Source organism: Aureivirga sp. CE67, from assembly GCF_015767245.1.
GTDB lineage: Bacteria > Bacteroidota > Bacteroidia > Flavobacteriales > Flavobacteriaceae > Aureivirga.
In genome coordinates, this window is the sequence record NZ_JADOTV010000025.1 from 1 (window position 1) to 56,094 (window position 56,094).

A 56,094-nucleotide genomic window follows, 5' to 3' on the forward strand; every position below is an offset into this window, starting at 1 on the left:
CAAAGAGAAAATTCGAATAAAATACTTTGAAAAAAGAGAGAAAATTATGAAAATTGCTGTCGGAATACATAATTTCAGAGTTACACTCAGAAGTCCCTTACAAAATCAATCGTGATAATGTTTGTTATTTAAAATTTTTATTGCTGAATTCTTTTTCATTTTAATTCGGTCTTAATATAATTCTTGATAGTCCTTTTCTTTACTCGAATATTTCTGACTGACAAATAGCAGCAGGATAAGGATTATCTGTTTCATATGTTAGGTGAAAATTCAGAAATTAACCTACAATCATCGCACTTAAATGCATAAAGATTTTTATAAGTTCCTCCCTCCAACAGCCAATCATTTCCACAACTAGGACATTTTCTATTTTTATCTTTTTTTTGCCCCCAAGCTCTATTATTAAAGAGAAAATAATAAGTAGGTATTTGAGTTACTTCTTCTATTCTTTTACAACATTTAATTCCTTGCTTGCTAAGCTCACTATCATGTTTTTGTAATTGGTTTTGCGCCCATCTTTCACCAACAGCTCCATTAAACCACAATCCAATTATCCTTTCATAATTGTTTTCCCAGAAATTAATATCATTATAGCATTCTCCATCATGATAAGTAAAAGGAATCTTATATAATGGTATTTGATCAAGTGATTTTCCTTCTATTAATGGTGAAAAACGTGCCGTCTTAAGTATTAGGAAGTTTTGCTTTTTGGGAATGTTAGTTTTTCCAAACTCGGGTTCTAAACCAATATACTTAAACTTAAATATACAATGTAATTCCTCTTCAATTTTCTTTTTCCATCTATTAGCATAAATCGTTGAATTTTTCTCCGTATATGAATCTTTCTCTGGACAAATAAGATTAATACTTACTCCATCATCTATTGGTTCATATTGACATTCTTCATTTATTATTTGTTTACTTCTATATAGGGATCTAAAATAGTTATCTACAAATTCAAAGAATTCTTCCGAACCTACTTGTTCCCCAATTATGTTTAACTTTACTACATGCATTTTAAAATTTTTAGGTTTTCTTATTCAAACATCTTTTTAAAACATTCTATTTCAGATTTCTTTGCTAATTCACCTCCAATTGTCCAAATCTCTTTTTCCCATATCTTCCAACTTTCCGAATTAGGATTATTAAGAGAAAATCTTAATTCTGTATTTCGTGCAAAAACAAAATATTCATATGCTACACCATCTAAAGTTATTCCTGGGTTAGCATCAAACAAATCATAATATTTTAGATTTCTAACTTTATCTTCAAAGTTGTCAGTTTTTGTTATTTTATAAAATTCATCAATTTCACCTTGTTTGTCTATAGTGAAAAGTCCTTGAATTAATTTTTCTGGATTTTGAAATTCTCTAAATTCTGTTTTGTTGAATTTGACAGAAAAAATCCAGCACTCGTTTAATGATAGTGTAATTTTAACTAACCAACTATAATCAATATACATTTCATTAGTTCTCCAGTTTTTTTCATTTCGAATTGTAAGATGTCCAGCTCTTAAATCAGGAATATCTAATTTAGAACATAAACTAGTAATAACTTTATTCATACTGTTATTAGTTTTAATTTTATCCTGCATCTGATTTGATGTTCGAGAAATCTTTTTGTTTTAGTTTTTCTTTTTCAATAAATAACATAAGAAAATCTCCATCATGCCAACACCAGTTTAGTGCGCTATCCGAAGAGAGAGTAAGTAAGGATGTCCAATCTTTACTTGGTCTAGGATCATATGCCAGAGTTGAATAATATGGATATCCTAGTAAATAATTTAGATTTTTATCTACATTTTCCATTACATCATAAATCAAATCTTCTGTTTGTTCTTCATCTAAAGGATTATTTTCAAGCAATTCTTCTCTTGACGGAATATCCACAGTAGTTTCTAATTTAATAGCAGTACTTAGAGGATTTGGAAAATTTGAATTTGAGAAAGGTTTTAATTCGTTTTCAGACTCAAAGAAAAAAACTTTCGCATAACCATCATCTCCCCAAAAATAATTAGTATCCTCATCATCTGCAATGAAAATGCTTAAAAGACCATGTTGCGGAAAATTTGGAATAGGTTCAGAAAGTTCTGTAAGGTTAAATTGTGCTACAAATCTATAATCTCCATACTCGTGTTTTGGCCATTTAAATTCAATTGGAACATCAGGAATTCCACCTAATTTACTCGAAGCAATTTTGATTTCAGATTTTATTTTAATTATTTCTATAGAAGGTTTGATTAAAGATTTAATATAATCCTCATGCATTGAAAAAGAAGATTCCTTGATACCTTCTTCTAATTTTTTGATGTTCATTTGGTTTATTTTTTTAAACAAAAACTCCTGCTATTTCTAATATATCTGTAACTATAATATTTTTGTAAAAGTTGATAATTCATAGCAGCAGATGCCCAAATATATACGAATCTAATATTTTGGACAAGTTTAGAAAAATATTCAATTAACTCAAAAATTGATCCTATTGGTTTTAACCCAAATCCATTTTATGCTTCATTTTTACAAAATACCAATTATTGTCATAAGATTTTAATAATTCATCCTGCCCTATATCATTTTCAACATCATAAGAATGAATCAGATAGTATTGAGTTGAAAAATAAACTTTAATGAATGATTTATCTTTTGACCCAAAATAGTTAAAGACGCCATAGTTTTTAAGACGCATATTTAGTTCATTAAAATAATCTACAGGATTTCTTTTAAAAGAATGAATTTGTAAAGCTGTTGAATCATTATTCAGATTTACAAATAATGAATCTTGTTTCAGAGTATATCTTCCCTTATAAATCTTTAAAGGTATTTTGTTAAATGACTCTTCTAATTCACAACTATCCGAAAAGCAAATCAGTTCAATTTCATTTCTTCTTTGGTAAATTCGATATCTATTAGAAGAATCTTGACTATTTGTAAATTGTGCTCTAGGATTATAACTATACCTTAAAAGCTCAGAATCTTTAATGAATTTATCAGCATGTTTCTCTACAAATTGGTTGGCTCTTTGTTGTGAATAATCTAAGAGTTGCTTTTCTTCATTACAAGAAATTAGTAGCACAATTAAGAAGAAATATTTTACAAATGCTTTCATGTTTTAATTTTCCTGAAGATTTATAGTAAGTTTTTTATTTTCGTTTCTAAGCTTTTCTAGTATATCTTTTTCAGGATATCTATACCATTTCCCTGAATAAGAGAAAACTTCATCAAAAGTTAAAAAAATTAGAGTCGAATCATTTGTAATTATTTTAATTTCACTATTGCAAGCTCCTTTCCATAATTCATCCAAAGAACTATTGTTAATGTTTTTAATAAATTTCTCGATAAGTTTTTTATCAGTTATTTCAAAAGGCTCAAAATAGCTGCATTGAGTTTCAATTCTTCCTGAAAAAATTACCTTTTCAATATCCTCAAAACGTAACTCTTCATTCTTATTCTTAAATGTTTGTTTACAGGAAGCAAATAGAAAAAGTATTGAAATGATAACTAATATTTTTTTCATATTTAAGTATTATAATTGAACCAAAAAATGTGATTGTTTCTAATATGCTTGAAGAAGTTTTTAAAACGTATTTTTCTTCTCAATTTCAGGGATATTTTCATCTATCCTTTTAGCCAATTCAGGTAATTTGATTGTAGGAACAGCAGGAAATAAATGATGTTCTAAATGATAAAACATACTGAAAGTTATTTTATTTTTTAACCATCCTCTTTGCGTTCTTGCCAACTCAGGATTTTCCGAAGTATCATGATGAACAGTCCAGACAGCAAAAAAAGCCATTAAAAACTCGCCAATAATCATAACTAAAATATGATATTGAAGCCATTCAATATTAAAATAGAAAATTATGGATGTAACCAATAAAATTGAAGCAACTTCTAAAGCCATATTTTGTTTATATTTTTTATTCCCCAACTTCCAAGTAATTTGATGAATCTTAAACATATGAATCGGCCCATATAAAATAGCTCCATACCAACTCATATGCGCTGCTTTTCCTTCTTGATCTTTTTCCGTTAAACAATACTTGTGATGTCTTAAATGATTAAATTTTACAGCATGAATAGAAGTCATCATCAAAATACTATTACTAAATAAGGTAAACCAAGTTAAAAACTTATTTGTTCCTAATGAATTATGAAATCCATTATGTACTTGCCTTAGACCAGCTAAAAAGAAAAAACCCGAAAATGGCAAAGCAATTAGATACAAACCTTTGTAAGCTAAAATCATGGAAATTATAAACCATGGAATTGTTAAGTTGTTTTCAATCAACAGTTCTTTAATTGATAAAGTTTTTAAATCTTTCCATTCAACTTTTTTTATAATTTCTTGATGTGTCATTTTAAATCAATTTTTTAAATTTTTCATTATATCTACAACTTAAAATATTTGTTTATAAAATGGTTTTCATAGCAGCAGACGTCCAAATATAGAAGAATCTAATATTTTTATCAAGTAAAGGATTAAATATTTAAATCAAAAAATAAAAGCTTATGAATTCTAGCTTTAAAAGAGTTTAAAATAAAAAACATATCAAAATATTATTTTGATATGCATGGAAAAATTACATAATATAAGATTGTTAATGTTTATTTTTTCAGTTTTACTATATTTTGTATTGAGACATAACTTCCACATCCTTTCTGATTTGGTTTTACGATTAAATATTCAAGTTGTTTGACTTTTTCATGATTGTTAATATCAATTGTATAAACTTTATTAGCGATAAAAAAGCGTTTAGCAAATATTTCATAATCGTCTTCAGATTTTTCCATTTCACTATATTCAGCAACCGAAAGAAGTTTATTAATACGAGTTATTTTCCCTAATATCATTATTGAACCATTATTTAACATCCGAGCTTCAAATGAACCCGACTCAATCTTCATCTTATTAGTTTTTATGCCTAATTCAAATCTTTTAGTTGAGTCAATTATCGGAAATTGATAAAAATCTCCAACCTTTTCTCCTTGAATTTTGATTCCATCTACAATAATCCAAATATCTAGTACACGAAGACTTTTTTGTTTATTGTTCTTAAAGAACTTAATAGAATGTTTAGAGTATTCAGTTTGACCAAAAGTCAGATTAGTTGAAATTAAAAATAATAGTATAAGTAAAATGTTTTTCATAATAAATAGATCTATAATAGAAACCTAATTGTGATTTCCGCAATTTTCGTTAAAACTACCATTTTAATACAAATAAATCAAGCTTAAAGAGGGATTCTATTCTTTGATTTTATAATTTATTTTTTAGATTTTCTCTTCCTTTAAACACATTACTTATTTCAAAATAATAAACCTTATCCTCACCATTTTCGTAATATTTTTTTTTTACGATTTTTAATTTCTTACTTAGACAATATTCAAGACACTGATTTTTTTTTCGATCTTATAAATTTTACTACATTTATTAAGGCCCAAATAATAGCTATGGTTTGCAAACCATTACCTAAAAGATACCCGATTATATAGATGTAATCTGTTTCATTTTCCCAAAAATAAAGAGATGGTCTACTAATCCAATAAATACCAGTTAGTATTCTAATTACATAACCTAACACAAATAATATTAGAATAATTATTGTATTTCTTATAAGTTTCTTCATAAATAGTTCAATGTTTGTAGTGGTTTTATTATAAGATTGTTTCTGATTTAGTCGAATCTGTCATATTCTCAATCATACTTTGTTGTGCAATGTTTATTTCTTTTTCAATTCGATTTGTTTCTGATTTAACCAATGGTTTTAATTTAAGTAATCTAATCTCTTTAATATATTCAGTCGCTTTTTCATAATCCTTTCTATAAAATTCAACAATTGCTAAATTCAATAACACAATTGATTTATCATTTTTAATTCTTAAACCTAGATTAAGAGCTTGAGTTAAGTCAGAATGACTTTTGTGAAAATCATTTTTATTTAAAGCAATGATTCCAGTCGTAAAATAATAATAGCTTTTATGTCCTTTAGTCAGTTTGTCTGGATTTTTAATTTTAGAAATCAGTTCTTCTGCTTTTTTAAAATTGTCATTTTTAACATACTGAAAAGCAGCATAAACTGTCCCGTATTTAAAATATCCATAAATGATTAATCCACATGATATAAACATCATTGACATATTATTATAATCCTCTATTGAGTAAAAATACATAGCAGCTAATAGGGAGAATATAATAAGTAAAACTCTTATGATTGGTGTAAACATATATTTTCAGAATTGTTGTGCGTCGTTTTATATTTGTTTTAAAGGTTTGTTTTTTATATCGAATCCGAATTCTTTATCTTTTATTTTTCTTGAAATAATTGAAGTCGCTCTTAATATTTTCTCATAATAGTAAGCATCAAATTTTTCCTCCAAAATTATACAATTCAGTTTCTTAGAAATTTCATTATAATTTCCTTCTTTATATTCATCGTACCAATTTGGATTTGTCTTCAACTCATTCGAATAAACATACCTAGCTTTTAAAACTTTATTTATATTGTTATAATTAATTTTTGTTTCTGAATCTACAATTGTACAATATTGATTTAAAAAAGTCTTATTTCCGGAAATTTTAAAAACTGTTGGTGAATCGTTTTTAGTTATATCAAACCAGTTTATTGTATCAGAATCATATCGTTTCCAATAATATTTTTTATTCTCTAATAGTAACATTATTTCTACAATTAGTTCATTTTTGGAATTGTATATTTTTTTATAATAATTTCCGTCTTTAAATAACATTACCATCTTCGATCCAGTTGATAATTTTAAACTTTCAATAGTAGTTCTATCTGTTTGAAGTTTATAATCTATATCATAATGTATTTCACCTTCAAAATAGTCTTCTTTTAAAGTTGAAGAAATTAAAGCAACTCCTATTAAAATTAACAATCCTAATTGTAATATTTTTCTCATCTTCTTATAACTAAATTAATTTTTAATTTTCTAGTATTATATTAATATGCAATTTCTTCATTCAGTCTTAATTTAAATTCGTTTAAAACCTTTAAATAGTTTTCTCTACGAAATTTCATTTTATTGACATTCTCAAACCAATTTACATTCTCAGCAATTTCTTCAGGATTTGTGGTATCCGAATCTTCTAATCCAAACCTATTCCAATAAATATAATTTTCATCTGTTTCTACTTCAACAATAATTAAAGTACACCAAAAATCTATATCTTCTGAACACATTAAAATTGGTAATTTTTCTTTTTCTCCAATTTTTGGTAAAACTCTTTTCCAAACAACTTTTCTTTCAGACTCATCACTCAACCAATTCAATAATGTTGGAACTAATCCTTTTTTAATTTCTGGATTTTGTTCATTTATAAAATCTTCAAGTAATTTTCCATCCACTTCTAATTCATAATAATATTCCTTGCTGAATTGATTAAATTCTTTTCTTTTTGAAATTTTATTTAATTCCATCATTCTCTTTAATTTTGATAAGTTTCGTAAGTCATAAACTCGTATTGTGACTTTTGTTTGTTTTGTGATTTACACTCTTTTGTTTGTTCCTTTATTTTATTTTAAAATAATAGTAATCTTTATCATATTCTCCAGATGGTAGTAAATAAAAATAACTCAAATCATCTTTGATAATGATTTCCTTTGAAACAAAATCATTGTCAATAAGCGGGGAATTTTCAAAAAATATGGTATCTGAATTCATTTTATAATTTCCGACAAATCTTTCATCTCCAAAAAACCTATCTGAAACAAGAATATACTTGCCATTTTCGAATAATTTTAATCGTATACTACTTCTATCATCTATAAATTCGGCTGATATCAATGTTTTACCCCAAAAACCTCCATTAAAACTTATTTGCACGAATATGTATGTGAATAATAAAAGTCCAACAGTTATAAGTTTTATTTTACTAGGAAACACCTTTTCTATATCAGAGATAATTATTGCAGTCAGTAATAATCCAATGATTAAAAAACTTCCAAGTAACCAAATAAGTGTAATAAAAATTTCAAATCCAAACACATCTTTTATATCAATTATATAAAATATACAGACAATTGGAATAAGAATAAGGAGGATATTCCATGTAATTTTAGGATTATTTTTCATTTAGTTTAAGTAATATTTATTCATAGTTTTTTTACAATATCTGTAACTATAAATTATTGTAAAATAAAGTTTTCATAGCAGCAGATTTTCAAATGTAAACGAACTATTATTAATAAACAAAAAAGCATATCAAAATGTTATTTTAATATGCTTGAATAAATATTGTATAAGTATATAATTTTCAATCATTATGACTGATTTTTAGCACAACTCTTTATTGAACCAAGTTTTTCTATGTTACTTTATGTCAATAATGATGCTTACCATTTATATGTTCGTTATTTTCAAATAATACTTTTTCCTTTTTCTGTTATAAAAATATTGTCTTGAATTCTAGTTAGACATTCAATTTCAATCAATTTTGTTATTGTTGATTCTATTTCTGAAAGAGATAATATTTCTCTATATCTTTTAAATATTTCCGAAATATTGGTATCTCCTTTATTTACAAAATGAATAAAACGAAGAATTGAATCATCTCTATGAGTAAAGCCATTCTTCATAAATATCCTATATTCAAAACCTTTCTCAAGTGCTTCTTGAGCTTGATTAAAGGAGTAAATTAGATTGCATGTTTCATTAAAAAAACCTTTGAATTGATACTCAATTGATTTATAATTAATACTTCTAATTGTATTAAGCTTAGAAAGTCTTTTCTCCTTTATGGGTTTTTCATAGTTTTTTAGTTTATCATCTATTTTATTTTCTAGTTCTTGTTTTAAATTTTTAATTTCATTTTTATCTAATGATAAAATACTAATTGAACTATTTAATTCTTCATTGGATATTTTATGTTTTATAAACGATGAAATTGTAAAACTTTCAAATTTAGAAACATAACCTACTCTTTTATATTCTCCATTTTTATAAAAACACATGGATACTCCATCATCATATGGTATAGCATTTTTAATTCGATTGTTTTGTTCTCTTGTTAAATGACAAGGATAACATACCTCTTTAGGAGTATGTTCGCTATCAGTTTGAATAATTGGCGTTCTACAATCTTCACATTTAAAAGCAGCTTTCGAATTCCACCAATCAGGACAATCTCTTGACCATTCATCTGGCGAAGGAAAATAAAATTCAGCGTTATACTTTTCAGCTAAGACTTTTCCTATTCTTTTAGCTTCTTCACTAAGTTCTTTCTGACTTTCAAAGTCCTTATAGTTTAGAGTAGCAACATTTTCCTTTTCATATCCTTGCCTAGTTTTAAATACTAATTCAACATCCAATGCTATATAATCAACATCCGAATACCATAAACATTGTACTGCTTTAGGCTCTTTTTTACCCTTCTCGATTGTTTTCTGAATTATTTTTTTTAACATTTTGGTTTTAATGTTACTCAACATTTAACTAAAGTACTTCTTAATGAGATTTAGGTTTTGTTGATGATAGTTATTTATATTTTTCAATTTGTTTAAATAATGTTATTTTATAGTCATCAGTGAATTTTAAACGACCTAAAAAACCTTTTTTAATCTTCATGTTTCTCAACCTTAAATCATACCAATCTGAGAAAAAGTCAGCATACCCTCCTATAGATATTTCATTGTCCCCCATAGCTACCATCGAAGGATATTCACTAACAAATTGTTCCTTTGATTTAATCCTTTTGTTAATACTTAATAGATAAAATTGAATATCATATGCCAAATATGACAATGGATCATCATGAAGTGCAAAATACCCTTTTTCTTTGGTTAACTCTTCAAATAAATTTCTTAGTACTTTGTCAAAGTTTATTGTCTTATCTGCTTTAAAATATTTTTGAAGAATATTCGAAAAACGTCCATTTTTAAATATTTCTAATGTCTCATATAATTCTTCTTCAGAATTATCAAATTCACTTTCATTGACTAGACCAACAATAAATTCACTAAAATTATTCGCTAAAAAAGTTTTCTTATAATCAAGTTCTTGATCAACATGAACTACCTCAGGCTCACCTTCAGCTCCACATTTCGAGTAATCAAGAAGAATCATATCATGTCCAGCACTAGGGCATGTACAAATGTATATTCCGTCATTAGGATATTCCCATTCGTCAATCATAAATTGACTTCCTAAGCTACCACAAATAGAATATTTCTTTTCAAATCCTATCCCCATTATGGCACTAATAGCAACATGATCTTCTGCCCATGAGGTACTTTCATTAGTTGGAAAACAAGTATTTTCAGGAATACCTCCATTTTGAATTTTCATCAGATTAATGTAATCCACAGGTAGTTTATAACCTAAAGTAGATTCAACTTTATTAATTAATTCCTCTGATAAAGATTCTTCTAGATATCCCTTATTGGCATATTCTGATGACTTCCAAAAGTCTTTTAAATTATTCATATCTATTTTATTATTGTAAACATTACTATAACAAGAATTCCTGTTATCTCAATTACATCTGTAACTATAAATTATTGTAAAATAAAGTTTTCATAGCAGCAGATTTTCAAATGTAAACGAACTATTATTAATAAACAAAAAAGCATATCAAAATGTTATTTTAATATGCTTCGAAATATATTCTATAATTAGTTATTGTGAAATATTTTTAATTCGGATTATATTGAATGTTGAAATACTTTAAATAATCCTCTATTGTACCCATTCCCATTTCCTTTCTTCTTTTGTTCACAGTTTCAGGATTTTCTAATTTATACAATTTGCCATTTTTTATCTGTGAACCATATATTTGAGGTTTACCTTCATCCATCAGAATTCTATCTTTCATTAAAGCATATTGTTGTTTAGACAAGTCTCCATTTCCCACTGCTTTTTCTATTTTCGGAAAATACTTTTTTCTAGTTTTTGCATCAGTGTGTTGCAGACCCAACCAGATTGCATCCATTTGCTTTTGAGTCACCTCTTTTAATGTTGGCATTCCACACTTTTCAATAATACTAATCACTAATTCCTGATTTCTATGATCTTCTTTAGCATATTTGAATAATTCATTTGTTTTTCTAATCTTTTGATCACTTTCATAAACTTCACTCAAGATTTGATGTTTTTTACTACAATCAACTTCAATAATATCTACCGAACCTACATAAACAAATTTATCCTTATTCATATAAAGGAATGTTGACACTAATAAAACAAGAGCAGCTAATATGCTGAAGAATATTGTTTTCTTTTTCATTTCTATTTTTGGATTATATTATTCACAACAGGAGTCTGTGTATAAACTCTTCAATTTTCGTCAAAACTAGTCTTTTAATATAAACAAATCAAGTTTAGGAGTATTTTAATTTTGAAAAGATAAAATAATTTGAAGTGAAAATTTAAATAAAGCGTCACAATTATAAGTTTATAATTTCACTATTCTTTACATTAAAACTATTATTCTTTATTAAAGGAAAAAAAATGTAAACAAAAAAGCATATCAAACATTATTCGAATACATTTAAACTAAAAATTCAAATTTATTTTACTTGAAGGTTCTTATATTTTTATTTTAAAATAGGATAAAACACTTTTTCTTCTTTAATTTTTAAATCTGTTCTAGAAACTAATTCATTAATATTTCCGCTTAAAGAAGTGATATAAATATTTTCTCCACTTGATAAAATCATTTTAATAAATTTAAATTCCTTAAAAGGGTCTTTATGGAGCTTCATTCTATCAACAAAAATAATATCCTTCACATCTTTTTCAAGATTCAATTCTCTTACACTTTTCTTCTTTATTATTGTTATTTTAGAACCTCTTATTATTATATTTTTTTGGTAATCTTTAATATAATATTGAATTAAAAGAATGATGTGAAATATCCAAAAATAACTAAAACATAATACAGGGATTAATATATCTCCAATATTTCGAAATGGGTGTAAAATATACAAACCAACAATAGTTAATATTAATCCAATAAAAACCATCATTGAATGATTCAATATCAATTTCGATTTAACTGTAAAATATAATTCTTTCTTCAATTTTTTAATACTATTTACATAAAATACACTTCATTAAATCCTTTTTATTTTTTAATCTATCTTAGTTCAATATATTTATTAAACACAGGATTACCATCATGCAATTCTAAAGTTTTCTTCTTTTCATTCTAAACAAAACTTGATGGAGTTCTTATTTCAATCTTATTACATTCATTTTCTTTAGAATTACATTTTTTCAAAATATATCTAACACATCCTAAACTATTATATGTTATTTCAAGATTGTTTTCATCTTTATTTTTATTCAACATTAAATCAATCTCAATATATTATTTATCATTTAATTTGTTGAGCTTTCCAAAATCAATTATGTTATCAGAAAATTGAATTTTTAATCTCTTTAATTTTTTATAATTTAAAACCAATACTCCATCTTCCATTAATTTATAATCTACTTCTTTATCATTATTATAAATTTTAAGATTTACCAATTCAATTTTTCTTTTGGTTTCTTTTTCTACACAATTTAGCAGCATGTAAATTTTTTCTTTAGAATAAATCTTTTGACAAATAAGTACCAAAAATAAAAGTAATACGTTTCTCATTTTAATTATTTTAGGATATTTATAAATAAAATATTTTTAACGCTAATTCTATTTTATTCTTTTTTAAATATCATCACTTCTCCTTGGTCAGGATCTCCAAATGTAAAAACCAAATCATAAGGATCTTTTTTATTCATTAAACCTGCTCCTTTTAATTCCTTTCGCATTTCAATAAAGTGAATTCCCCAATGCTCTAGATTCTCTTTTTCTCCAACATCAATTGCTCCTAAAACATCTTTTTGCCATTTTCCTTTTTCACTAATTAAACCACTATATTTTGGTGGAAATCCTTTGAAATAAGGAATATTTTTAATTTCAAATTCGTTATTAGATTTAATGATTATTGTTGGTTTAACAACTTCTCCATTCTCATTTTCAAAATACTCTATTGAACTATCTATTGATTGCGACTTAAAAGTGTATTTACCAATTAATTCACTTTCTTTTGGTTCATTAGTTATTAGTTTATGTGTATTTGGCTGTTCTTGACAACTCGTAAAAGTTATCAATAACAATATTCCTAAAATTGGATTCCATTTTTTCATTTTCATAATTTTAGTACGGTAGTTTTAAATCGCTCTTTTTTCTTGTATAATTTTTTTATTTATTCTTGAATATAGAATTATCAATTCTTGTTGTTTTTCCTATTTTCAAGCCAATCAACTTAGTTATTTGTTTACTAATTTTATATTGATCTTTTTCATTTACATTTATATATTTTGAATTATATATTCTCAAAATGCTTTTACTCCCATTTTTAGTATTTGCCTCAATATTATAAGCAATTATCAAATAATTTTCATCATCTACTTCTAAACTTTCATATTCTCTTTTTAGCTCAATTGTTTTAATATCAGATATAATTTCATCTTTTTTAAAAATGTATTTTTTCGAAATAATTTTGAGCTCTGAATCTATATAAATCGTCGAAAAACACCTGTTTAATGTTTTAAATAAACTTTTAAAAAGATAAATTAAAGCAATTAATAGGATAATATATAGCACAACAGCAAATATGACTTGAATATTACTAATTTGTGAAAGATAAAAAAGAACTACACAAACTATAACTATCAACAAATCTTTAAATATTAATATAAAATCTTTTATCTGTAGGCGGTATATAATTAAAGTTTCGTTTTCATTTTCTTCAATTTTAAAATTATTCAATTTCATATTACTTTAATTCTTTTTCAATGCTATACTACGTTTTCAACTTTATGGCTTTGTATAAAAATTGAAGCTATATTGTATTGCCAAAGCTTTATGATTTTTATAGCTTTTCATTCACAGTTTCCAATTATAAATAACTCCTAAATATAGATTTCAATTCTTTAAATTCAACATTTTCTTTTCTATCTAACACTCTATATTTTTCAGGATTATCTTTATTTGATTTCTCAATTTCAATATAAAAACAACCTTTTTCTTTTTCCCAGGTTGAAACATAAATTAATATTTCTTCATTTAAATCTGAAAATCCAATAGCACATAAATCTCCTTCCCAGAAATCTTTCAGAAGATATTTATTTTCATCAAATTCTTTATTTATTTCAGCTATTAATTCAAGTATAGTCTCATCCTTTTCCATTTATTTCTTTTTAAACTTATCTACATTTTCACTTTTTGTATTACATCAACGACAAGAAGTGAAATTCGTAGTTTATTCTAAAGTATAATTTCTAATTGTATCTTTAATTAATTCTAATCCATCAGTTTCTATACCATAATCTCCTTGAAAATCTTGATGCAACTCAACATCGACTTCTTCTTTTAATATTTCAAAATATTCTTTTCCTTCAAATTCCAATGCCATACCAATATATTCAATTATATTTTCTTTGGTAATTTCAATTGAATTCATATACATCATTCCGATAAAGTGATCTAAATTATCTCCTACATCATAAGGCATTTCTTCTTCATCAAAATCTTCAACTTTATTTAAATCCATAATAAGTTTCGGATCTTTATTAGATATTAAATTTGAAATTATTTTAAAAACATTTTTTAAATCTTCAAAAGTTTCAATTATATAAGTATTTTGTTCCTCTGAAAAAGTAAAAGTATTTTCTGGAATTAAATTTTCACAAATTACTTTAGCTATAAAAGCATTATTCTCTAATGAGTTGAATTTAAAAATTGAATTCAAGATTATTGTTCTTTCAACTATACCTTCTACTTCAGGACAAAAAACCACATTCAGTTCAAAAACTTCATTTTCAATTTCATGAATTTCAATTTCAATAGATGTTTCATTTTTATTATCCCACCAGTCAATTCTTACTGAGTCAAATTCATAAATAAATGAATTTAAATTTTCAATCCCGATGCTTTGTAATATTTCTTTCATTTTATATTTTTTTTGATTTCACACAATGTATTTTTTAAAAGCTAAAGTACTATTGAAACTGTTCAAGCTTTTGTTTTATTTTCTATTTAATTCATTAAGAATTTCTATCGCCAGAAAACCATAAGTTTTTCCTATTCCCTTTTTATGTTCATTAATCTCAAATTGATCTGAAATATCTATAAATAAATACAATTCAATTAATTCCGTCTTTTCAGAATTTAAATCTGCTTCAAACTTGTAAAAAACTTTCTCAGACGTTAAAATCAATCCTTCATCAGTACATATTCCTGGAAAATCTTGTTCATAATTCAATAGTATAGACTGATCGATTTCTATACCTTTTTCTGAAAAAATTTTCTCCAAAGGTTTAGGTATTCGATTTTCTCGCCAATATTTAGCCTCTTTTAGAATTGAATCTTTTTTTAATTCGATTTGTTGTTGAACATTTAATCTTCTTTTATTTTTCAATTTTAATTAGATTATTTAATTTTTTGTTTTCAACTATTATTTTTCCGTATTCATTTAATATAAATTGTTTTTCGTTTTCAAAATCAATCCACCAAATCCAATCAACAATATCCACTTTTCCACAAATTTTCAAATACTGATTTTCAGAATATTTTAAAATTAAATCTGAGTCTTTATTTATTTCTATTTCTTGTATAGGTTCTCTAGCTAGATTAAACAAGACTAAAGCTTTAATTGATTCTTTATAATCTATATTTTTAGTTAAATCAAATGGACCATTTTTAAGTAGCTCAATCCATTCATTCTCATTATTAACTTCAATTTCATGTGCATGAATCCAAATATTATCAATTTTCTCAATTTTATATTTATCATCTTCATAATGTCTTTTGAATTCTAAATGCCAAAAATCAATTGTATAATTTATTTTCGAAATTGATAAATTCTTAAAAACTCGATTTAGTTCTTTATTTAACTTTTCCACCATTCTTTAAATTTCTTTTTCACTTGCTAATAGAATAAATTTCACCTCCAACAAGAAATAAAATTTAAATTACAAGCTATTCTTATAATTTTCCAACTCTTCTTTGATGTCTTCAATAGGTTTTGAAAATAACACACTTGGAAAAATTACTGGACTTCCAAATTTTCCAATGTTTGTTTTCATTAAAGCTCTTGAAAATGCACTAACACTCTTTAAATATTCATCATTTTCTTTTAGATTTAACACTAGAAATTTATTTTTATGATTTGAATTAATCGAAAAATCATTGATGTGTTTCCATTCAACAATTCCCATATTATTCAGATTACTCTTTATCCCTTTTTTATTCACAATAAGACTTGGAGTTTTTTTAAAGTTTTTTATTATGATATAAACTCCAAAAAGAAAAAACAATGTATACACTACTAGTAAAATCATATCGTTTTTCAATACACTATAAAAAATACAAGCTATTGAAATAATTAATATAAAAACATACAATTTTCTTTCTTTTTTCAACTGCGATTCCCCTTTAAAATACGCTACTTCATTCATTTTGTCTTTGTCTTTGTCCTAAATTTATTATTAGTTATGGCGGTTTTTGTAAGTTTTATTTTTCGAGTTTATTTTTTAATTATATAGAAAACATGGTGTAAAATGCGGTTTTACACCATGTTTTCATAATATTTCTATTTTTTTCTACGCTTGATAATTTTCTATGATGGCCTTATTTTCAGTTGCTCAAATTTCACAATTTCTAAAAAATATCTTCTTCCTTTTCTCTTTTTGTTAATGTTTGATTTTTAGAGTTATCTTTCTTTAAATCTTCTTTTTTTACATCAGAACTTGCTGATCTTGCTCTTGTTGATGCCCAATCTCTTAATCCATCAATTTTATTTTTCATTGTGATTGCAAGAGGAACAATTGCTTCGGCTGATTCAATTAGATGTGATAATTTAATTGCTGGTTCTTCATTGTTTTCAATATATGCCTTAAACATAGCTTCTTTTACAGTTTCTTCAATTTCAGCTCCATTGAAATATTTAGTTCCTTCAATTATTGAATTAAAATCAGTTATATTTAATTGATTATTTTTCTTGAGATGAATTTCAAATATATTTTTCCTTTCTTTTTTTGTTGGTAAGTCAATAAAAAATATTTCATCAAAACGACCTTTTCTTAAAAGTTCAGGAGGAAGATTACTAATATTATTAGCAGTTGCAACAACAAAAACTGGTTTCGTTTTTTCTTGCATCCAAGTTAAAATGGTAGAAAATACTCTCGAATTTGTACCTCCATCTTTTTCACCACCTCCAGAACTTAATCCTTTTTCAATTTCATCTATCCACAAAACACAAGGCGCGATGGCTTCTGCAGTCATTATCGCATTTCTTATGTTGTTTTCACTACTACCAACTTCTGATTGAAATACTTTACCTATATCTAGCTTTAATAAAGGTTGATTCCATTCTGTAGCAATTGCTTTTGCTGTTAAACTTTTTCCAGTTCCAGGAACACCTAAAAGCAACATTCCCTTTGGTTCTTTTAAACCAAATACTTTAGCCTTTCTTTCAAATGCTTTGCTTCTTTGTTTCAACCAAACTTTTAAATTATCTAAACCACCAACACTTGAATCTAAATTTTCTGTAGTATGATGATAATCTAGAATTCCACTTTTCTTTATTATCTGTTCTTTTTCGCTTGCTATTATTCTAATTGAATCTTTACTATTTAAGCCTACTTTTTCTTTTGCTAGGCGAAAAGCTAAATCAGCTTCAACATCTGTAAGTCCTGCACCAGCGTCTAAAATTAGGTTTTTTAAATCCTCGTTTAAAGATTCACCTTTCATTATTACTTTTAATCGCTTTTCTAAATCGCTTTTATCAGGTAAAGGCATATTCAAAATTGTAACATACTTTTCTAGCTCTATTGGCAACTTAAAAAATGGAGATAACAAAAGTAAGTGTTTGTTTAATACTTTAAAATACTGTGTTAATTTTCTTAATTGAACGACAAACTTTTCATCACGAAATTGTTTATGAGAATCTTCAATTATAAAAATTTCTTTAGTGTCTTGATTTTCTACATTTCCTTTTAGTAAAAATTCAAGAAAAGCATCAGGGTTTTTAGTTTCCCCATTATTTGGATGTTTTTCAACTTTATCTAATTTATTTGAATTTTCAAGTTTTCTATGGATTTGTAAACCATCAACAATATCCCAAGTGCTAAATATATATCCTTTTCTAAATGCTGTGCTTCTAACTTTTTGAATTATACGCCCATATTCAGGTGATGCTAGATAAATTAGTGGATAATTAGCATCTAGCATATATTTTAAATCTTCAAATGATTTTTCCATTGTTTTAATTTTTTGCTATGATTTTATTTGAAGCACTACAGTATGACTTGTTTTTATACTTTACTGGTATTTCTTTTCTTTTTATTTCTATTCCTTCTCTTCTAGTATTTCCAAATGACTTTTCAATTCCTTCCATCGCTTTATCAGCTAATTCGTGAATATCATATGGAATATAGTTTGAATCTGAAATTATAGTACCATCTTTTAGAATTGAAAATTCTATTTCTGTTCTTTTTTCATCTTCATTTTCTAGTTTCGAATAACCAACCATAAAAAACTTCTCTCTAACTTCTTCATTCGGTTCAAAGTCGTAGTCTTTTTTTAGGGAAAAACCAACACTTTCAAATTCAGAAAGAATAGTCTTTTTGGCATATTCGACATTTAAAACAAAAAATTCACTCTGCAATTCTTTAATTAGTTCTTTGCTATTTTTTAGATAGTAACTGTTATAAGTTACTGTTCCATTTTTAATTTTTATTGCAAATTCTCCGTAAAGATTTGTATTTGGAATTTTAGTAACAACAACTTCATTATTACTTTTTATTTCATAATCCCAATTAAAAATTTTAATTGCTTCGATAAAAACCTCTATTTTAAAAACTTGAGGATTTTTCAGGAAAGTGGATGTTTCAAAACAAGACATATTATAGTTTTTTTCTATTTTTAGTTCTTCTTTTTTTACTGAGAGAAAGTAAAGAGGTTAATTCAGTAATTGTTTTAGCTGGAATCTCTAACATTTCAGCTTTAATTTGTAAGCCTTTATCATTAGTTAAAAGAATAGGATTTCTTTTTTTGTATTGCAATGCAACAGATAAGATCATATTATCAGGTGATTTTTTATCTAAATCATCAGGCAGGTTATTTACTTTGCTTGAATTAAAACTTATATTTCCCTTTTTTTGATGTTTACGGATTTCTCTAATTGCATCTTGTGCTTTTACTTTTGTTTCACTTTTATTTTTTAAACTATCTAGCTCATCAATAACTTTAGCAGAAAATATAATATTTTGAAGCGAACCAATTCTGTCTATTATTTTTGGTTCTTCTATTAATATATTTGTATCAATAATTATTGATTTCCTCTTTTTTATTAATTCAAATTCTTTTTCTTTAAGTAAAAACTTCTTTTCTACTTCTAAAAATAAACTTGTTTCTTGTTCTTCAAATTTTTCTTTCTCTTTACTTATTTTTGATTTTAAAGTTTTAAATTTCCTTTCATCAGACAAGTCTAAACCTTGAATTTCTTCAAACACCGAATCAATAAAAGTTTCTATTTTCTTTTTTCTAGCTTTTTTGACGGCATTGAGCAATGTTGTCTTATTCTCTTTAATTTCATTTAATATTAAATCGTGTTCAGATAGATTGTAAAATGGTCTTATTTTAAAATCAATATTTTCAATTTCTTTAGTACTATAATTAGATAAGTCATCACTATTGACTTTTTCTAAAATTAGAGAATCTGTTTCTTTGCTAATATTTTCCAAGTACTCATTAGCAAAATCTCGTCTAAAAGTTTCAATATGCCCTTTAACATCTACATTTAAATATTTTTTAACGAATTGATATTTGATTGATTTACCACTTATTTTTAGAGGGAAACTATCTTTTTTGTATATAGATGTTTTATTCGTTTTTTGGCTTATAACATTGAACTCGTCTATGTTTCCAATTATTAAATATGAGTTTAAAGATTCGGAAACTTTACTTTTAAACCCCTCTAATTCAACTTCTAACCCATCATTAACAGGGAGATATATAAAAAGATATTTATCATTAATATTTTTAATTACTTTAGATAAAGTTTCAATTAATAATTTTGACACCTTATCAAACATTAGCCAAACTTCATTTTCTGAATTTTTGATAATTGTATCTAATCTATCAATAAACATAAAAGGCTCAATAAATTTTAGTTGATTGACGTTTTTAGAGATTTCTTCTGAAATATTTTTATCTTCAACTATTATCCTTTCAATATCTTTTTGAGATTTAATTAATTCTTCTCTATATAAAAAATCATCAGAAATTGGATTTTGAAATAAACTATATTTTTGTAAAACTTGAGAAAATAAATCACCTACCTTTTCTCTATTGTTCCTTAAATATGTAGAAAAATAGTCATTGATTGTTTTTGAAAATTCTTCGTAAACAAGAGTTCTGTATTTCCCAGAAATTACGTCAACTAAAAAAACAGCATATAATGTAGTTGATTTATGTTCTTTTTCGATTAGAATAGAATCCTTAAAAGAATTCATTCTTTCAACATTATAAATTTCAGGGATTTGATTTTCTGAAAATGATTTTAATAGTTGTTCATCTTCATAATCAATCCTAGAATTAAATAAATTTTCCTCTGTATTAACACTTTTCAAAAACTCAAAATTGTCTCTTGCTGTTGAATGTTCATTATTTGTATTATCAAAATATAACTCAAATCTTTTATTTGTATGAACTTTAAATTTTTTACCTTTTTGGAAGTATTCTTTTCCTATATCTGTCAATTGACAATAAGAATAAGAATTATCTCCAGTAGTTATCATTTCAAATTCTTCTAAACTTTGTAAAGCATCTCTCAAGATTTCATATTCAGCATAATCTTTATATTTTTTTTGAGAAGGATTGTCTATTACATTAAAACCTAAAATTTCGCCTATATCTTCAAAACTTAACGAGCTTTCAATATTTAGTAAACCACAAATAGTTTTGTCAAACAATGTGAATTCAACCGCTTCAGTACAAGTTGCAGAATATTTTGCTGTTGTAAAAAACCAGTCAAAAGGTTGATAGCCAAGATATATTTCTGTTAGTTTTTTATCTTGTTCTATAGCTTTAAATATGTTGTAATCTATATTATTCATTATTACCAAATTCTTTTTTTAAGGTTTTGAAATCAACAACAATCCCTTCATTGTTTATAGTGTCAATTACATTTTTATATATTTGGTTCCCATTTTTGTCTTTAAATCTGTAAAACATATTTTTATTGCCTACGACTATTAATAATCGTTTGGCTCTTGATAGTGCTACATTTAATCGTTTAGGTGATTTAGCAAAACCAATATCTTTATTTGTTTTTATTATTCCGTTTTCTATTTTTTTATCACTTCTTACTGTGGAAACAATAATGATATTTCTTTCCATACCTTGAAATTTATCGACAGTATTTAATCGAACTGGTATATTATATTTGCTTCTTGCTTTTAAGGCAACTTCTTTTAATTTTGATACTTGATGTCCGTAAAAACTTATTAAACTGATTTCTTTTTCTTCTTGAATTTTATTTTGGTCATTACTGTTCTCCCAATGCTTCATATAATCTTCAAATCCATTTGATTTTTTAAGAAGTTTTATGACTAGCTCAACAGCTTCAATTTCATAATTATTTATTCTTGATGTTCCGCTTAATTCTTCTGGTTCATCCACATTAACCCATATAGTATGAATATCTGGATTAATAAATTTATTAAGTAAAAATCCGTGATGTCTAGAAAATGGGTTATTTAGGTTGGTGTCATTTGCATTTTTCATTATAGGTTCTCCAGGTTCTAGACCACCTTCATCCAAGTAAAATTGTTTAATTACATTGTTAATTTTTGGATGCATTCTATATTGTTCATTAAATGTAGATTTAATTGTAGGAGAAACTTTAGGATGCATTATTAATCTTTCAAACTGAGAAGTTTCTACAAAGTTCTTATCAATTTCAGATGCTAGTTCTTTAGCTTCTGTTGTTTCAAGTGATTCTAATGTTTCTTTAAATGTTTTATCGTGAAGCATTGGTGGTAATTGTCTATGGTCACCAATTATAATATTTTTGCGTCCAAAACACATTGGAAGTAATAATTCTGGTGGTGTCGCTTTACTTGCCTCATCTGTTATTACTGTATCAAATTCAATAGGCTTTAAAGAAGTTGTATTTCTATTATTAATCATTGAACCATATCTAAAGTAGGAATTAGCAAGTTTCTCCGCACTTTTAATATCCTTTCCACTTCGAAGAAGAACTCTAATTATTTTTTCTTTTGAAACCTCTCCACTAATTGATTTGATTATACTTTCGTTGGTAACAGATGTACGATACCTTTTGTATTGTTGTCCAATATCAATATTATCAGTTTGATTTTCAATATTGAAAATTCGTTGATAATCTGCTCCGAAATTTGGGCTTCCAGCTGAACTACTTGTACTACCAACAACATTCGCATATTTAAAGTATTTATCTTTAAATATGGTTTTCATTTCCTTATCAGGTTGAGCCATCTCAAAAGCCCAATCTTTCATAATCTCACTATATTTTGGATTAGATTGTTGAGAATTGTTCGCAATTCTTCGCATCCATAATTGTACAGAATTATTGTAAAAATCTTCTTCAACTATTTCAACATCTTCTTCCTCTAAAACCTCATTTTCATAATTGTCATCAGATTCAAATTTTTCATCAATCCACTTCATTATACGCTCAAATGCATATTTTTTTCCTTCTTCCTCAAATTTACTAGCTCTTCCAAAACGTATTGGCTTAACTAGTGTGTGATTTTTGTTGAGTAATTTTTCTAATGCGTTATCTACAGCAAGGTTAGTCTCGGAAGTTAAAAGAATTTTTTGTTCTTGATTAACTCTTACCATTTGCCAAATCATTTCTGCTATTACTGTTGTTTTACCTGTTCCTGGTGGACCTTGAAGTAATGCTAAATCAGTACAGTTTAAAGCAGATAAAACAGCTTTTCTTTGAGAATCGTTTAATATCAGTAATTCGTGTCTTTTTAATTCATTCCATTCTTCCTCGTCTTTAGAGAGGTTTTTATATATTTCTTCTGCTTTTGAGCTATCAAAAATAAAATCTTTTATTTTTTCATTTACTGGTTTTAAATCTAATCCTTCTTTTGGATTAGTAATCTTGCTCATCGCTTCATTTAGCCAAGATATTTTGGCTTGGTCGCCTCTTAAATTTGGTGTAACAAATTTTATTTTAGGTTCTTCTTCAATGAACTTGAAGAATTTATCTGTTTGACGTTTATCGTTTGGCCATTTGTAAGGTAAATTAAAAACGTAATGATTATAGTCTGACTTTCTACCATTTAGATTACCAATTACAATCTGTCTTTTTTTGTATTCAAATTTATCTCCTTTATCAATGTAGAATTCAGAACTCGCTATTTGTCTTGTTTTATCTAAAAATTCTTCTCTTTTAGATTTCTTAGCAATGATATCAATTTTTACTTTGAATTTAAAATCGTCATTTAATGGTGTGAGTATAATATTAAACCGATTTAAAGATTTAATTTTCTCGTGCTTTAATTTTAAATCTGAAAAGTCAACGAAATCAAAAGCTACTGTTTGTTGAGATTCACTAACATTTATATCAAAATCAAATGAATAAAATTCTCTTTTAATTTCAGTCCAAAAAGTGTTATTAAACGTGGAATTTTCGAATTTTACTTGTTCGTTAACTCTAGATTGTTCAAATTGTAAATACACTTTTGACCTAACTTTATCAACTCCGAAAATTGTAACTAATTCTTGATACATTTTTTTAAGACTATCAATATTATTATGTTTTTTTGAAAAAACGTTATGTCTTAATCGTCTCAATAAATGGTCACTAATATTTAAGTCTTTATCTAATTTTATATTGCAATGCCAATCAATTTCGAATTCTGCTCCGTAACTTTTGAAGTAAAATTGTTCTAAAAACATTTTATCTACAACCTCTTGTTTTTGAGATAAATTATTTATATAAATATTTATTGTATCGCTATTATTTGAAACTATAAAACGATTGTTAAATGTTTTACTAATTTTATTTGATATAGAAAAAGGTGTGATTTTAAGAACACAAGCAATTTGTTTATTTCTTTCGAGTATGGTTGTAAAATCTTTTTGTATAACTCTATCTAAAACATCGCTAATATCTTTAAACCTCAAAAACAGACTTCCATCAGAATTTATTCGTTCGTTTAAATTGAAAGGTTCTTCTGAAATAATCTTTTCAATATTCTTAAATTCGGAATTTTCTTCTTGCTTTAACTTAACTCGAAATTGATAGAGTGATTCGTGAATGCTAATCGGTTGGTCGTATTTGACTATTTCTAATGGTTGAGAATTTTTATTAAGAATGAGTTGTTGTGCTTCAATCCATTTATCCCAAATCTCTTGTTGGTTTTCAATTTCTGATTTTGGAGAGATTTCAAGTTTACATATTCTTACAAATAATTTATTTAGTTCTCTATTTGGAAAATTAGATTGTTTGAAACCTATTAATTTTATAAAACAATCTTCGACTATAGTGTATTCATCTGAATTGAGTTGTTGAATTTCAGATATTACATTTTTTGATTTTTGATTTATTATTATTTTATAGTCAAAAGTTTGTTCTTGCCATTTTAAAGTAAATTCAATTTGCTTATTTTCAATTTGAAAAACTACTTTATGTTCATCTTCATTTTTCTTTTGAAAGAAGCATTTTATTGATTTGTTTTCAATCCATCTTTTTAATTCTTCAAAGCTTCCTTTATTTTGTTTATTAAGAGTAGTTATTGCTTTATTTTCAAATCTGATTGCTAATTCTATAGGTTCATCATCAAAAATATCCTCATTATTATAGTATACCATTCTTTCTCTTTTTATCAATTTTGTTTAGCATTGGCTAAAAACAGCTCTTTATTTTTTTGGCTTCGACATTTCACGTTGGTAAAAAATAAATGTGTTGTTTTTACTTTGTTTTTTTAGTTCAAATGTTCAATTTTAAGACGATTTCCGTATTACTTACAACGGGAGTATACACTTAAGGTTTGAAATTTTCGTTAAAACTAGTATTTTAACATAAAATAATCAAATTTTCTAATATTTTAATTTTATAAATAAAAATAATTTGATGAATAAAATAGATTGCATCAGGTATTTGAAAATAGATTAAAACAAAAAAGCTTATTAAAATAATATTTTAATAAGCTTGGTTTAAGATTGTTTAAAATTAAGATCGTTTTACTTGATTTTCAACTCAGTTCTTTGTTGTATTCAAGTTTATATTCCATAATAAGAATTCATTCCTTCTATAAATTCTTTAGGTGATCTAATTTCATATTGTTCATACTCTTCAATACAGCCTACTATATCATAATTTTCATGTTTGTTTATACGAAAATAATTTTTCACTTTTTCTTTATCTTTTCCAAAAATTAATTCAATATCTAATCCACAACGTGAATCAAAACTTGTATCCATTTTAGCTTCAAATAATAGAGGTATATCTTCTATTTTTCCGATTAAATATAACATAAAAGTTAATTGTCGTAATGTTTCAGTTAACATTGTTTCTTCTCGACATTATTCAATTTCAGCTTTAAGTAAATAATTTATAAACTCTCTTTTATTATTTCTTTCTGAATCAAATATAAGCTCCACTATTTTTTCTCTAAATTTTGATTTTAAATCATCACTCTCGCTCCAATCTTCTTTTCCATTATGAATAAAATCAACTTTTTCTAATATTTTCTTCGGCGGTAAATTTGGACTATATTTTTCAATAATCTCTATAAATTCTTTTGCTTTCATATTTTTTTCACTTGTATGCAACATAACTACAACAAGATTTTTTATTATTTCTAATATCCCTTACGTAAAAGTTTTCTTATTTCAATCCAATTAAAGATATTAATCCATCAGAAAGTGTTCCTCGCCAATTCACAAAGTTATGACTTCCTTTAAACTCATAATAATCCACATTATAACCTTTTATTTTCAAAATATCTCGAAATTGTCTGTTCATTCCAAGCATAGAAGCTCCTGCATCATAAAGCCCAATATCCATATAAAATTTTATAGGTAGTCGTTCGCTTTTCATATACTCATTTATCAGTTTACCATTACTTTCAGGATAAATCCAATGATTTTCATTTTCTGTTCCTTTAATCCAGTATGAACCAGATTGAGATAGAACATTCCCTATAACATCTGAATGATTTAATGCAATAAAACTTGCAGCAAAACCACCTCGACTAGAACCTGCCAAAATAACCTTATCAGACTTAGAATGGATATTGTATTCTGTACGAACCCAAGGTATAAGTTCGGAAGCAATAAAATCTCCAAAATTTTCACTAATCAAATCTTTACTACGTTTTCTCATTGACCAAACTAAAACCGTAACAGTTGGAGGGATTTTTTTATCACTCATAAGATTATCCATAATAGTTGGAGTTGGAATTCTTGATTTACGATTTAATCTTGCTCCATATGTTTCTCCATCAAAAACTATCAATAAATTATGTTTTACTTGAGGATTATAATTTGCAGGTGTATGTATGGTGATTTTTCTTTCTTCATTTAAATATTTACTTTTTATAGAAGTAAGTATTAAAGAACCTTTTTCTACATTTTCCCTTTCAGTTATGTATAATTGTTTAGGAGCATTTGGCATTTCTACAACTCCATCGTAAGCATGTTGAACATTTCTATATTCAATCTCATTGTTTGGCCCTGCTTTATCTAAATTAAAATAATTAAACCCATAATTGAATCGTGCGTCTTTAGGAACTCTTTGTGTTACAAAATGAAGTTTTGAGTTTGGTAAGCGCTGAAAACGTAATCCTAAAAAATCAGGACCTCCACTTAACATTACATATTCCGTATTTTCATTTGGCACACAAAAATATGTAACCAACATATTTTTATGATCACCTTCTATAGATTCTATTATGTGCCTTTCAGATTGATTGGAAATAAAAGTATCAATAACACTTTTATCAGTTAGAGATGATTCCCATAAATTATATAATGTTTTCGTTGGAAGTTCTCTTTTAGTAATTCGTTTAGTATTTTCTAGTAAACTTAAAATTTGATTTACTTTTAAGGTATAATTACCATTTTTAGAATCTTTTTCTAAAGAATGAATTACAAATTTGTATTTACCAGTTTGATTGGCAGTAATATCAAATGCCTCATCTCCATCCGTTCCATTAGGACTGTCAATCTGTTTTAAAAACTTCCCATCAGGTTTATAAACATCAATTACAAGATCAAATCCTTTCTGAATAACTTTTCCTATTACTGCCATACCATTTTTTAATTCAATCGTATAAATATGATTTTCTTCAGCAGAAATAGTTTTATTAATAACTTCATTAGCAATTAATTCTTTTCCGTTATTAGTTTGGGCTAATATTGAATTACTAAAATTTATTGTAAAAAATATCAGGGTAAGTATTGAAAATTTATTAAAATGATTCATTTAGTATTTTTTTTCTTTTGTTTCTTTGATTTCTATTATATCTGTACTATAAAATATTTGTAAAAATTAAGTTTTCATAGCAGCAGATATCCAAATGTTTATGAACTTTTTTATTTTTAACTCAGTTCTTTGCTGTGGTTCGTTTTTATTTTTTGATCTTTATATTTTATCACAAACTCTTTTGCTTCATGCAGATTTTTGGGATATGCAACGTAATTATCAGCCTCTGTTTTAAAACAATCTGATTTACCATTTTTATAAATGTGTTGAAAAGGAAATCCATTAAAAATTAAAAACTTCACAAGCTCCCACTTTTTCTTTTCTGTTTTTTTTGGTGGTCTAAATTTATGATTTAAAAAAATCATTTGATTTGAACATATTGGGCATTTATTAATTTTCATTTTTGTAAAATCAACTCCAATGTTTTCCACTCTATAACATTTTAAACATACACTTTTATGTCCCATATATTTTATTTTTAAACACTTTAGTCAGTATTTATACTCTTTAAAACTTTCAACTATTTTTTAAAATTTTTCTTTTAAAATCATTTTACTTGATTTTAAGCTTAACTCTTTATTGAAGTACATTTTTATTTATCCATTCCATTCATACCAGTAATGTCTTCCAAGTCCTAAATCATTAAACAGAAGTAAATAAATTATTAGAAGTACTAAAAACAAAAAAATTGCAATCCATTTATGCAACTTCGACTCATTTTTTGCCCTAAATATTCCTACAACCAATATTACAAAAGCAGGTATAAGTCCTAAAACAAGCATAAGATTTGCAACTCCAAGTCCTTGATGATCATGCCTTCCTCCTGAATATAATTTTATACCAACATCATGAATCATTATTAATCCTGCAAGTATAATACTTTTCCAAATAGGACTTAATTTATCATTTAAAATTCCTACCAAAATTGAAATAATAATTATTACAATTGGTGTAAACAAAATTCCATTAGGAGCAAAAAAATGACCAATTAAATCATTCGTAATTACAACACCTAATGATATTAATATGGTTATTATATTTTTCATTACAATTCTTACTTAATATATTTTTCAATAGATTTCTTTTTATTTAATTTCTTCCTTATTTCTATTTTAGCTTCTTTTTCAGTTTTTTGCATTATTTGAATTTCATTTTTCTTTAATTATTACTAACAGTTTGTATAAGTTTCACATTTTTCGTTTTCTTTTGATTATCCAAATAACAAAAATGATAAATAACACGAACCCTCCAAATGCTATAAACAGAACTGTCATAGTATTTTGTTTTACAAATCCAATTGTTGCTTCAGTTCGTTCTGCTTTTTTAGCTAGTGATTTGAATTCAGAAATTCTATCATTCATTAGCTCTGATTCAAATCCATACTCTCTAGCCGCTTCGTAACTTTCCAAAGCCGCTTCAACATCTCTTATTTGAGCTAAAATATTTCCTAAGTCAAAATAAAGATTACCAACAATTATATTTCTAGGTTTAACAAAAGCAGTTCTTTCCCTCAATTGATGCCAAATATGATCTTTTAACTTCTCTAGATCATAATTATTTAGATTGGTTGGTATTTTACTATTTCCAAAATCTAACCCTAGAATTGAAGTTTTTATATTAGCTGATTTCGAAAGTTTGTATTCCAAAATTTTGATATGAATCCATTCAGAGCCTTTATGTGATTCTGGATTTAACTCTATTGATTTTTTAATCCAAGTTAATGCAGCGTCAGGTTTACCCATCAGTTCATAAATAGTCCCAAGATTAGAAGCAGTAGTATACAGATTCGGCTTTATCTGCTCAATTTCTTCATAGATTTTTTTTGCTTTTTGATATTCTCCTAAATATGTCAGTGTAGCTGCATAATCAGAATAGTACTCTAAAGAATCAGAACGTTTATACGCAGCCAATAATTCTTCAGACTTATTAATCAATTTTAAAGTATCAATTTCTCTATTCCACACTTTTCCGCTTGAAGGATCCGTGTATACGACTTCTCCTGTTAAAAGTGTTCTATACTCATTTATGCAAGCGAAAGAACTTCCGATTGAAAGTATTAAAGTGATGATTAAAAGTTTTTTTTTCGTCATTTTCAATAATTGTTTTACTTGATTTTTAAAAAAATCCTTTATTATACAATGTTTTTATTCACTTTTTAATTAAAATCTATAACCTAAATGCACTCCAAATCTCGTAACAAAACTTTATTAAAATATTTAACAATGATTAGTATAAAAAGTATTTAAACATACCAGATATTGGTTTATTTATTTCTCCCAAATCTTCCTTACTAATTTCAATAGTTTTGGCTTTTCATTTTTATTCTTTTGAGTCATCTTTTTGACATCTTCCATTGTCATTTTAACTACATTGGCTTTTTCCCATTCTTCATATGTTGGCTGTTTTAATTCTGCGCCACCTTTGTGCGGAGTTTGGTTAAAACCTTTAGGAGGCAATGGTAATCTGTCTTCACACTCTTTTGAGCATAGATTTGTAAGTAAAGGCACATTATCCGTATCTATTCTTAATGTAATCCATAGTTGATTTGTCTCATTATAAGACATGCTTTTATCACAAACACTACACTTGACTCTTTCTCCTTCATATCTCACCGGATTATGATCCAACTTAGGAAACGGTTTTCTATTTTTGTAATTACCAAAAAGAGCTCTTGCACTTATTCTTCTGTCCTTTAAATTCTTACATTTAGTAAGTTCATACGGAAACCATTTTAAATCATATGAAGTATATGGATCAAAATATTCTAATGATTCCATTTGACCAATTTCAGGAGGAATTCTTTTAAGATTACTTCCATAAAGCCAAACTTTCTTAACTTTTTTTAGTTTCTTGATAGATTCTGGCAAAGTATATATCTGAGCAAACAATTCATCTCTCAAATAATCCCTTGGAGAAAATACATCATCGCCTTTCTCAGCAACAATATCGACATATTCACAAAACTTCTTCCAAGCTTCAGAATTCCTATCCTGAACGTTATTTTTGATTTTCGATATAATATTATTACTCATTTTCTCTAAAAATGTAACGGTTTGTGTAAGTTTAATTTCTTGTATTGCGCCCCTAGAGCAATAAGTGAAATTTGTACATTGTTATTAGCTTTTATATTCCTCTATATTAAAATTTGAATTCATATAATCCAAAAAACCTTCATTATTTAATTCCTTCATTTTCAATTCAATTTTCTCTTCTATATATTTTAATACAATGTCAAAAGAATATTTTTCAATTATTTCAATATGATTTAATTCTTCTGAATATTTCTGATTTTCAAATCCAAGTTTATCACATAAAAAGAAATAAAAAGTTTCTACTCCTTCTTCGTTCAATTTCTTAAAATCAATTTCTACTGATATAAAAAAGTTTTCTTTAGGTGAAAAATTTTTCAAATCTGGACAATCTGAACTTCCATAGCTAAAAATTTTATAATCGTTCATTTATTTTCTTACTTAAACTAAAAATTTAAAATACACTTAGTTGCACAAACAACCATATAACTTGCAATGCACTTTTTATTATTTTAAAACATTATACCACAATCATATTCTAATAAAACAGTTTTTTCATACTGTCTAAGTTTATGAGGCCATTGTTGTGTTATACTGAATTTTCTTTCAATGAACCCTTCCCAAGGTCCTAGCGTAACAATTCTAACACTCACGGAATCATTATTATGTACTACTATTTTGGGTTCTGGGTCAATTGATAAGGCCTGTAACTTTTCATTATTCGAAAACTTATAATAAAAGTCATTTTTTAATTCTGTAAACTCTTTAATTCTCTGTTTCGAAGTAATCAGGTCTGTGTGGCCATAATTTGAATGCCCAAATTTACAATAGTTGTCACCAAATAGTGAGAAAACCAAAAATTGAAAATATCCAAAATCCGATTTTATTTGAATAGGTGTTAAGTATTCAACCGAATCTTGATAATCAAATAATTTTTCGGATAGTTTCCAATCTGCAAACTCTCCATCAAACTCCTTAACAGATTTCGATAGTTTGTCCTTAATTTTCATTCCGAGCGAGTCGTTCCTTTCAAATGCTAATATTAATGGTCTACCAGCATCACCGAAGTGTCTATAATGAGACTCAAGCGACCAATTCGAATCAATTTTAAGCTGATCAAAGTAAGTGAGGTAACTCTCGAAATCTAAGTCGCAATAATATGTGCTGTCTTTTTTATCAAATTTTATGTCAGCAAGATTTTGTAATTCAACTAAACCATCAACAAACTTTTCATAACTGTTATCAGGTGGTCGGTTTTCTTTTTGAGAACACGACAAACCACATAAAATAATGACTAAAATGGATATAGTTTTAAGTTTTTTCATTATTATGCATAACTTAATTGTAATAAGAATCTTCGTTATTTCAATTATACCTGTAACCATAAAATTTCTGTAAATTTTAAATTTTCATAGCAGCAGATGTCCAAATATAGAAGAATCCAATTTTTTTAACAAATAAAGAAAATAAATATTTAAATCAACTATCAAAAACTTATAAACACTATATTTTAAAAGAGTTGGTTTAAAAAAAGCATATCAAAATAAATTTTAATATGCTTAGATAAATATCTTATAAGATTAAGATTGTTTTACTTAGTTTTTTAGCTCAGTTATTTATTGTAACTAATTTTTATTTTTTCATTTTAATTACTCCTGCAAATGTCGCAGCCCAAATGATTCCGTTTTTGTCCTTAGCTAACTTCATAACATGAATGCTTGGAACTTCGGAATTTTCGGGTGTATAAATTTCCCATTTGTCACTTTCTAAATCATAACGAATAAGTCCTACGCTATTTAATGCAATCCATAAAACTCCATTCTCTTCATCAAGCAGAAAATCATTTATATCGTTCTTAGAGAAAAGCTTGGAATTCTTTGGTCTTATGGAAGTCCATTCTCCATTTGGTTTCAAAAGCCACATACCTGCTTTTGTCTTGTCTTTACTGTAAAGATCGAACCAAAAATTACCCTTGCTATCTTCAAATACTTGTGAGATAGAACCTTCTTTTAGTGGCGAGTCAGATTCGTTAAACTCAATGGTTTTGTCTTTGTCAATCCTAATATTACCCTCATATGTTCCAATCCACAAACGATCTTGACTATCAACATAAACCCCTGATACATTACTAGAAGGTAGCTTTGAATTAGAGGTATCAATTACATTCCAATTGTCCCCATCATACTTGGCTAAACCTTGCGATGAAGTTAGATAAACATTATTAAAATTATCAGAGTAGATTTTCCTTGGCCAAGCAACAGGTGAATTGATTGAATCGTAAACAGTCCAATTGCTACCGTCAAATTTATATGCTTCCCAACCTGCTGCCAACCAAATATTCCCTTTAGCATCTAATGCACCATGTCTTATTGAAGTTGCTCTATTTTTATTGTATTTAACTGGTTTTAAAGCGGAATTTGTAACTCCAAAAACTTCCATTTGATCATCAGTCATTTTTACAAGTCCATTATCTGTACCAATCCATATATTTTCATTAGTAGACAAAACAGTTCTGGTCATATCCCATGGAAGTTTTGAATTTGATTGTGTTAATACAGTCCATTGAACTGAAAGATCTTTTTCGTCTGAACCCTTGATATCAGGTGTTCCAACGGATTTTAAATTAGTATTATTTTTAAAGTCAAATTGAAGTCTTCTAATTCCTAATTTTCCATTCTGAAAAACGAGTTCAAGAGAAACGGAGACACTTTGAGCTTTTTTGTCTTTCATAGAAGGAGTCCATTTAGACATTGAATAAATAGCGTTTTGCAAGCCCAGTTTTTTAGAGCTAACATTTGTCCTGTTCTCTGAACTTAAAAGACACGCACTTCCTAAAGTGTCAACTAAAATTTGAACTCTTATCGAACCATTGATCTTCTTAAGCTTCTTTTGATTCAAACTGTTTAATATACTCTCTGCAGCATCTTCAGGTAATTCGGCTTTTGGTTCTCCGCAATCAAGACAGAATCGGCTCAATTTGCAATCTTCATATTTTTCAGAATAGAGAAATTGTCCAAAGGACGATTGAGTTATTAGGAATAAAATTCCAATCAAAAGTAATTGTTTTATGTATTTCATTTTTCTTTTAATGTGCTCAACAATTTGACTAAAATATCGTGCAATGGTTAGGTTGGTTAGGCATGCATTTTAGTTTTTATTGGCTAGTTCTTTTTTTAATATTCATTTTCTAATTCCTTAAACATACACTGAAACAAATTCAATGTCTCAAGTTTCTCCATTAAGATAGAATCCGTTTTAATCAGAATGTGAATCATATCTGATTTTTCTTCTGCATCATAAGCAAATTGAAAATCCATCGTGAAGCTCTCTCCTTCAAATCGATAATTTGACCATTGATTCATTTCATCATTTGTTCCAATCAATTTGTATTTTATACTCTCAATTTCGATTTCGTCCAAATCATATTTTGATAATTCTGCGAGCATGGTTAAAATCCCAGTCAGCTTATGACTCCAAAACCAAAATCCATATTCAATCTTTTCTTTCATTTTAATATTTCCCTAATGTTTTATGTAAAATGTGTTGTAATGCATTTTCATATATTGTTTGTGGTTTGTTTTTAATACTCTGAAAACCATTCAAAACTCTCAATTTCTAAATATTCTTTTGGAACTTCTTTTAATACCTTACCCTGTTTATCTGTTGGTCTATATTCTCTTTTTATTGTTTTAATAAATTGTCCTTTTTGAGAAACATCTGGATAAATAAACTCTAAAGTATCAATTTCAAGTCCATTCCACTTATATTTATAAAGTCCAACTTCACCTGGGTGTCCATACCCTACTCCTCTAATTACTTTTTCACTCGCTGAAAAGGTTGGATTTATAAACCTATAGTCGGATGTAAACTTTCCATCTGGTTGATTCAAATATACATTATACACATTTCTTCTACAGCAACCTGATGATGGATACCAATGAACAAGAAAGTCATTTAATTTATCTCCATTTACATCAAATACTGTGTCTCGAATATATGTCATTTCACCTTGTTCTCTTGTAATTAATTCTTCTGTTTTTTCTCCTTTTATCTTATAAATATTTATGTAGGTTGCCCAAGGTACATGTCTACGCAGAAGAAAGTATTTACTTCCATTTTTGAAAACATCGCTAATTTCAATTTCTATATAGATTGAAAATGAATTATCGTAAGATTGAATTTCATATTCCTTTATAAAGTTGTCATTTTGGAATTCTTTTTTCGCAATTTTAAACGCATCTTTTAAAGCAAAATCAAGGCTTAAACTATCAATGTTTTCTTCTTCCTCAATTTGTTTTTTTCTCTCTTCTTTAGTTAGTTTTTTCTCTGATTCAATTCTTTGTGGAGTCGATTTCTTAGTATCAATTAAAGAATTATCAACATCATTTTTTACTTTGATATTAGTGTCCGATTCTTTAACTGTTTGTCCACAACTATAAAGCAGACCGACTACAATTGATATTAGTATGATATTTATTATTTTCATTTCATTTCCGTTAATGACTTGTGTAATTTTGCACTTTTGCGTTGTGTATAAAGAAAAAGTAAATCTTATACTTTGTTATGAGTTATTATTTTCTTTATATAATTTAAGAAATCGATTTTCCATTCTTCACTTATATCAAACCCTTCATATTTAATTAAATAAAAATCAAATATTTGCTCAGGATTAAGTTTCCCAATTGAATTTAAGTATTTAACCTCTTCGATAAATACCTCTCTTTCTCTTTCACGCATTTTACCTTTTTCAGTTGCCTCAAAGTTATTATCAATAATTAATTCTCTTTCTTTTAAAGATAAATCCATTGTTAAATAACTTGTATCTACTGCAACTTTATTTATTTGATTCGATTTCACCTTTCCTTGCCCATCACAATAAGCACATTTTCCAGGTAACCAGCTTAATTCCTTTTTTAATCTTTTAATATCATTCCAATCAACATTTCCTTTCCCTAAACATCTTGGGCATTCTGCTTTTGGTTTATTTAATATATTTGATACTATTTTCATTTATTCAATTGATTTTATATTCTTTTAGAATCCAATAAATTATCTATTTGGATTTTTCTTTTTTTATATTATTGTTTTTTAAAATTAACTACAACGGTTTGTGTAAGTTTCTTCTTCCGTGTTGCGCCTGTGGCAGAAAGTGAAATTTACACTTTGTCAGGCTGCGTTTTTATTCTTTTTTAAATTCATCACACCATATTGCTCTTTCATATCTCAACCATTTCCAAATCTTATTTGACCAAAAACTCCCCATAGTCAAAGTAATTTTATATTCTGGATCATGAGTTATAATTGTCCATTGATTTGCTGAATTAATAATCGATGATTTTAAATACACTTTTATTTTATTATCAAATGTTGCGAAATGAATTTCTTTATTTTCTAAAAGTATCCAATTCTCTATTGAGAATAATTCAAAGTCTGGTTGTAATGTTTTAAAACCATTGTGAAATCTATAAAATTCTTTTGTTTTATCTGGTATAGTAAGTTTCAACCGTTCTTCAACTTCCTTAAAAATTAAATCATCAGCACCTTCTGAAAGAGAAAAAACAAAACTTTCGTTACCATTTTTAATTTTCTCAAGATTTCGCTTAAAGTCTATCAAGTTCATTTATTAACCTTTATAGTTTTTTCAACTTATTTTTCATCTTAATTCTAGGTATTTTATAAGATGTAGCCTAATGGTTTGTGTAAGTTTCGCTTTTTGTGTCGCATCTGTGGCAGGAGGTGAAATTCATACTTTTTTGTACAGCGTTTCATTCAACTTTTCAATTATTTCTTTTCCTTTTGAATCAACTCTTATTAAGGTGTAAATATCTTCATTTTTTTCTCCATTTGTAAACTTGATAACTACATTATTTCCTTCAGTTGTAATTTCTTTAATTTTATCTTTAGGAATTTAGATCCAATTTCTGATTTTAAATAATCGTATAATTTATAACCTCCTGCAATTGTAATAATTATTAGAGTTATTGAAGTTTTTCCATTAAGTATATTTTTAATCATTAAAAAACTTAATATTCCTATTACAATAATTATGAATCCTAACAAACTTGAACTCCTTCTATTATTTTTTTTGAAACTTTTCTAGTTTTCTCTTCTAGGTTTTTCGTTTCACTCCAATTTCCACTTCCTGTTAAATAAATATTCTCAGAATCAATATTTACATATCCTAATTCATATTTAAACCACTCTTTCATTTTAAATTTTGATCAATTGATTATAATATTTTCTTTAATTTAATTCGATACTGTACAACGATTTTTGTAAGTCATGAAGCTTGTGTTGCACCTGCGGAAAGCTTTATGATTTACATTTTGTTGCAAGTAGTTTTTTATTCTCTTTTACTTTCATTTATTCCTGAAATACAATCAATCGCAATAAACACTTGATCTTGTTCTGATTCTTTTTTCCAACCTCTTTCAGATAACTCAGCTCTTATTGTCTCTAAATCTTTATCTTGTTCTAAACAGTAACATACAAAAGTTATTACATCTTCTGGAATTTTTTCAATTTGATAATTCATTAAAATGTTTAATGTTTTTACTTGAGCTATATAAATAGGTAAAACAAGTTGAATTCCCCAACTAACTAATAATCCAATCCAACCAAGATTTAATTCTTTTATTTTTAATCCATTATTAATTTTTAAAGAGATAAATTCAAAAAAACTAATTGAAAAATCATTATTTGAAAGAATAATGAGATATTGTGAATATTGACTTGAAATAAAAGAAATTATTGAAAATCCAATTAATAACAGACGAATCCTATCAAAATCTAAATAGTTCTTCTTTTTCAGAGAAACTCCAAATAAATATCCAATCGAAATTCCTATTCCAAATTCAAACAAGCCTATAATATATCCGAGATTTAACGAAAGAAAACCTATTACAAATCCAATAATTATTGAACTAATTAAACCTACTCCGATGGAAGATTCAATTCTTGATTTTGGAAATTCGTTAGGAGGAGTTAATTCGTTAGGTACTTCATAATCTTCCCAACCATATTTAGAATTATATTCTTTTTCTAATTCTTCTAATTTACCAGAATTACTATATTCTTTTTCTAATCGCTTAAATAAAGCTATAAACAAACCTGTTCTTTTTGAATTACTCCCAAAATCTGTTAGGTTTGAATTTAAGGATTTACTAGATATCTCTAAACTTCCAGAAGTTTTTTTAACAACAGTTATTTTTTCATTTTGTTTATTATAATCTCCGTTATGCTTAGCTTCTACTGAATTTCCATCTGTAAAAACTATCTCCCATTCTAATTCATTGAAAACTTCAATAATTAATGGGATTACATAATTTTCTTTTATTGTTGGTCTATAAGTTTCTTTAAATTCAGGCTTATATTTAAAACTAATTTTTCTTTTAATTGTTGATTCTAATTCTTCTAATTCTATTTTCATTTTTTATTTTTCTAATTACTTGCAACATAACTATAACAAGAATTCCTGCTATTTCTATCATACCTGTAACCATAAAATAATTTCTGTAAAATTTAAATTTTCATAGCAGCAGATGTCCAAATATAGAAGAATCCAATATTATTAACAAGTAAAGAAAATAAATATTTAAATCAACTATCAAACATGTATTAACAGAGGTTTTCAAAAGAATTGAATTAAAAAAAGCATATCAAATAAATTTTAATATGCTTTAGTAAATATTGTATAAAATTAAGTTTTTTTACATGGTTCTAACCCAGTTCTTTGCTATGTGTAGTTTTTATTTTTAATCTAAAATAGATATTCATTATTAAAATTATTTTTCATCCACATTCTGGATTTTTAAAATTAAATGTAAGTTGAAAATCGGCTAAATTAGTAACTCCATGTTTTTCAAAAAGAGATTCCAATTCGTTTTCATCTTGATAGACTAAAATATAAAACTCTCTTTCTTCGCTTTTAAAGTAATTCCTTTCAGGCACTTTTTTTAGTGATTTCACAGCATTTAAAATATTATCATAGTTCTCAATAACTACTTGTGGATTTTTAAATTTAATTCCAATTTGCTTTCCTATTTCTGAATTATCTGAAATATTAATCGTATTACCGAGTCCTTTTTGAAAACCCTTATCTTTATAATTTGTACAAGAAAATACTCTAAAGGAATAACCTCCTATCTCAGATATTAAAACCTTATCTGGATAGTTGTTTGCATCAGAACTTAAATCAATTAGCTTAATTTCTCCTTTACCTTCAATTTTTATTTTTGCACCAATATTTTCAAGGGTAATATCATTAAGTCCCCAAATATCAACTACTGAAACTCCTTCAATTTTATTAAGGTCAGATTCTATTTGATTCATTTCGTATTCATAAAAAAAAGTTTTGTGCATCCAAAGTCCAAATATTGGAATCAGTATGAATAAAGCAAAACCTATTAAGAATAACTTATCCCGTTTCATAAATAATTATTTTTTATATATGCATCGATATTATATAATTTCCCCAATCAGAGCAATCGTTTATATTTTCAGTTCGATTTTTTCTTACACATTCTATTATTTCAATAATATCAATTTCTTTTAACTTTGCTTTTGAATCAATCTGATAAACTTCAACTTCAGGTGCTAAACCTAATTTTATTTTTAATTTAATCTGTTCATCTTTTTTAATTTCAAATTCTAAAGTAAAATTATCATACCCGTATGACTCTACTTTAATACGATACTTCCCTCTTTCAAATTTAAATTTTGTTTTCCCATCAAAATCAGAATATATTTCCGTTTCAATTCCTTTTTCAATATTAATCACTTTTATTATTGAAGAATTCACCTTTCTATTTTGATTATCAAATAATTCAATAAGTGAATTTTGATCTTTAAAATTTTTAAACAATTGATAAGAGCAAGTATTTTTTAAGTTTTCAAATTGGAACCAATACTCATAAGGATACTTTTCATTTTCATCAACTTTATTTAAATGCCATTTTTGTCCAAAACAATTTAACGAAGAAAATATTGTTAATATTATAATTATTTGTTTCATTTTCTAATACACTACAACACCTAGTACTTTATGTTTTTTATCTAATATTGGCAAATGGTTTTCTTTTCATATTATTTTCAAACTTTAAGATAATGTCTTGAAATTTTGATATTAATTTTTCTGTATCAATTTCTAATTTTGGTCTATTCCATAATTCAAATTTTTCTTTATCATTAAATCTTGGCCAAAAAATAAAATCATAATAATAATCCCAAGTTTTTTGTATTAATTCGTTATCAATATCTACCTGAAGATATTGATTCCTTTGGTCTTGATTTATATAATCATCGAATAAACTTATAAAATGTGAAAAACCTTCAATTGTTTTTACATCTGAAAAATTCTCTTTCAAATCATTAATTAAAGAAATCAAGTCATAAGTCGTAGATTCAACCATTTCCATTCCTTTAGTATTTTCCAACCATTGATTTACATTTTCAGACTTATTCAGCTCATTTTTTTCAATTTGAATTTCCCTCCTTAATTCAGTCAAAGATTCGGAAATAAAAATTTCTCCGTTTTTATAAGACAAAATGTGTTCAGTTTTGTTTTCACTATTGTCTCTGTACCAAATTATAAATATTGATTTATGGAAACGTTCTGAACGATATTTAATTATCCAAGTCGAATATTTTTCGCACAAATCTTCAAATTTTCTTGTATTTTCGATGTATGTCATAGCTTTATTAATAATGTTTTGTTTTCTATGTTTCACCTACGTCAAAAGTAAAATTTACTTTTTATTAGTGACTTTTATTTATTCCAATAATAAATCGATTATTCTTTTATTCAAATTTATAATTGGCAAAATAGATTCTTCTTTATTTTCGAATGCTAAACTATATCTCGTTGTTAATTCAAATCTATTTTTAGTTCCCTTTCCTTTTATTAAAGGTTCAAATGTAGATTCATTAGCAATCTCTGTAAGTTTAGATTCCTCAAGTAGTTTCAAGATTTTTCCTTTTAAAACCGGATTAGAATTTTTTATTTTCCATGGTGATTTATTTTGCACAAACAATCTTTTAAAATGACTACGAGTTGAAATTTCAAAATCCTCTTTTGGTTGTTTTAATTCTATTTCAGTAATTATTTCAGCAATATTTTGACTTCCAAATTCATAACTCAAATTGATAAATGAATCTTTATATTCAATTTCTAAATAATGATCTGTTACTGGTAAATTACTTCCAGATAACACATTATTATATTTCGTATTTTCTTGTCTATAATTACAATTTAACTCTTCTGATATTTCAATAAATTTTTCTTCAATCATTATTATATATTTTATTTTTTTTCAATTATTTATGTCGGCTTGTATATTTTTTGTTTTTTATATTTAACCTACCTCAAAAATTCAAATTTTATTTGACAACATTTTTTCAATTTGAATTAACCCAGCTTGAAATAAATTTTTTGTCTGAACTAATTTTCCCAATAACTCTATACTTAGATTGAATTATAAATTTTGAATTAGATAATTTTTCTTTCACAACTTGCCATGGATAATATCCCGAAGAGTGTATAAAAAAATCCCCTTTTTCATTAGAAAGAATAAACCCTGTATGATTATCCAAACCAACTATATACAGTCCATCTCCTATTTTATTTAGTTCTCTTTCAAATTCATTAATATTCAAATATGAAAATCGATAAATATTCTCTTTACTAACTAAGGTTTTAATCATTTTTTCTGAAGCAGCTTGAGCCATTTTGACACGCTTGATTGGAACTCCCATATCTCTCAATGTTGTTGTTACAAAATATCCACAAGCAATAGATCCTTTATTTGGAGTTTCTGTTATTCCGTTATAATCCCAATGAGTTCCATACCAATAAGGAAATATTTGCTTATCGATTAAGTCAATAAATTTATTTCCAAACTCCTCAGTATTAAATTTTGACTTCCTCAATTCATCCTTTTGATTTTTAACCACTTCCAATGAATTCGGATAATCTTTATGATTTAAAATTGGTTCTGAATTCAAACTTGATCTGAAATTCCATAAGAGTATAGGAATCGCAATTAATATTATGATAATTATGTTTTTTTTCATTAAAACTCTTTTTCTTTTTTATTTTCCACCTCTAAATTCATCAATTTTATATACAGTATCAATTTTTCTTAAAAATAAAGCTCCACCTGTTGCACCAACTATTTCATCTGATTCCCCTAGGGATAAAATTATGATTGAATCCAAATCATTAGTATGAAAAATCCCATCTCCACCATTTTTTAAATCGTCGGAAAGATCATGTAAAAATTTAGTATTCCTCAAAGAATCTGACCAATCCATTATTGAATTGAATCCTTTTTTGGTTGTAATCTTTTCTAATTCTGCTGAATTAATTTCTGCTAATACATCCGAAAAATTAGTCAAAGTTTTATCGAATTCGGAATTTGAATCTGAACAACCAACATTTAGTATTAATGTTAAAAGGATTGCAATTTTTATTTTTCTCATTATTCTTTCTATTTATATGCAATTTATTAGTATACCTAGCGAATGAAGTTTGATATATTGTTAGTTTTAGTTGTTTTCAAAAAAATCAAATGATAAAAAAACACTTATAAATTAATTTAATTTTAGCATAATCTATATGTGTTTTTATTCCATTTTAGTTTCTTTAATTTCAATTTCTTTTGGAGGTGGCGGAGGTGGTGTGAAATCTTCTTTTTTATACTCAGCCATTTCGATTGGATACAATTCAGTCATTATTTTTTGATAACGCTCCATATTAAATTCACGATTTCCAAGTCCAGATGTTCTCAGTAAAATATTGCCTCTTTCTGTTGGGTTAATTATTATAAAAAAAGGACTGCTTTTCTTTTCTTGATAATTAACATCAAAATCGGTCATCATTTTTTTCAAATTCAGAGTGTCATCTTTCAAATCATAAAAGACTTTATTAAACCGAATGGATTCATCATCCATCACTCTTTTTTCAATTAGTTGAAGAAATATACTATCATTTGACTTTGTGATTTGTAATTGGTCATATTCCCTCCACATACACATTGATAAATTCACTCCAATATTTAGAGTGTCATTATTTTTCATTTTAGTTGTGAATTCAGAATAATGTTGAGCGACTTTAAATTCAGATATTTCTGGTTTAATATTTTGTTTACAACCATAAATCAAAATTCCAAAAACTAAAATCAATATGTATAACTTTTTATTTCTCATATATTTGCTTACGATTTAAGAAGTCATGAAGCTGTATTACGCACATGACAGCTTTATGATTTACACTTTATTGTAGGACATTTTTTAATTTATAAATTACATCTTCTAATTCATCTTGTTCAAATCCAAACTCTCCTATTTCCCTTTCAATTCTATAATTTGAAATATTAAAACCTTCTTCAGTATCATTATACCAAATAACTTTATCTCTAAATTTTCCAACAACCCAAAACTCCTCTCCTTCTTTTATATACGAATATCCAATCCATTTCTCAGGTTTAATTGAGATTTCATTCCAAATCTTTAAAAGTTCTTTATTCATTTTTAAAACTCCTTCTTCAATTAAATGATTGAGCTCTTCTAGTGTTATTCTGGTAAAATCTGACATTATAAATATATTTTCAATTCCTTCTTTAAAATTCAATGACTCTTTCTCCCTTAAATTGTTCCAATTTAATATTTCATTTTTCAATGCTTGCCATAACGGTTTTTGTAAGTTTTATTTTCTGAGTTGTACAAATGGCAATCAATGAAATTTATACTTTGTTGTAAAACGATTTTTCATAATTCATTCAAATCATTAAATGATTTTTTTTCCATTATTAATTTCACAACTGAAAACCCAAGCACTGCACCTAAAGGAAATCCATAAATCGCCAAAATAATCACTCCTAAAAAACCTGATGAGTCATTTAATAATTCCATCGTTAAATATGCTACTCCACCAAGAAAAACCACTCCTAAAAGACTTCCAATAACGCTTCCTAATATTTGAGTTCTTATTTGGGTTCCTTTTTTTAAATTAATTTTTCTTTCATTAGGAATTGTATTCCACAATATCAAATAAATAAATATTGAGATGTTAATAAAAAATAAAGAAACTACAAAAGCTACTCTTAAAAGTATTGGTTCAATCTTATATCTTTCACCAATAGATTGACAAACACCTCCAATAATCCTATTATTTCCTCGAACTAATTTTACTTTTTTCATTTTTTTCTAGTGTTTTACATTGCGTCTTCGACAAGAAGTGAAATTTACAATTTGTTTTATGCTGTTTTTTTTATTCTGTATTTTATTTTTGATATTTCCAATGAATTTAAATCCTCTTCTTCATATTCTATTATTTTTTCAATCAAATTCATGTCTATTAATTTTATTTAAATCTGATGTTTCTAAATTTTCGAATGAAGTTTTCATTGTTTCATTCATTTTAAAGTTTTAATTTCAATTCATACTCTTCAGCAATTATTTGAAAAACATCATCATATGTATGAAAAATATAATGATTATGTGTCTCTTTTAATTTGTCACTTATCTCTTTATAACTATTGATTAAATCAGAATTAATTACTTTTTCAAAACTTGACGTGTATTCAGAATCTATATACAAATCAAGCTCAGTCATTTTAAACTCAAGAATTCCTTTAAAAATAATTTCATAAGGGATCCATTCTTTCTTTTGAGGAATTTCACATAATGAACCATTTATTTCACCAATTAATTTAATCAGATATGTTCCTTCAAATTCAATTTTATCTAAATAAATAGCATCTCTACCCCAAATTTTTCCTAGCTCTTTAATAATTATTGGTTCTTTCATATTTTTTTTCAATAACATACAACGTTTTGACTAAGCTGCGTTTTAATCCAGTTCAGCTTTTGTTAGCAACTTTTTATTTCGTTATCAATCAGTTTTTCTATCTTACTTACAATTACCATACGATTTTCATAAAATGTTTTAGGGAAATCTAATTCAGGATCTCCATTTAATCTTTTATCTTCTTTAAAGTACACATACAAATCTTTTAGATTTTCAAATGTTCTAGCATATAAAAATCTTTTACCCACTGATATTGAGTAATAATAGTCTTTTGGAGTAAATTGATGGTCCTTATTCAATCCACAAGAACCACAAATAACCTTTCCATTAATGTCTGGTACAACCATTGTCCATCTTATAACGCTTGCAGAAAAAAAGGCAGCTTTCTTTAAACATTTAGGGCATATTATTTCAATGTCTGGTTTCATCTATTTTTTAATAATGTTAGAGCTAAAAAAATTATAATACTTTTTTAGCTTTTGTTATTAAAAGTTTTTTTCAACCAACTTCTTGTCTCCAAAAGTCAACGATTTTGTCATTTTTTATTTTGAATCCATAAACAACCATTGATTCTGTACACCAATCAGGTTCTACCAAAAAGGTGTTGTAAATTTTCAGTCTAAACGAGCAATTCTCCGCATCAAAACGCACAGCAATTTTATCCTTACAAATCTGAGGGTCTGTGTATTCCTTTGGAGCAATATTAAAATGATACTCTTTTTCGAACTGTTTATTCGCAGTTAATGAGTCTAAGCTAATATCAGCGAGAAACTCAATCAAATATTCTGGTGTCAAGTCGACCATTATTGAAGTATCTTGATCATTGTTAAGGTATTGCACCTTTCTTATTGAATCAAGTTTTGAAAAAAAATCTTCTTGAAGTTCTTTATCTTTTAGGTTCAAAAAATCTTCAATTTTTCCCAAACAAGTGGTAGAAGAAATTGGATCTAAATCTTTTTCAATTGACTTCTCATATTCTTCTCTCAGGTCTTTATCAGGTTCAGGAACAAGTTCCATTCTAACAGATGTAGCAGTATTTTCTTTTTTCTCTGCATTATCGCATCCAAAAAATGTCAAGACAGTCAATATGTAAATTATATTTTTCATTTTCCTAATGTGTACCTAACGGTCTTGTGTATGAAACGTAGCGTGCAAAAAAACACTGACTTTTCGGATTAACACAAAGCCGAATTTTATATTTTGTTTTAATTTTTCTCTTTTTAGAAACCAAATTTAAAAATTTGGTGAACTTTCTAAATATAAACAAACTTTACAGTTAAAGAATATTAGCTATGTTTTATACACCATATTAAAACTAAATTATATTCCTTCATATTTTGTTGCAACAAATTTTAGATTCTTTATTCCTTCATCCAAACAGTCTGCTAAATTTGTCTTCCATATTTTTAATTCAATAAATGAGTTATTTTTTTCTACAATTCTATAGGTTCCAATACGAAAGTGTATTTTAAATCTTAAAAAAAAGTTTTTTAGTCTTGATTTTTCTTCTATTATCTTTTCTCCATTAATAAATTCCATAAAATCAAATCGATCTATATTTTCTCCAACTATCTTTTGGATATTATTTTTGTCTAAATAATAGATATTTTTGGTCGTCAACAGTATTTTTCGTCTTCTGTTAAATTTTATTAGAGCGACTTCTAATTCATTACTTTCAAGATTATACTTCTCTTTTAGTATATTATTTGAATCATCGAAAAATGTTATTCCTCTAGAATTTCGATAATATTTAATTTTCAACAGTATCTGTTTTCGTATGTATTCTTTATTCTTTCTGATTTTCATAGGATTTTTTTAGTTTGGATACTTATTGCAAATATTTAGTATATGAACATAGCATCCCGCAAGGAGCTATGATTTCATATACAATGTTAGCTGTTTTTCTTTTTATAAATTTCCTGACTCCCAATTTTTCCAACTATTGTTTGCTTTTTGAGTTGGTTTCCAATTTGAAGAATCTCTCGTTGTCAAGATCTTTGCAATTAGCTTATAGGTTTCTTGTTGACTTGGTGGATTTATTTTCTCGTACGCACTAACAAAATGAAACTCATCAATTGTCATAAGTTTTGGAATGTCTTTTGGGATATGTTCACGTATTTCATTTTCTGTCGCACATAATAACGAAGGATTTGTTTCGTGTAAATATCTTATGAAGTCTCCAAAGCCAATCAGTTTTTTCGGGTTGTCATAATCAAAGATTTCAATCCCTACTTTTTCATAGTTTAAGTAGTTGTTGTCAAAAGGAACATATTTATCACGGATTTTAATTTCTTTAATGTCCTGTCCGATTAGTTCAAATGTTTCCATTTCATCACCCTCCTTATTCTCAATCCTCTCAAATTCAGTTGGGTCGATTAGAAATACACGACTTGAATTAGTAATGTAGTTTCTTTTAGGATATTTATCAATCGGATAGTCAATACAATTTCCTACATAGTTCAATTCTATTTCGGCAGAAGTTACGCGATTTTGGTACCCACTTTTCTCAAATACAATAGCCCACCTTGTTGAATCAGCAAATAAGTGAATTTTACTACCAGCAGTTTCAAAATAACCGTGTTCCAAGTCAAGGAAAAAATTGTATTTGATGTCTACAGGTCGTCCTTGTGGATAGTATTCACTTGGTGTTTGATTGAAAGCTAAATCTAATTGCTTAAGTATTTCTATTTCATTAAATGGCATTCCTTTATTGTTGTTTGAGTTGTCTACAAAAATTCCAGAACACGAGAATAGAACCAAGTGTAAAATTATTATTGTGATATTTTTCATAACTCTATATAATACTTTAAAAATCAATGGTTAGCAATTCTGATTTACAGATGTCTTTTTTCTCTTTTTCTTTCGTATAATCTTTGCTTAAAAAGATTATTTTTTTTTCCCGAAATGAAGGGAATTACGGCTATCGGTTTATGTAAGTTGGCATTTCTATCCAATTTTTAATTTCTAATACTATTTTTTCAATATTTTCATTTACTTCTTTACCAGTATATCTTAAAACATTATACCCTAATTCTTGAAGTTTTCTATCAATCCTCTTATCTCTTTGCGCTTGTTCTTCTGTTCTTTCGTGATAAGTATGACCATCCGTATAAACACATAATTTCACACCTCTTTTTTCAATATAAAAATCAGCAATTGTAAGAACATCTTTATAGTTATTCTTTGGATTATCATATGACTTCCCTTCTATTGAAATATAATCTCCATACCAATTCATTGGGTACTGAACTTGAAACTTCACAAATTCGTTATTTAAGGCAAGAAATAGTTTTCTTTCTAAAGGACTTTGTAATTCAAACACACATGTAACACAGTTATGAGTTAATTTGTATTTACAATTTTTACACAATTCATCTTCTTTGAAATACTTGTCTAAAATATTTCCTTTTTCTGAAGTAATATTTAATTTTTCAGATGTTGTAGTTGAATCGACAATTTTTGAAATTTCATCTCTTAATTTAGTTAATTCTTTTAAATTACATCGAAATGTTTTATCCCAATTATATCCTTTCTCTCTTACAGAAACAATAAATTCTGTTATTTCTTTTCCATTATCATCATCTACACCAAACCCTCTTTCAAATCTCTTAATCTTCTCTACTTCAATCGGAATTTTAGCCATATTATTCTGTTAATTTTTCAGTTTACTTACAACAGTTAATACAAAATGCGTTTTAATGCATTTTACAAAGTATTAGTAGTTCGTTTATATTCTTAATACTCAAAATCTTGAGCATTGTCATTCCAATTTATATTTTCCACACCATTTTGGATTATATTTTCAACTATCTTCCCGTTGGGTAAATCGCCAAACCAAATTACAACCAATTCAGAACCATGAAACTCTGGGTTAATTGGCTCATTCGAATGCAACCAAACAATGTAATAGGTTGGTTTTAATCCGTTTTTGAAATCATTTTTGTCTGGTTGGATTTTCAAAAGTTTTCTTGAACCCCAGTTAGAAGGATAAGTAGTCCTATCGAAAATGCTTTTATTCATTCTTTCATTTGGTGAACCCTCTAATAACCCTCCATATGTATATCCGAATTGGAATCCGTCAACTTTAACTTCTCTTCCACAATTCAATTTGATTCTAATCATATTTATGTTTTTATGTCTGCCAACATACCCATAACAGGAATTCCTGTTATTTCTATTATACCTTTACTATAAAATTTCTGTAAATTTTAAATTTCCATAGCAGCAGATGTTCAAATGTAAATGAACTTTTAGAAATAAACAAAAAAGCATATCAAAATACTATTTTAATATGCTTGGATAAATATTGTATGAACTTTAAGACTGTTTTACTTGGTTTTTAACTCTGTTCTTTCTTATGAGCTTTTATATTTTAATTCTAACTGAATTTTTAAATTTAAACCAATCTGAAGTTTCTTTTCTAATCTCAATCTTTAATTTCTCTTTAACCTCTTTTATGAGTCTATCAGCTTTCTTTCCATAAACAAATTTTGAATTATATTCTTTTTCTACAGATCTAATATAGCTTGAAAAATATTTCCTTTCTTTTTCATTTTTTGGTTTTTCAAATAAATATTTAATTCCTTTATTTTCTTCCCAATTAATATCTGTTGTTTCTATATAAATTTCAGCTTCTATAACCTTAAACTCTTCTGAATTATAAATATATTTTTGAATCCTAGCTCCATAAGGTCTTATTGGTGAATCTCCTTTTCTACACCAAAAAGTGTAAAATGTAAGTGTGTCATTATTAATTTCATATTTTGATAATTGTAAAGATTCGCTACTACAATCCCACCTTTTGAATTTTATTCTTTTTTTGAATATAATTTTATTATTACTATTAATTATTTTTAGTTCCGTTATTTCCTCTTGAGGATTATGAATATTACTTTTTTCGATATCAAACTTTAAATCATTTATACTTTCATTTGTATTTTGAGCAACTGAATTATAAATCGAAAATATTAATATGATGTAGAATTTTAGTTGATTCATTTTATTTTAAATTTAGAATAAGGATTAAAGTTTTCATATTTTATTATTGTCATGTCACTTAAACCGCTATTACTTATACAGTGTATTACAGCCAGTTTTTATTTGTTAATTCAACTGTAAAGCAACATCCCATAAATCAAAATCACTACTGTAATATTGAAGTGAATTACCACAATGAACAATTACTGTTTCTTTCTTAGGTATAATGTAAATATTTTGCCCAAGATTTCCATTTGCATAAAAATGAAAAGAACCGTCTTCATTTACATGCCCCCACCATTGATAGCTATAGTAAATTCTTTTCTCACCTCTTCCAAACCATTTTGGGTATATATCCCTAGAAATTAATTTGTTTTCTCTGGTTGATTCAAGAACCCAATCTTTTGATATAATCTGATTGCCATTCCAATTTCCTTCTTTTAGCATTAACTGACCGAAACGAGCATAATCAATAGCTCGGGCAATCAAACGACTTGGCATATATTCAAAATTTGATTCTTGGCTATCTATAGAAAAAAGTGCATCATACTCCATTATTTTTGACCATAATTTCTTCTCTAGATAATTTGATACAGTTAATTTAGTAGCCCTTTCAAGAATCAATCCCAAATAGCTTGTATTGTAATTTGAATATTGAAAACTTTTTCCTGGTTCAGAAGCAATCCCTACATTCTCAAGTAGCAGCCTTCGAACATTAGGGTGGTAATAGCCAACTGCTTCATCATGCCAAGGAGAATGAATATTAGTAAAGGGTATATGACTGGTATTATACTCAAGTCCAGAACGCATTTCTAATAAATCTTTGATGGTTATTTTTTGGAAGCTTGAATCTCGCTCTAAAAGTTCAGGAATATAATTTGTTATTGGGTCATCTATACTTTTAATTAGACCATCATCAATAGCAGCTCCTATTAAAAATGAAATAAAGGACTTTGCTACAGATTGAGAATGAAAGTAAGAATCTCTACTAAAACCATTAAAATATTTTTCATAAACGATTGTATCTCGTTGTATAACAATAAGTGCAGTAGTTTGAGATTCAATAGCCCACTCTTGAAAGCTATTAAATCCAGTTTTAGTTACCAGTTCCCCAAATAGTGATTCAATATATTTCTCTTTAGGCTTAAAAATGAATGTATTGGTACTTTCCGCTCCCTGAATCTTATGGTTTTCAAAATTTTTATAATCATAAACATCCGCTATATTCATCGTGATGAGTCGATAAACGTAAATAGGTGTATATTGAATAGAAAGAAGTGTTAAAAGCAACAGAACAAATGACATTATAGTAAGAAATGTAATTTTTAGTTTTTTTCTCATTTAATTTTTTTGACTATTTGCAGAATGTTTAGGATAATTGGCTGTAACGTTTTGTATAAAAAGTAGCGCAGCGACCCGAAGGGTGCTTTTTGTACTTTGTTGTAGAACGTTATATTTTCATTTATTTTTTCAACACCATTCTATTTCTTTTTTAATAAAATCAATTGGTATTGGACCACCTGTACATCCTCCTATTTCTTCAGCATTTTCATCTGATTTACTCTCTCCTATAATCCATACTCCTGACTTGTGTTTTAATATAATTCCTTGGGTTAAAATTAAAGCTCCAGTTAAATTTGTTTCTGAGTTTTTCAATACTTTTATTTTATTTCCCTCAATTATTACATCACAAGAAACATTGTTCATTCTTCCTCCCCATTCAGATAAAAATAATTCATATTTAAATTTACCCTGTGGAATTTCATCTTGTAAAAACTCCAAATTATTTACATTATAATTTTGACAATAAAAATTAAGAGAATTACTCAAAATTAATATTATAATCACTAATAATTTTCTCATTTATGATTTTTTAAAATGTGCTACAACGGGAATCTGCGCACAAACCCCACAATTTTCGTTAAAACTAATCTTTTAACATAAATAAATCAAATTTAAGAGAGTTTTAATTTTGAGTAAATTAAACAATATTGAAATGCTTTGAAGAATAAAAAGATTTAAAAAAGCTAAAAACAAGTATTATTTACTCCAAACAAATAGGAATATAGGTTTTTTAATTAAAAATCGGAAGAATGAAATGGCGGTCTGCCTTCTTTTGCTAAAATATCCTGGAAACCTAATTCTTCGAGTGGAAGAATCTCCACAAATAAACCGACGATTTGAGCCCAAGAATCGGAGCAAACCATAGAATTTAAATCAAACATCTGTATTTGATGCCTGTCGATACCTTTTTGAAAATGCCTAAAAAAAGAGAAGTTTTTGCTTCTCTAAATTTACGATTTTTTAAAATTTTATGCTAGTAAAACTGTTAGTTTTTGCGCAGTCTGACGGTCTGTGTAAGTCACGAAACATGTGTTGCGCCTGCGGCATGTTTTGTGATTTACGCTTGTTGGCAACAGTTTTATAAATGTTTTTTTCTTGGTAATTTATTGTCTATTTTAAATATATTTTCGTCTAATTCTATTTCTTCAATTTTTTCAGCTTTATATGTCATTATAATTTCATCAAAAATTAATTTAAGTTTTAAATAAGGAGATTTAGTTGTTTTATAAATAATATTTGCAAATCCATCATTTAAATTCTGATAAAGTTTATAATTAATCTTTTGGTTCTTGGAATAATGATATTCGGAAATAAATTCTTTACCATCAAATTTGCTTTTCAACTTTAACTCTATTTTTTTACACTTTTGGTTTAATATTGGTTCTGATTCATCTTCAATTGTTTGTAATAATTCATTGTCTTGTGTCAATCCACTATAATAATAAAGAGTATCTACCCCTTTATATTTCACATAAAATGTATTTTCTTTTTGAATATATAATGAATAATCTAAACCTGCTTGATTACCAAAAGTTTTTCTCAATAAATTTCCATTTTCACCCCAATAAAATTTCATTGAAGTTCCATACCTTTCTTTTAAATAATCAGAATAAGAACTTTCTTTTAAAATAATTGTTTCAACATTATAAGTTATAACTCCTTCAAAGTATTTTTTCTTAGTTAAAGAAGTTAATGTTATAATTAAAATTATCAATATAAATATTTTTCTTAGTTTCATTTTTTTTCAATTGCTGCTAACGGGAGTTTGCGCACAAACTCCATAATTTTCGTTAAAACTAGTCTTTTAACACAAATAAATCAAGTTTAAGAGAGTTTTAATTTTGAATAAATTAAACAATATTGAAATGCTTTGAAGAATAAAAAGATTTAAAAAAAGCTAAAAACAAGTATTATTTGCTCCAAAAAAATAGGAATATAGGTTTTTTAATTAAAAATCTGAAGAATGAAATGGCGGTCTGCCTTCTTTTGCTAAAATATCCTGGAAACCTAATTCTTCGAGTGGAAGAATCTCCACGAATAAACCGACGATCTGAGCCCAAGAATCTGAGTAAACCATAGAATTTAAATCAAACATCTGTAATTGATGCCTGTCGATACCTTTTTGAAAATCCATAAAAAAAGAGAAGTTTTTGCTCCTCTAAATTTACGATTTTTTAAAATTTTATGCTAGTAAAACTGTTAGTTTTTGCGCAGTCTGACGGTTTGTGTAAGTCACGAAACATGTGTTGCGCCTGCGGCATGTTTTGTGATTTACGCTTTGTTAGCGGTTTTTTCTATTTTATTATATTCATTTTCAATCAATAAAACTCCTATAGGATATACTATAATCGACAATATTAATTTCCAATTAATTAGTTTCTTTCTAACTTTTAATAATTTACTCCATATCATGATATTTATAATCATCGAAATTATAAATGTGACAATTGTTATTAATGCAATTCCTTGATATAAATGAGCCATTATAATTCTTATAAAAAACGATGTAGATAAAAATGCAATAATCAATACAGGAATAACTACTAATAAAGACATTGATTTATTAAAATTCGATAAAATATTTTCTTTATTACTCAATTTTAATTCAAAAGTTATTTTATTCGTTTGCATTGAGTTCCATAACCAATTAATTATAACATTTATTATTATCCAGTCAGTTACATTTATTCTCAAAAGAATCATGCTCAACAAAAACATTAAACCGAATATTAATCTCAATATTTCAATTTTCAAAATCTTCCATTTTTTATTTTTTTCAATTACCGCTAACGGGAGTCTGCGCACAAACTCCATAATTTTCGTTAAAACTAGTCTTTTAACACAAATAAATCAAATTTAAGAATGTTTTAATTTTGAATAATTTAAACAATAGTAAAATACCTAGAAGAATAAAATAGCTTACATCAGATATTAAGAATTGATTTTTATAATCACTATTCCTTATGATGAGAGCTATGTTTCTGTGTTGAAATAGAAATTGGAAAATAGATTGAAAATAAAAAAAGTATATCAAAATAGTATTCTGATATGCTTAGATAAATATTGTATAAACTTTAAGATTGTTTTACTTGATTTTTAACTCAGTTCTTTGTTGTGGTGCGTTAAATTCTTTTCAATTTTTCTATTCTATTTTTTCTTTCAATAAATTCGAATGATATTCTTCTGGTTTGTTCTTCAAATATTTCAATTAATTCAGTCGCTTTCAATAAATATTTTTCGGCTTCAACTTTATTCGTTTTCAAATTTAAAACTCCTACTTCTTCAAAATATTTAGACAATATTTCAATATTCTCAAGGTTTATTTTTTTCTCTTTTAAATATTCTTTTAGTTTCTGTTTATTTAATTCTAATATTTCAGAAATATTTAAATCAAGTTCTTTTTTTAAATTTTCATTTGAAGTATTAATTGAAATTGAAGCATTACCTTTTTCTTTTAATTTCATGAAATTTGAAAAAATCTCACCTAAAACTTTACCTAATTGTTCAAATTCCTCTTTTAATAAATCTCTCTTTTCCATTTAATTTTCTTCTTTTAATTTCTTTTTTTTATTTTTCTGATATGCACCACAACGGGAGTCTGCGCACAAACTCCATAATTTTCGTTAAAACTAGTCTTTTAACATAAATAAATCAAATTTAAGAATATTTTAATTTTGAATAATTCAAACAATAGTAAAATACATTGAAGAATAATATATTTTAAAACGGCTTAAAACAAGTATTATTTGCTCTAAAAAGTAAGAAACAAGGTTTTTCAACCTATTTTTCAGATCTTCTATATCGAAAATTTGTTTTAAACGTAGCAGATTGTAGCAAACCATCATAAGATTCACTTCCGAAAGTACATTTTCTTTACCTCGCATCAGGGTAAAAGTAAAACCCCATTGCCGTTTTAAAGTTCCGAATTGATGTTCGGTTACTTGCTGTCGTTGCCGATAATACTCTGGATTCTGCTTAACTCTTTTTTCATTATTTTCTAAAGCTTCTTGATAAATCGAACGTTCAATATAACGTCCATTTTTTGCTGTGGTACATTTTTCACGAATCGGACATTCTTTGCAAGCTTGTCTATTTTTATAATGTTTTACTTTATGATTTCCTTTTTTATAAACAGTTCCATTTGTTTTTAAAATCTGATTATTCGGACAAGTGTAACAATCTTTTTCTGAATTATATTCAAAAATTTGCATGTCAAATAAACCATTTTTTGCGGAAGAATGTTCTTTAGGCGAACAAAAAGTTTGAATCTGATTTTCATCACAAATCGCAATATGTTTTCCTGTGGTATAACCTTTGTCCGCAATCACATTCATTTTTTTCACTTCCAATAATTTCTTAGCATCCAAAGCCATTGGCGAAAGCGCATGCGTATCGTTTACAGTTCCTGTCGAATTATTGACAAAAAGCTTGTATTCTGCATCACAACCAGCTTGCACACAATAACCAACATTGACAATATTTCGATGTAAAACCACCGAACGAGCATCTGAATCTATCAAACTAATTTGTGATTCACCAGATTTAATTAACTGCTTTTCTATTGCTTGGTATTTTTCTTTTCTCTTTTTTTGGATTTCAATTTTTGATGAGATCTCTTCTTTAATTAGCTCCGAATCTGCTTTATCTAAAGCTTCTTGATATTCGTTTATTTTCTGGTCAATATATTCAAAATGGCGTTTGATTTTCTTTTCATTAAAATTATTTTTCAAACTATTTTGTGCTCTGATTTTAAAGGAATCTATCGCAATAGTTTCTCCTTTGATCAAATCCCAATCTTTCAATAAACTCACGAAAAACCGAAATGTTTTCGCAAAAGCTTCCGCATTATTTTTTCTAAAATAAGCAATGGTTCTCGCACTTGGTCTGAGTCCATTCAAAAGCCACATCACTTCAATATTGATTTTACAGGCTTCTTCTAATTTTCTAGAAGAACGAATTCCTTTTTTATAACCGTAAATGTAGAGTTTTAATAAATCGGAAGAATGAAATGGTGGTCTGCCTTCTTTTGCTAAAATATCTTGAAAACCTAATTCTGATAGTGGAAGAATTTCCACGAATAAATCTACAATCCGAGCCCAAGAATCCGAGCAAACCATAGAATTTAAATCAAACATCTGTAATTGATGCCTGTCGATACCTTTTTGAAAATCCATAAAAAAAGAGAAGTTTTTGCTTCTCTAAATTTACGATTTTTTAAAATTTTATGCTAGTAAAACTCTGAGTTTTTGCGCAGTCTGACGGTTTGTGTAAGTCATGAATCTTGTGTTGCGCCCGCGGCAAGCTTTATGATTTACACTTTGTGTGTGCCCTGCATGAGCAGGTGCACACCAACCGCAAGGTTTGAATAAATTCCAAAAATGCAAATTCTTGAATAGAAAACCAAGTGTTAGGTGTGCAATTATTTTCCAGAAGGTGTAAGT

General features: G+C 26.6%; 68 protein-coding genes. All 68 read right to left on the reverse strand.

What is annotated here, in order from left to right; translation table 11 throughout:
- Positions 1 to 251: 251 nt before the first annotated feature.
- The gene (locus I0K12_RS19345) at positions 252 to 1,016 is read right to left on the reverse strand and encodes a DUF2310 family Zn-ribbon-containing protein (RefSeq protein WP_196889802.1); all 765 of its coding nucleotides are present in this window, start codon (positions 1,014 to 1,016) and stop codon (positions 252 to 254) included.
- A 20-nt stretch (positions 1,017 to 1,036) separates the two neighbouring features.
- Positions 1,037 to 1,564, reverse strand: coding sequence for a hypothetical protein (locus I0K12_RS19350; protein WP_196889803.1), 528 nt, complete (start codon positions 1,562 to 1,564; stop codon positions 1,037 to 1,039).
- A gap of 19 nt (positions 1,565 to 1,583) precedes the next feature.
- The gene (locus I0K12_RS19355; protein ID WP_196889805.1) at positions 1,584 to 2,315 is read right to left on the reverse strand and encodes a YwqG family protein; all 732 of its coding nucleotides are present in this window, start codon (positions 2,313 to 2,315) and stop codon (positions 1,584 to 1,586) included.
- 172 nt (positions 2,316 to 2,487) lie between these two features.
- The gene (locus I0K12_RS19360) at positions 2,488 to 3,105 is read right to left on the reverse strand and encodes a hypothetical protein (RefSeq protein WP_196889806.1); all 618 of its coding nucleotides are present in this window, start codon (positions 3,103 to 3,105) and stop codon (positions 2,488 to 2,490) included.
- A 3-nt stretch (positions 3,106 to 3,108) separates the two neighbouring features.
- Positions 3,109 to 3,513, reverse strand: coding sequence for a hypothetical protein (locus I0K12_RS19365; protein WP_196889808.1), 405 nt, complete (start codon positions 3,511 to 3,513; stop codon positions 3,109 to 3,111).
- Positions 3,514 to 3,573: 60 nt separating this feature from the next.
- The gene (locus I0K12_RS19370) at positions 3,574 to 4,356 is read right to left on the reverse strand and encodes a fatty acid desaturase family protein (protein WP_196889810.1); all 783 of its coding nucleotides are present in this window, start codon (positions 4,354 to 4,356) and stop codon (positions 3,574 to 3,576) included.
- Between the two features lie 248 nt (positions 4,357 to 4,604).
- Entirely contained in the window at positions 4,605 to 5,147 is a 543-nt protein-coding gene (locus I0K12_RS19375; protein WP_196889812.1) for a hypothetical protein, read from the reverse strand.
- A 507-nt stretch (positions 5,148 to 5,654) separates the two neighbouring features.
- Positions 5,655 to 6,131, reverse strand: coding sequence for a hypothetical protein (locus I0K12_RS19380; RefSeq protein WP_196889813.1), 477 nt, complete (start codon positions 6,129 to 6,131; stop codon positions 5,655 to 5,657).
- A gap of 120 nt (positions 6,132 to 6,251) precedes the next feature.
- Positions 6,252 to 6,920, reverse strand: a complete 669-nt coding sequence (locus tag I0K12_RS19385; RefSeq protein WP_196889815.1) for a hypothetical protein — start codon at positions 6,918 to 6,920, stop codon at positions 6,252 to 6,254.
- Positions 6,921 to 6,961: 41 nt separating this feature from the next.
- Complete coding sequence (locus I0K12_RS19390) at positions 6,962 to 7,441, reverse strand: hypothetical protein (RefSeq protein WP_196889817.1); 480 nt, start codon at positions 7,439 to 7,441, stop codon at positions 6,962 to 6,964.
- Positions 7,442 to 7,529: 88 nt separating this feature from the next.
- Positions 7,530 to 8,093, reverse strand: a complete 564-nt coding sequence (locus tag I0K12_RS19395; protein ID WP_196889819.1) for a hypothetical protein — start codon at positions 8,091 to 8,093, stop codon at positions 7,530 to 7,532.
- Between the two features lie 284 nt (positions 8,094 to 8,377).
- Positions 8,378 to 9,424 carry a hypothetical protein gene (locus I0K12_RS19400; protein WP_196889821.1) on the reverse strand — a complete coding sequence of 349 codons (1,047 nt, stop codon included), beginning with the start codon at positions 9,422 to 9,424 and terminating at the stop codon, positions 8,378 to 8,380.
- Positions 9,425 to 9,494: 70 nt separating this feature from the next.
- On the reverse strand, positions 9,495 to 10,442 hold the full coding sequence (locus tag I0K12_RS19405; RefSeq protein ID WP_196889822.1) for an SMI1/KNR4 family protein: 948 nt from the start codon (positions 10,440 to 10,442) through the stop codon (positions 9,495 to 9,497).
- Positions 10,443 to 10,650: 208 nt separating this feature from the next.
- Complete coding sequence (locus I0K12_RS19410) at positions 10,651 to 11,172, reverse strand: DUF6624 domain-containing protein (RefSeq protein WP_196889824.1); 522 nt, start codon at positions 11,170 to 11,172, stop codon at positions 10,651 to 10,653.
- Between the two features lie 379 nt (positions 11,173 to 11,551).
- Positions 11,552 to 12,037 (reverse strand): hypothetical protein, encoded by a 486-nt coding sequence (locus I0K12_RS19415; RefSeq protein WP_196889825.1) that lies wholly within the window; start codon positions 12,035 to 12,037, stop codon positions 11,552 to 11,554.
- Between the two features lie 290 nt (positions 12,038 to 12,327).
- A complete protein-coding gene (locus tag I0K12_RS19420) occupies positions 12,328 to 12,603 on the reverse strand; it encodes a hypothetical protein (RefSeq protein ID WP_196889827.1) in 276 nt (91 codons plus the stop codon).
- A 53-nt stretch (positions 12,604 to 12,656) separates the two neighbouring features.
- Positions 12,657 to 13,148: a hypothetical protein gene (locus I0K12_RS19425; RefSeq protein ID WP_196889828.1), complete on the reverse strand. Its 492-nt coding sequence runs from the start codon at positions 13,146 to 13,148 to the stop codon at positions 12,657 to 12,659.
- A 55-nt stretch (positions 13,149 to 13,203) separates the two neighbouring features.
- Positions 13,204 to 13,779 carry a hypothetical protein gene (locus I0K12_RS19430; RefSeq protein WP_196889830.1) on the reverse strand — a complete coding sequence of 192 codons (576 nt, stop codon included), beginning with the start codon at positions 13,777 to 13,779 and terminating at the stop codon, positions 13,204 to 13,206.
- A 124-nt stretch (positions 13,780 to 13,903) separates the two neighbouring features.
- Positions 13,904 to 14,194, reverse strand: a complete 291-nt coding sequence (locus I0K12_RS19435; protein WP_196889832.1) for a hypothetical protein — start codon at positions 14,192 to 14,194, stop codon at positions 13,904 to 13,906.
- Between the two features lie 72 nt (positions 14,195 to 14,266).
- Positions 14,267 to 14,956, reverse strand: coding sequence for a hypothetical protein (locus I0K12_RS19440; protein ID WP_196889834.1), 690 nt, complete (start codon positions 14,954 to 14,956; stop codon positions 14,267 to 14,269).
- 75 nt (positions 14,957 to 15,031) lie between these two features.
- Entirely contained in the window at positions 15,032 to 15,424 is a 393-nt protein-coding gene (locus tag I0K12_RS19445) for a hypothetical protein (RefSeq protein ID WP_196889836.1), read from the reverse strand.
- Entirely contained in the window at positions 15,414 to 15,911 is a 498-nt protein-coding gene (locus tag I0K12_RS19450) for a hypothetical protein (protein ID WP_196889837.1), read from the reverse strand. The genes I0K12_RS19445 and I0K12_RS19450 overlap by 11 nt, the downstream gene beginning before the upstream one ends.
- Before the next feature lie 66 nt (positions 15,912 to 15,977).
- Positions 15,978 to 16,463 (reverse strand): STM3941 family protein, encoded by a 486-nt coding sequence (locus I0K12_RS19455; protein ID WP_196889839.1) that lies wholly within the window; start codon positions 16,461 to 16,463, stop codon positions 15,978 to 15,980.
- Between the two features lie 202 nt (positions 16,464 to 16,665).
- Entirely contained in the window at positions 16,666 to 18,267 is a 1,602-nt protein-coding gene (locus I0K12_RS19460; RefSeq protein WP_196889841.1) for an AAA family ATPase, read from the reverse strand.
- Between the two features lie 4 nt (positions 18,268 to 18,271).
- Positions 18,272 to 18,910, reverse strand: coding sequence for a hypothetical protein (locus tag I0K12_RS19465; RefSeq protein WP_196889843.1), 639 nt, complete (start codon positions 18,908 to 18,910; stop codon positions 18,272 to 18,274).
- A gap of 1 nt (position 18,911) precedes the next feature.
- Positions 18,912 to 21,125: a PIN domain-containing protein gene (locus I0K12_RS19470; protein WP_196889844.1), complete on the reverse strand. Its 2,214-nt coding sequence runs from the start codon at positions 21,123 to 21,125 to the stop codon at positions 18,912 to 18,914.
- Positions 21,118 to 24,879: an AAA domain-containing protein gene (locus tag I0K12_RS19475; RefSeq protein WP_196889846.1), complete on the reverse strand. Its 3,762-nt coding sequence runs from the start codon at positions 24,877 to 24,879 to the stop codon at positions 21,118 to 21,120. The genes I0K12_RS19470 and I0K12_RS19475 overlap by 8 nt, the downstream gene beginning before the upstream one ends.
- 411 nt (positions 24,880 to 25,290) lie before the next feature.
- Positions 25,291 to 25,545 (reverse strand): hypothetical protein, encoded by a 255-nt coding sequence (locus tag I0K12_RS19480; protein ID WP_196889848.1) that lies wholly within the window; start codon positions 25,543 to 25,545, stop codon positions 25,291 to 25,293.
- A 48-nt stretch (positions 25,546 to 25,593) separates the two neighbouring features.
- Positions 25,594 to 25,845: a hypothetical protein gene (locus I0K12_RS19485; protein WP_196889850.1), complete on the reverse strand. Its 252-nt coding sequence runs from the start codon at positions 25,843 to 25,845 to the stop codon at positions 25,594 to 25,596.
- A gap of 52 nt (positions 25,846 to 25,897) precedes the next feature.
- A complete protein-coding gene (locus I0K12_RS19490) occupies positions 25,898 to 27,496 on the reverse strand; it encodes an alpha/beta hydrolase (protein WP_196889852.1) in 1,599 nt (532 codons plus the stop codon).
- A gap of 116 nt (positions 27,497 to 27,612) precedes the next feature.
- On the reverse strand, positions 27,613 to 27,897 hold the full coding sequence (locus I0K12_RS19495; RefSeq protein ID WP_196889853.1) for a hypothetical protein: 285 nt from the start codon (positions 27,895 to 27,897) through the stop codon (positions 27,613 to 27,615).
- A 195-nt stretch (positions 27,898 to 28,092) separates the two neighbouring features.
- Entirely contained in the window at positions 28,093 to 28,542 is a 450-nt protein-coding gene (locus tag I0K12_RS19500) for a hypothetical protein (RefSeq protein ID WP_196889854.1), read from the reverse strand.
- Positions 28,543 to 28,683: 141 nt separating this feature from the next.
- Positions 28,684 to 29,586 carry a tetratricopeptide repeat protein gene (locus I0K12_RS19505; RefSeq protein ID WP_196889855.1) on the reverse strand — a complete coding sequence of 301 codons (903 nt, stop codon included), beginning with the start codon at positions 29,584 to 29,586 and terminating at the stop codon, positions 28,684 to 28,686.
- Between the two features lie 177 nt (positions 29,587 to 29,763).
- Positions 29,764 to 30,528 (reverse strand): hypothetical protein, encoded by a 765-nt coding sequence (locus tag I0K12_RS19510; RefSeq protein WP_196889856.1) that lies wholly within the window; start codon positions 30,526 to 30,528, stop codon positions 29,764 to 29,766.
- A gap of 84 nt (positions 30,529 to 30,612) precedes the next feature.
- Positions 30,613 to 30,954, reverse strand: coding sequence for an Imm8 family immunity protein (locus tag I0K12_RS19515; protein WP_196889857.1), 342 nt, complete (start codon positions 30,952 to 30,954; stop codon positions 30,613 to 30,615).
- Between the two features lie 83 nt (positions 30,955 to 31,037).
- Positions 31,038 to 31,802 (reverse strand): hypothetical protein, encoded by a 765-nt coding sequence (locus I0K12_RS19520; RefSeq protein WP_196889858.1) that lies wholly within the window; start codon positions 31,800 to 31,802, stop codon positions 31,038 to 31,040.
- Between the two features lie 355 nt (positions 31,803 to 32,157).
- A complete protein-coding gene (locus I0K12_RS19525; RefSeq protein ID WP_196889859.1) occupies positions 32,158 to 33,276 on the reverse strand; it encodes a two-component regulator propeller domain-containing protein in 1,119 nt (372 codons plus the stop codon).
- Between the two features lie 422 nt (positions 33,277 to 33,698).
- A complete protein-coding gene (locus I0K12_RS19530) occupies positions 33,699 to 34,034 on the reverse strand; it encodes a hypothetical protein (RefSeq protein WP_196889860.1) in 336 nt (111 codons plus the stop codon).
- A gap of 71 nt (positions 34,035 to 34,105) precedes the next feature.
- Positions 34,106 to 35,011, reverse strand: a complete 906-nt coding sequence (locus tag I0K12_RS19535) for a hypothetical protein (RefSeq protein WP_196889861.1) — start codon at positions 35,009 to 35,011, stop codon at positions 34,106 to 34,108.
- Between the two features lie 65 nt (positions 35,012 to 35,076).
- Positions 35,077 to 35,535 (reverse strand): hypothetical protein, encoded by a 459-nt coding sequence (locus I0K12_RS19540; RefSeq protein WP_196889862.1) that lies wholly within the window; start codon positions 35,533 to 35,535, stop codon positions 35,077 to 35,079.
- Between the two features lie 169 nt (positions 35,536 to 35,704).
- On the reverse strand, positions 35,705 to 36,145 hold the full coding sequence (locus I0K12_RS19545) for an SMI1/KNR4 family protein (protein ID WP_196889863.1): 441 nt from the start codon (positions 36,143 to 36,145) through the stop codon (positions 35,705 to 35,707).
- Positions 36,146 to 36,578: 433 nt separating this feature from the next.
- Positions 36,579 to 36,734, reverse strand: a complete 156-nt coding sequence (locus tag I0K12_RS19550; RefSeq protein ID WP_196889864.1) for a hypothetical protein — start codon at positions 36,732 to 36,734, stop codon at positions 36,579 to 36,581.
- Between the two features lie 134 nt (positions 36,735 to 36,868).
- The gene (locus tag I0K12_RS19555; RefSeq protein ID WP_196889865.1) at positions 36,869 to 37,954 is read right to left on the reverse strand and encodes a hypothetical protein; all 1,086 of its coding nucleotides are present in this window, start codon (positions 37,952 to 37,954) and stop codon (positions 36,869 to 36,871) included.
- A gap of 362 nt (positions 37,955 to 38,316) precedes the next feature.
- Positions 38,317 to 38,955, reverse strand: a complete 639-nt coding sequence (locus I0K12_RS19560; protein WP_196889866.1) for a hypothetical protein — start codon at positions 38,953 to 38,955, stop codon at positions 38,317 to 38,319.
- Between the two features lie 13 nt (positions 38,956 to 38,968).
- The gene (locus I0K12_RS19565; RefSeq protein ID WP_196889867.1) at positions 38,969 to 39,538 is read right to left on the reverse strand and encodes a hypothetical protein; all 570 of its coding nucleotides are present in this window, start codon (positions 39,536 to 39,538) and stop codon (positions 38,969 to 38,971) included.
- A 37-nt stretch (positions 39,539 to 39,575) separates the two neighbouring features.
- Positions 39,576 to 40,217 (reverse strand): hypothetical protein, encoded by a 642-nt coding sequence (locus I0K12_RS19570; RefSeq protein ID WP_196889868.1) that lies wholly within the window; start codon positions 40,215 to 40,217, stop codon positions 39,576 to 39,578.
- Positions 40,218 to 40,295: 78 nt separating this feature from the next.
- Positions 40,296 to 40,814 (reverse strand): hypothetical protein, encoded by a 519-nt coding sequence (locus I0K12_RS19575; protein ID WP_196889869.1) that lies wholly within the window; start codon positions 40,812 to 40,814, stop codon positions 40,296 to 40,298.
- A gap of 106 nt (positions 40,815 to 40,920) precedes the next feature.
- On the reverse strand, positions 40,921 to 41,595 hold the full coding sequence (locus I0K12_RS19580) for a hypothetical protein (protein ID WP_196889870.1): 675 nt from the start codon (positions 41,593 to 41,595) through the stop codon (positions 40,921 to 40,923).
- A gap of 18 nt (positions 41,596 to 41,613) precedes the next feature.
- The gene (locus I0K12_RS19585) at positions 41,614 to 42,003 is read right to left on the reverse strand and encodes a hypothetical protein (protein WP_196889871.1); all 390 of its coding nucleotides are present in this window, start codon (positions 42,001 to 42,003) and stop codon (positions 41,614 to 41,616) included.
- A gap of 144 nt (positions 42,004 to 42,147) precedes the next feature.
- The gene (locus I0K12_RS19590; RefSeq protein ID WP_196889872.1) at positions 42,148 to 42,729 is read right to left on the reverse strand and encodes a hypothetical protein; all 582 of its coding nucleotides are present in this window, start codon (positions 42,727 to 42,729) and stop codon (positions 42,148 to 42,150) included.
- A 67-nt stretch (positions 42,730 to 42,796) separates the two neighbouring features.
- Positions 42,797 to 43,117 (reverse strand): hypothetical protein, encoded by a 321-nt coding sequence (locus I0K12_RS19595; protein WP_196889873.1) that lies wholly within the window; start codon positions 43,115 to 43,117, stop codon positions 42,797 to 42,799.
- 173 nt (positions 43,118 to 43,290) lie between these two features.
- Entirely contained in the window at positions 43,291 to 43,722 is a 432-nt protein-coding gene (locus I0K12_RS19600; protein WP_196889874.1) for a PspC domain-containing protein, read from the reverse strand.
- A gap of 220 nt (positions 43,723 to 43,942) precedes the next feature.
- Complete coding sequence (locus tag I0K12_RS19605; protein ID WP_196889875.1) at positions 43,943 to 44,332, reverse strand: hypothetical protein; 390 nt, start codon at positions 44,330 to 44,332, stop codon at positions 43,943 to 43,945.
- Positions 44,333 to 44,394: 62 nt separating this feature from the next.
- Positions 44,395 to 44,760 carry a hypothetical protein gene (locus I0K12_RS19610; RefSeq protein WP_196889876.1) on the reverse strand — a complete coding sequence of 122 codons (366 nt, stop codon included), beginning with the start codon at positions 44,758 to 44,760 and terminating at the stop codon, positions 44,395 to 44,397.
- Between the two features lie 70 nt (positions 44,761 to 44,830).
- Positions 44,831 to 45,439, reverse strand: a complete 609-nt coding sequence (locus I0K12_RS19615) for a hypothetical protein (protein ID WP_196889877.1) — start codon at positions 45,437 to 45,439, stop codon at positions 44,831 to 44,833.
- 213 nt (positions 45,440 to 45,652) lie between these two features.
- Entirely contained in the window at positions 45,653 to 46,138 is a 486-nt protein-coding gene (locus I0K12_RS19620; protein WP_196889878.1) for a hypothetical protein, read from the reverse strand.
- A gap of 102 nt (positions 46,139 to 46,240) precedes the next feature.
- The gene (locus I0K12_RS19625) at positions 46,241 to 47,122 is read right to left on the reverse strand and encodes a DUF7003 family protein (RefSeq protein WP_196889879.1); all 882 of its coding nucleotides are present in this window, start codon (positions 47,120 to 47,122) and stop codon (positions 46,241 to 46,243) included.
- A gap of 130 nt (positions 47,123 to 47,252) precedes the next feature.
- A complete protein-coding gene (locus I0K12_RS19630; protein WP_196889880.1) occupies positions 47,253 to 47,975 on the reverse strand; it encodes an endonuclease domain-containing protein in 723 nt (240 codons plus the stop codon).
- Positions 47,976 to 48,067: 92 nt separating this feature from the next.
- Positions 48,068 to 48,454, reverse strand: coding sequence for a hypothetical protein (locus I0K12_RS19635; RefSeq protein ID WP_196889881.1), 387 nt, complete (start codon positions 48,452 to 48,454; stop codon positions 48,068 to 48,070).
- Positions 48,455 to 48,697: 243 nt separating this feature from the next.
- On the reverse strand, positions 48,698 to 49,330 hold the full coding sequence (locus tag I0K12_RS19640; protein WP_196889882.1) for a hypothetical protein: 633 nt from the start codon (positions 49,328 to 49,330) through the stop codon (positions 48,698 to 48,700).
- A 105-nt stretch (positions 49,331 to 49,435) separates the two neighbouring features.
- Entirely contained in the window at positions 49,436 to 50,650 is a 1,215-nt protein-coding gene (locus I0K12_RS19645) for a serine hydrolase domain-containing protein (RefSeq protein ID WP_196889883.1), read from the reverse strand.
- Between the two features lie 129 nt (positions 50,651 to 50,779).
- A complete protein-coding gene (locus I0K12_RS19650) occupies positions 50,780 to 51,172 on the reverse strand; it encodes a hypothetical protein (RefSeq protein ID WP_196889884.1) in 393 nt (130 codons plus the stop codon).
- A 559-nt stretch (positions 51,173 to 51,731) separates the two neighbouring features.
- Positions 51,732 to 52,391 (reverse strand): hypothetical protein, encoded by a 660-nt coding sequence (locus tag I0K12_RS19655; protein ID WP_196889885.1) that lies wholly within the window; start codon positions 52,389 to 52,391, stop codon positions 51,732 to 51,734.
- Between the two features lie 210 nt (positions 52,392 to 52,601).
- Positions 52,602 to 52,787, reverse strand: coding sequence for a hypothetical protein (locus I0K12_RS19660; RefSeq protein ID WP_196889886.1), 186 nt, complete (start codon positions 52,785 to 52,787; stop codon positions 52,602 to 52,604).
- 137 nt (positions 52,788 to 52,924) lie between these two features.
- Positions 52,925 to 53,407: a hypothetical protein gene (locus I0K12_RS19665; RefSeq protein WP_196889887.1), complete on the reverse strand. Its 483-nt coding sequence runs from the start codon at positions 53,405 to 53,407 to the stop codon at positions 52,925 to 52,927.
- A gap of 368 nt (positions 53,408 to 53,775) precedes the next feature.
- Positions 53,776 to 54,192 carry a hypothetical protein gene (locus I0K12_RS19670; protein ID WP_196889888.1) on the reverse strand — a complete coding sequence of 139 codons (417 nt, stop codon included), beginning with the start codon at positions 54,190 to 54,192 and terminating at the stop codon, positions 53,776 to 53,778.
- Between the two features lie 144 nt (positions 54,193 to 54,336).
- Positions 54,337 to 55,827, reverse strand: a complete 1,491-nt coding sequence (locus I0K12_RS19675) for an IS1182 family transposase (protein WP_196889889.1) — start codon at positions 55,825 to 55,827, stop codon at positions 54,337 to 54,339.
- 48 nt (positions 55,828 to 55,875) lie between these two features.
- Positions 55,876 to 56,094: hypothetical protein (locus tag I0K12_RS22045; RefSeq protein WP_231372813.1), on the reverse strand; the 219-nt coding region annotated here is incomplete at its 5' end.

Coding starts and splice junctions, on each gene's coding strand:
- I0K12_RS19345 (WP_196889802.1), bottom strand. CDS start 1,016: ATGCATGTAGTAAAGTTAAACATAATTGGGGAACAAGTAGGTTCGGAA.
- I0K12_RS19350 (WP_196889803.1), bottom strand. CDS start 1,564: ATGAATAAAGTTATTACTAGTTTATGTTCTAAATTAGATATTCCTGAT.
- I0K12_RS19355 (WP_196889805.1), bottom strand. CDS start 2,315: ATGAACATCAAAAAATTAGAAGAAGGTATCAAGGAATCTTCTTTTTCA.
- I0K12_RS19360 (WP_196889806.1), bottom strand. CDS start 3,105: ATGAAAGCATTTGTAAAATATTTCTTCTTAATTGTGCTACTAATTTCT.
- I0K12_RS19365 (WP_196889808.1), bottom strand. CDS start 3,513: ATGAAAAAAATATTAGTTATCATTTCAATACTTTTTCTATTTGCTTCC.
- I0K12_RS19370 (WP_196889810.1), bottom strand. CDS start 4,356: ATGACACATCAAGAAATTATAAAAAAAGTTGAATGGAAAGATTTAAAA.
- I0K12_RS19375 (WP_196889812.1), bottom strand. CDS start 5,147: ATGAAAAACATTTTACTTATACTATTATTTTTAATTTCAACTAATCTG.
- I0K12_RS19380 (WP_196889813.1), bottom strand. CDS start 6,131: ATGATGTTTATATCATGTGGATTAATCATTTATGGATATTTTAAATAC.
- I0K12_RS19385 (WP_196889815.1), bottom strand. CDS start 6,920: ATGAGAAAAATATTACAATTAGGATTGTTAATTTTAATAGGAGTTGCT.
- I0K12_RS19390 (WP_196889817.1), bottom strand. CDS start 7,441: ATGATGGAATTAAATAAAATTTCAAAAAGAAAAGAATTTAATCAATTC.
- I0K12_RS19395 (WP_196889819.1), bottom strand. CDS start 8,093: ATGAAAAATAATCCTAAAATTACATGGAATATCCTCCTTATTCTTATT.
- I0K12_RS19400 (WP_196889821.1), bottom strand. CDS start 9,424: ATGTTAAAAAAAATAATTCAGAAAACAATCGAGAAGGGTAAAAAAGAG.
- I0K12_RS19405 (WP_196889822.1), bottom strand. CDS start 10,442: ATGAATAATTTAAAAGACTTTTGGAAGTCATCAGAATATGCCAATAAG.
- I0K12_RS19410 (WP_196889824.1), bottom strand. CDS start 11,172: ATGAATAAGGATAAATTTGTTTATGTAGGTTCGGTAGATATTATTGAA.
- I0K12_RS19420 (WP_196889827.1), bottom strand. CDS start 12,603: ATGAGAAACGTATTACTTTTATTTTTGGTACTTATTTGTCAAAAGATT.
- I0K12_RS19425 (WP_196889828.1), bottom strand. CDS start 13,148: ATGAAAAAATGGAATCCAATTTTAGGAATATTGTTATTGATAACTTTT.
- I0K12_RS19430 (WP_196889830.1), bottom strand. CDS start 13,779: ATGAAATTGAATAATTTTAAAATTGAAGAAAATGAAAACGAAACTTTA.
- I0K12_RS19435 (WP_196889832.1), bottom strand. CDS start 14,194: ATGGAAAAGGATGAGACTATACTTGAATTAATAGCTGAAATAAATAAA.
- I0K12_RS19440 (WP_196889834.1), bottom strand. CDS start 14,956: ATGAAAGAAATATTACAAAGCATCGGGATTGAAAATTTAAATTCATTT.
- I0K12_RS19450 (WP_196889837.1), bottom strand. CDS start 15,911: ATGGTGGAAAAGTTAAATAAAGAACTAAATCGAGTTTTTAAGAATTTA.
- I0K12_RS19455 (WP_196889839.1), bottom strand. CDS start 16,463: ATGAATGAAGTAGCGTATTTTAAAGGGGAATCGCAGTTGAAAAAAGAA.
- I0K12_RS19460 (WP_196889841.1), bottom strand. CDS start 18,267: ATGGAAAAATCATTTGAAGATTTAAAATATATGCTAGATGCTAATTAT.
- I0K12_RS19465 (WP_196889843.1), bottom strand. CDS start 18,910: ATGTCTTGTTTTGAAACATCCACTTTCCTGAAAAATCCTCAAGTTTTT.
- I0K12_RS19470 (WP_196889844.1), bottom strand. CDS start 21,125: ATGAATAATATAGATTACAACATATTTAAAGCTATAGAACAAGATAAA.
- I0K12_RS19475 (WP_196889846.1), bottom strand. CDS start 24,879: ATGGTATACTATAATAATGAGGATATTTTTGATGATGAACCTATAGAA.
- I0K12_RS19480 (WP_196889848.1), bottom strand. CDS start 25,545: ATGTTATATTTAATCGGAAAAATAGAAGATATACCTCTATTATTTGAA.
- I0K12_RS19485 (WP_196889850.1), bottom strand. CDS start 25,845: ATGTTGCATACAAGTGAAAAAAATATGAAAGCAAAAGAATTTATAGAG.
- I0K12_RS19490 (WP_196889852.1), bottom strand. CDS start 27,496: ATGAATCATTTTAATAAATTTTCAATACTTACCCTGATATTTTTTACA.
- I0K12_RS19495 (WP_196889853.1), bottom strand. CDS start 27,897: ATGAAAATTAATAAATGCCCAATATGTTCAAATCAAATGATTTTTTTA.
- I0K12_RS19500 (WP_196889854.1), bottom strand. CDS start 28,542: ATGAAAAATATAATAACCATATTAATATCATTAGGTGTTGTAATTACG.
- I0K12_RS19505 (WP_196889855.1), bottom strand. CDS start 29,586: ATGACGAAAAAAAAACTTTTAATCATCACTTTAATACTTTCAATCGGA.
- I0K12_RS19510 (WP_196889856.1), bottom strand. CDS start 30,528: ATGAGTAATAATATTATATCGAAAATCAAAAATAACGTTCAGGATAGG.
- I0K12_RS19515 (WP_196889857.1), bottom strand. CDS start 30,954: ATGAACGATTATAAAATTTTTAGCTATGGAAGTTCAGATTGTCCAGAT.
- I0K12_RS19525 (WP_196889859.1), bottom strand. CDS start 33,276: ATGTCTAAATGGACTCCTTCTATGAAAGACAAAAAAGCTCAAAGTGTC.
- I0K12_RS19530 (WP_196889860.1), bottom strand. CDS start 34,034: ATGAAAGAAAAGATTGAATATGGATTTTGGTTTTGGAGTCATAAGCTG.
- I0K12_RS19535 (WP_196889861.1), bottom strand. CDS start 35,011: ATGAAAATAATAAATATCATACTAATATCAATTGTAGTCGGTCTGCTT.
- I0K12_RS19540 (WP_196889862.1), bottom strand. CDS start 35,535: ATGAAAATAGTATCAAATATATTAAATAAACCAAAAGCAGAATGCCCA.
- I0K12_RS19545 (WP_196889863.1), bottom strand. CDS start 36,145: ATGAACTTGATAGACTTTAAGCGAAATCTTGAGAAAATTAAAAATGGT.
- I0K12_RS19550 (WP_196889864.1), bottom strand. CDS start 36,734: ATGAAAGAGTGGTTTAAATATGAATTAGGATATGTAAATATTGATTCT.
- I0K12_RS19555 (WP_196889865.1), bottom strand. CDS start 37,954: ATGAAAATAGAATTAGAAGAATTAGAATCAACAATTAAAAGAAAAATT.
- I0K12_RS19560 (WP_196889866.1), bottom strand. CDS start 38,955: ATGAAACGGGATAAGTTATTCTTAATAGGTTTTGCTTTATTCATACTG.
- I0K12_RS19565 (WP_196889867.1), bottom strand. CDS start 39,538: ATGAAACAAATAATTATAATATTAACAATATTTTCTTCGTTAAATTGT.
- I0K12_RS19570 (WP_196889868.1), bottom strand. CDS start 40,217: ATGACATACATCGAAAATACAAGAAAATTTGAAGATTTGTGCGAAAAA.
- I0K12_RS19575 (WP_196889869.1), bottom strand. CDS start 40,814: ATGATTGAAGAAAAATTTATTGAAATATCAGAAGAGTTAAATTGTAAT.
- I0K12_RS19580 (WP_196889870.1), bottom strand. CDS start 41,595: ATGAAAAAAAACATAATTATCATAATATTAATTGCGATTCCTATACTC.
- I0K12_RS19585 (WP_196889871.1), bottom strand. CDS start 42,003: ATGAGAAAAATAAAAATTGCAATCCTTTTAACATTAATACTAAATGTT.
- I0K12_RS19590 (WP_196889872.1), bottom strand. CDS start 42,729: ATGAGAAATAAAAAGTTATACATATTGATTTTAGTTTTTGGAATTTTG.
- I0K12_RS19595 (WP_196889873.1), bottom strand. CDS start 43,117: ATGTCAGATTTTACCAGAATAACACTAGAAGAGCTCAATCATTTAATT.
- I0K12_RS19600 (WP_196889874.1), bottom strand. CDS start 43,722: ATGAAAAAAGTAAAATTAGTTCGAGGAAATAATAGGATTATTGGAGGT.
- I0K12_RS19605 (WP_196889875.1), bottom strand. CDS start 44,332: ATGAAAGAACCAATAATTATTAAAGAGCTAGGAAAAATTTGGGGTAGA.
- I0K12_RS19610 (WP_196889876.1), bottom strand. CDS start 44,760: ATGAAACCAGACATTGAAATAATATGCCCTAAATGTTTAAAGAAAGCT.
- I0K12_RS19615 (WP_196889877.1), bottom strand. CDS start 45,439: ATGAAAAATATAATTTACATATTGACTGTCTTGACATTTTTTGGATGC.
- I0K12_RS19620 (WP_196889878.1), bottom strand. CDS start 46,138: ATGAAAATCAGAAAGAATAAAGAATACATACGAAAACAGATACTGTTG.
- I0K12_RS19625 (WP_196889879.1), bottom strand. CDS start 47,122: ATGAAAAATATCACAATAATAATTTTACACTTGGTTCTATTCTCGTGT.
- I0K12_RS19630 (WP_196889880.1), bottom strand. CDS start 47,975: ATGGCTAAAATTCCGATTGAAGTAGAGAAGATTAAGAGATTTGAAAGA.
- I0K12_RS19635 (WP_196889881.1), bottom strand. CDS start 48,454: ATGATTAGAATCAAATTGAATTGTGGAAGAGAAGTTAAAGTTGACGGA.
- I0K12_RS19640 (WP_196889882.1), bottom strand. CDS start 49,330: ATGAATCAACTAAAATTCTACATCATATTAATATTTTCGATTTATAAT.
- I0K12_RS19645 (WP_196889883.1), bottom strand. CDS start 50,650: ATGAGAAAAAAACTAAAAATTACATTTCTTACTATAATGTCATTTGTT.
- I0K12_RS19650 (WP_196889884.1), bottom strand. CDS start 51,172: ATGAGAAAATTATTAGTGATTATAATATTAATTTTGAGTAATTCTCTT.
- I0K12_RS19655 (WP_196889885.1), bottom strand. CDS start 52,391: ATGAAACTAAGAAAAATATTTATATTGATAATTTTAATTATAACATTA.
- I0K12_RS19660 (WP_196889886.1), bottom strand. CDS start 52,787: ATGGATTTTCAAAAAGGTATCGACAGGCATCAATTACAGATGTTTGAT.
- I0K12_RS19670 (WP_196889888.1), bottom strand. CDS start 54,192: ATGGAAAAGAGAGATTTATTAAAAGAGGAATTTGAACAATTAGGTAAA.
- I0K12_RS19675 (WP_196889889.1), bottom strand. CDS start 55,827: ATGGATTTTCAAAAAGGTATCGACAGGCATCAATTACAGATGTTTGAT.